This is a genomic window from Pseudanabaena mucicola FACHB-723 (assembly GCF_014696385.1).
GTDB lineage: Bacteria > Cyanobacteriota > Cyanobacteriia > Pseudanabaenales > Pseudanabaenaceae > Pseudanabaena.
On record NZ_JACJQB010000028.1, the window covers coordinates 1 to 45,540 of the forward strand.

At 44.3% G+C, this 45,540-nt stretch carries 30 protein-coding genes, 1 tRNA gene and 1 pseudogene; 11 read left to right on the forward strand and 21 right to left on the reverse strand.

The features are described 5' to 3' along the window. A partial coding sequence (locus H6F41_RS13000) for an IS630 family transposase (RefSeq protein WP_190401965.1) occupies positions 1-446 on the forward strand: 446 nt, incomplete at its 5' end. A 9-nt stretch (positions 447-455) separates the two neighbouring features. On the opposite strand, the gene H6F41_RS13005 is transcribed toward H6F41_RS13000, so the two are convergent. The 12 genes from H6F41_RS13005 to pnp all read right to left on the reverse strand — a co-directional run bounded on the left by H6F41_RS13005 (position 456) and on the right by pnp (position 24,420). Further along, positions 456-1,412 (reverse strand): AEC family transporter, encoded by a 957-nt coding sequence (locus tag H6F41_RS13005; protein WP_190403904.1) that lies wholly within the window; start codon positions 1,410-1,412, stop codon positions 456-458. Next, entirely contained in the window at positions 1,399-3,174 is a 1,776-nt protein-coding gene (locus tag H6F41_RS13010; protein WP_242023039.1) for an N-acetylmuramoyl-L-alanine amidase, read from the reverse strand. Before H6F41_RS13010 ends, H6F41_RS13005 begins: the two co-directional genes overlap by 14 nt. Before the next feature lie 502 nt (positions 3,175-3,676). Continuing rightward, positions 3,677-4,894, reverse strand: coding sequence for a glycosyltransferase family protein (locus H6F41_RS13015; protein WP_190403906.1), 1,218 nt, complete (start codon positions 4,892-4,894; stop codon positions 3,677-3,679). Between the two features lie 301 nt (positions 4,895-5,195). After that, the gene (locus tag H6F41_RS13020) at positions 5,196-5,339 is read right to left on the reverse strand and encodes a DUF751 domain-containing protein (protein ID WP_190403907.1); all 144 of its coding nucleotides are present in this window, start codon (positions 5,337-5,339) and stop codon (positions 5,196-5,198) included. A 114-nt stretch (positions 5,340-5,453) separates the two neighbouring features. After that, positions 5,454-8,252 (reverse strand): DUF11 domain-containing protein, encoded by a 2,799-nt coding sequence (locus H6F41_RS13025; RefSeq protein WP_190403908.1) that lies wholly within the window; start codon positions 8,250-8,252, stop codon positions 5,454-5,456. Between the two features lie 39 nt (positions 8,253-8,291). After that, positions 8,292-10,334, reverse strand: coding sequence for a right-handed parallel beta-helix repeat-containing protein (locus H6F41_RS13030; RefSeq protein WP_190403909.1), 2,043 nt, complete (start codon positions 10,332-10,334; stop codon positions 8,292-8,294). Positions 10,335-10,339: 5 nt separating this feature from the next. After that, positions 10,340-15,394 (reverse strand): OmpA family protein, encoded by a 5,055-nt coding sequence (locus H6F41_RS13035; protein ID WP_190403910.1) that lies wholly within the window; start codon positions 15,392-15,394, stop codon positions 10,340-10,342. Further along, positions 15,391-16,956, reverse strand: a complete 1,566-nt coding sequence (locus tag H6F41_RS13040) for an isopeptide-forming domain-containing fimbrial protein (protein ID WP_190403911.1) — start codon at positions 16,954-16,956, stop codon at positions 15,391-15,393. Before H6F41_RS13040 ends, H6F41_RS13035 begins: the two co-directional genes overlap by 4 nt. Before the next feature lie 224 nt (positions 16,957-17,180). Continuing rightward, positions 17,181-17,750, reverse strand: a complete 570-nt coding sequence (locus H6F41_RS13045; RefSeq protein ID WP_190403912.1) for a DUF11 domain-containing protein — start codon at positions 17,748-17,750, stop codon at positions 17,181-17,183. A 125-nt stretch (positions 17,751-17,875) separates the two neighbouring features. Continuing rightward, entirely contained in the window at positions 17,876-20,452 is a 2,577-nt protein-coding gene (locus H6F41_RS13050; protein WP_190403913.1) for a beta strand repeat-containing protein, read from the reverse strand. 664 nt (positions 20,453-21,116) lie between these two features. After that, positions 21,117-22,139 carry a nuclease-related domain-containing protein gene (locus H6F41_RS13055; protein WP_190403914.1) on the reverse strand — a complete coding sequence of 341 codons (1,023 nt, stop codon included), beginning with the start codon at positions 22,137-22,139 and terminating at the stop codon, positions 21,117-21,119. Positions 22,140-22,272: 133 nt separating this feature from the next. Then, on the reverse strand, positions 22,273-24,420 hold the full coding sequence (pnp, locus tag H6F41_RS13060) for a polyribonucleotide nucleotidyltransferase (protein WP_190403915.1): 2,148 nt from the start codon (positions 24,418-24,420) through the stop codon (positions 22,273-22,275). A 282-nt stretch (positions 24,421-24,702) separates the two neighbouring features. Here pnp and H6F41_RS13065 point away from each other — a divergent pair, with 282 nt between their 5' ends. Continuing rightward, positions 24,703-25,080, forward strand: coding sequence for a universal stress protein (locus tag H6F41_RS13065; protein ID WP_190403916.1), 378 nt, complete (start codon positions 24,703-24,705; stop codon positions 25,078-25,080). A 27-nt stretch (positions 25,081-25,107) separates the two neighbouring features. Here H6F41_RS13065 and H6F41_RS13070 read toward each other — a convergent pair whose 3' ends face one another. From H6F41_RS13070 to H6F41_RS13085, 4 genes are all read right to left on the reverse strand, one after another. Then, positions 25,108-26,250, reverse strand: a complete 1,143-nt coding sequence (locus H6F41_RS13070; protein ID WP_190403917.1) for a cysteine desulfurase family protein — start codon at positions 26,248-26,250, stop codon at positions 25,108-25,110. A 183-nt stretch (positions 26,251-26,433) separates the two neighbouring features. Beyond that, positions 26,434-27,225, reverse strand: coding sequence for a TatD family hydrolase (locus H6F41_RS13075; RefSeq protein ID WP_190403918.1), 792 nt, complete (start codon positions 27,223-27,225; stop codon positions 26,434-26,436). A gap of 224 nt (positions 27,226-27,449) precedes the next feature. After that, complete coding sequence (locus H6F41_RS13080; RefSeq protein WP_190403919.1) at positions 27,450-27,839, reverse strand: AbrB family transcriptional regulator; 390 nt, start codon at positions 27,837-27,839, stop codon at positions 27,450-27,452. Positions 27,840-28,696: 857 nt separating this feature from the next. Then, complete coding sequence (locus H6F41_RS13085) at positions 28,697-30,160, reverse strand: cryptochrome/photolyase family protein (protein WP_190403920.1); 1,464 nt, start codon at positions 30,158-30,160, stop codon at positions 28,697-28,699. Positions 30,161-30,279: 119 nt separating this feature from the next. On the opposite strand from H6F41_RS13085, the gene cobN reads away from it, so the two are divergent. The 3 genes from cobN (at position 30,280) to mazF (ending at position 34,730) form a co-directional block, all read left to right on the forward strand. Next, positions 30,280-34,092 carry a cobaltochelatase subunit CobN gene (cobN, locus tag H6F41_RS13090; protein ID WP_190403921.1) on the forward strand — a complete coding sequence of 1,271 codons (3,813 nt, stop codon included), beginning with the start codon at positions 30,280-30,282 and terminating at the stop codon, positions 34,090-34,092. A gap of 66 nt (positions 34,093-34,158) precedes the next feature. Continuing rightward, complete coding sequence (locus tag H6F41_RS13095) at positions 34,159-34,401, forward strand: AbrB/MazE/SpoVT family DNA-binding domain-containing protein (RefSeq protein WP_190403922.1); 243 nt, start codon at positions 34,159-34,161, stop codon at positions 34,399-34,401. Continuing rightward, positions 34,395-34,730, forward strand: a complete 336-nt coding sequence (gene mazF, locus H6F41_RS13100) for an endoribonuclease MazF (protein WP_190403923.1) — start codon at positions 34,395-34,397, stop codon at positions 34,728-34,730. Before H6F41_RS13095 ends, mazF begins: the two co-directional genes overlap by 7 nt. A 58-nt stretch (positions 34,731-34,788) precedes the next feature. On the opposite strand, the gene H6F41_RS13105 is transcribed toward mazF, so the two are convergent. Both H6F41_RS13105 and ureE read right to left on the reverse strand, forming a co-directional pair. Continuing rightward, the gene (locus H6F41_RS13105) at positions 34,789-35,562 is read right to left on the reverse strand and encodes an urease accessory protein UreF (protein ID WP_242023040.1); all 774 of its coding nucleotides are present in this window, start codon (positions 35,560-35,562) and stop codon (positions 34,789-34,791) included. Next, on the reverse strand, positions 35,504-35,959 hold the full coding sequence (gene ureE, locus H6F41_RS13110) for an urease accessory protein UreE (RefSeq protein ID WP_190403924.1): 456 nt from the start codon (positions 35,957-35,959) through the stop codon (positions 35,504-35,506). The genes H6F41_RS13105 and ureE overlap by 59 nt, the downstream gene beginning before the upstream one ends. Before the next feature lie 79 nt (positions 35,960-36,038). On the opposite strand from ureE, the gene ureG reads away from it, so the two are divergent. Beyond that, positions 36,039-36,632, forward strand: coding sequence for an urease accessory protein UreG (gene ureG, locus H6F41_RS13115; protein ID WP_190403925.1), 594 nt, complete (start codon positions 36,039-36,041; stop codon positions 36,630-36,632). Positions 36,633-36,830: 198 nt separating this feature from the next. Further along, complete coding sequence (locus H6F41_RS13120) at positions 36,831-38,186, forward strand: TldD/PmbA family protein (protein WP_190403926.1); 1,356 nt, start codon at positions 36,831-36,833, stop codon at positions 38,184-38,186. A gap of 130 nt (positions 38,187-38,316) precedes the next feature. Here the strand turns inward: H6F41_RS13120 and H6F41_RS13125 are convergent. Next, a tRNA-Ser gene (locus tag H6F41_RS13125) sits at positions 38,317-38,403 on the reverse strand. A 219-nt stretch (positions 38,404-38,622) separates the two neighbouring features. Here H6F41_RS13125 and purB point away from each other — a divergent pair. From purB to H6F41_RS13140, 3 genes are all read left to right on the forward strand, one after another. Next, positions 38,623-39,918 carry an adenylosuccinate lyase gene (purB, locus tag H6F41_RS13130; RefSeq protein WP_190403927.1) on the forward strand — a complete coding sequence of 432 codons (1,296 nt, stop codon included), beginning with the start codon at positions 38,623-38,625 and terminating at the stop codon, positions 39,916-39,918. A gap of 103 nt (positions 39,919-40,021) precedes the next feature. Beyond that, complete coding sequence (locus tag H6F41_RS13135; RefSeq protein WP_190403928.1) at positions 40,022-40,687, forward strand: DUF2834 domain-containing protein; 666 nt, start codon at positions 40,022-40,024, stop codon at positions 40,685-40,687. A gap of 280 nt (positions 40,688-40,967) precedes the next feature. Continuing rightward, positions 40,968-42,980, forward strand: a complete 2,013-nt coding sequence (locus H6F41_RS13140; RefSeq protein WP_190403929.1) for an NAD(P)H-quinone oxidoreductase subunit 5 — start codon at positions 40,968-40,970, stop codon at positions 42,978-42,980. A gap of 80 nt (positions 42,981-43,060) precedes the next feature. Here the strand turns inward: H6F41_RS13140 and aroA are convergent, their stop codons facing one another. Further along, entirely contained in the window at positions 43,061-44,401 is a 1,341-nt protein-coding gene (gene aroA, locus H6F41_RS13145; protein WP_190403930.1) for a 3-phosphoshikimate 1-carboxyvinyltransferase, read from the reverse strand. An 82-nt stretch (positions 44,402-44,483) separates the two neighbouring features. Here aroA and H6F41_RS13150 point away from each other — a divergent pair, with 82 nt between their 5' ends. Then, a complete protein-coding gene (locus H6F41_RS13150; protein WP_190403931.1) occupies positions 44,484-45,086 on the forward strand; it encodes a YIP1 family protein in 603 nt (200 codons plus the stop codon). An 81-nt stretch (positions 45,087-45,167) separates the two neighbouring features. On the opposite strand, the pseudogene H6F41_RS13155 reads toward H6F41_RS13150, so the two are convergent. Further along, a pseudogene (locus H6F41_RS13155) lies at positions 45,168-45,440 on the reverse strand (HigA family addiction module antitoxin); the annotation flags it as partial. Between the last annotated feature and the right edge of the window lie 100 nt (positions 45,441-45,540).

Sequence of the window (45,540 nt, forward strand, 5' to 3'; positions counted from 1 at the left end):
TTCCCTATGCTTGGCAAGAGAAAGGGACGGGTTTAAGCTTACCCAGTCAACGCAGTAAGAGGTTAAATGTCGTGGGTTTGATGAATCGAAACAATGACTTATCTGCTTATGTTTTTGAACGCAGTATCACCAGTGCAGTCATTCTCGCTTGTATCGATGACTTTGCTCGTCAATCTACCAAGCCAACAGTGATTGTTATGGATAAAGCCTCTATTCATACCAGTCAACTGATTCAAGAGAAATTAGAGCAGTGGAAGAACCAGCAAGTTGAGATTTTCCAGTTACCCCCTTATAGTCCCCAGTTGAACTTGATTGAAATTTTGTGGCGTTTCATGAAGTATGAGTGGATTGAACTCAATGCATATGAATCTTGGGAAAGTTTAGTCTCTTATGTTGAAAAAGTTCTTCGAGACTTTGGTTCAACTTATGTAATTAATTTTGCTTAGCTACTTACTTTAGCCAAAGCAGAAAATCCAGACGGGGAGCATAAAAATTAGTCCGACAAAGGAAAATGCGATCGTGCTGATCAGTAAATCACGATCGAGATTGTAAACCTCTGCCAAAATTAGCACCGATAAACCTGTGGGCGTACCCGACATCAAGGTCAAAATTAAACGAGGATCATGTCTGAGTCCAAACATAGTTGCCCCCAATCCAATCGCTAAAGGGACAATGCCAACCCGTAAAAATGCGGCGACTGCTGCTGTTTTAATACTTTCCCATTTCTCAATTTTGCCTAAACGTAACCCTACTAGCGATAGAGCAAAGGCAATCGTCACCCAAATTCCCGCATCTAAACCTGACTCAATCACCGCGGGTAAACCAATCGGGCGAGTATACCAACCAATCGCAAAAGCCCATAAACTCGGCACAGTCGCGACATCTAGTAATAGTTTCCACCAAGGCGGCTTCACATCACTCTTACCAAAATAGCTAGCGATAAATACAGCAATTCCATAATTACCAGCGACATTACTGGCAATGCTATATAACACAGCCCAGTCAGTGAATCTCGCACTGGTAAGGGAATTGGTCAGCGTTAATCCGACAAATCCTGTATTGCCCAACATCGTCGCCAAAATGAAGCTTCCCAAACTAGAGCGATCACTATCTTCGCGTTTTACGAATTGCCAAGCAACGAGGGCAAGTAGCCAACTAACGATCAAACTGGCAATGGCAACATAGGGAATATAGGGTGTATCCGAGAACTGGGTATGTCTTGCCAGTACAAATAACTGGAGAGGTACACCCACCCAGTAAAGAGAAATTCCTAAGAATTTGGAAGTATTGGCGGGTACGAATTTGGAAGCGATCAGACCAACACCAGTCCATAACATTAGAGGAATATAAGCATGGATGAGATCGCCTAAATGGAACAGAGACCAAAAATTGTCGAAATCAGTTAGCAGCATTCAAAACCCATTCGGTAATACCATCGGCAAGCGTGGCGGCAAGTAATTTTTGCTGCTGTGGATTAATGATCCACTCAAACTCGACTGGGTTAATCATAAATCCTAATTCCAATAGCACTGATGGCGCAGTCGTGGGACGCACAAGGGCAAGATTATTCCAGTAAACGCCGTAGTCTTGGCGATTTAGTTTTTGAGCAATATAGGTATTGATAAACTTAGCAAAATCATGGGCTTGAGAGTTATACCAAAAAGCTCCAACTCCCGCCGTATTAATTGCATCACCATGATCGGGTAAGGCGTTGTAATGGATACTAATTGCTAGAGTCGGTTCTTCGCGATCGATTTGTTCAACCCTTGGCGCTAAAAGAATATCGGAGTCATCGGTGCGAGTCATCACCACCTTAGCCCCCCGACTTTGCAACTCAGCTTCGAGAAGTTTGGTCGTAATCAAATTGACATCTTTTTCGGGATAGCCTGTTGGACCCCGCGCACCTAAATCTTCATTGCTACCATGTCCTGCATCTAACAAAATTTTAATATCTTTGAGGGGCTGAGCCAAATTAGCTGCCATGATTGTGGGTGGATGCTTGAGGGAAATAATCAAGTTTGAACCCTGGTAACGTACTTTATAACCCCATTGTTGCTTGGGTTTAAGCGCAATGGTATAGGTAACTTGATGGGGTGTAGTTTGCACCCAGTCTAATTTATCGATGATCGAATTAGGATCAACGAAAATTGTGTCTGTTTGAGCGGTGACATTGTGCAGCGTGACTGTAAATTTGCGATCGCGTTGATTAATTTCGATTGGCACAGGCACTTCTAGGGGGATTGTCACCTCTGTCCAAATGTTGTTTTTAACTTTAGAGCCAATCCGTTTAGTGTTAACGCTCCGCACGATTGAATGGGTTACCCCTGAAGATTCTTCAATTTTGACGAGACTCTTGCGTACCCAGCCACCATAGTCTAACCGCACCCAGTCGCCATCTGAACCTGTAATCATCGCTTTAGTTCCTTTGGGCAAAGGTGTCATTCTCGAAAAATCAGTGCTTGCCCCAGTTCTCGCATCAGCAACATTGGCGGTTACCTCAGCAACTTGCATCTTGCGCGGTGACAAAATCTCAATCTTGCCTTTTGCCCTTTGCCTCACCATGCGATCGTCTAACCTTAATTCATATTCAGGCTGTCCCAGTTGTTGGGCTGACTCAAATACTGTGCAACCACTAAAGTAACCATCCAGTTCCTCTTGGCTAGCAGCATTATCTCCTGTTAGCACTGAAGAATTTGGGGGTAATTGGGCAGTGCGGCGAGGGGATAGCGCAATTTGTTGGTCGCCAATTTTGACAACAACGGTTGCTCGTGGAGTTGCGATCGCAGCAAAGCAAATTTTTTCATTAGGCTGTCGGACAATATCGACGTTGGGGAATAGGGAATCATCGACAAACCCAAAATCCTTTGGCGGTAGCGTAGTCCTTGACTCGCGGACAACCTTGACGTTAATGCGCCGCTCGCCATTGCCTGCCAAATTAATATATTTCAGCTCAAAATTATTTTCCCCTAACTGAAGTGGCAAAGTTGGCGCAAAATGCCCTGCGCTAGTGCGATCGATGGGTTTGCCATTGATGCTGACCTTGCCATCTAGCGGGGCAGTACCAATAAAAAATATGCGATCGCTAGTAGTGGTGTGTTGTAACGGCGGATAGGTGAGATGTAGTTGGGTTGGGGGGATAAAGTTTTGGGCGTTGATGGCTGTAGCCAGCAACAAGCTGATCAATATCCCAGCCCAAAAAAGACCTATCTGTCGCCGCATAATTTTTTAGTATCTAGCTGAAATAGCGCTGTAATAAACACTATTTAACACTATCGTTGCGATCGCACTTTCCAAATAAAAATTGTCAATTCAAGAATGATAATGCAACACCTAGAGATCTTTGCTTAAAGGGAATCATAAGGATAATCTGATGATCATCACAACAATCAGTATATCTTCATTACATTTACACATCTTGTCACCACGGAAAGAAGCGAATTTTACAAACTGAGAGTAATTGACCAATTATCCATGTTAGAGATCGATCGTCGCCTGAAGCGAAACAAAAGTATAATCTCCAGAGAGCTATCGCGGAACACAGAGGGACGACAGGTCGGTTATTTGCCAGACTTCTCAAACACGCTCTCAAGCTCAAGCCAAATCGGTTATCGATTTTTTCGTCAAGCTTTAATTGATCCTTCTTCCATTTCTCTCATCCCCATTCTTACCTGAATACTTACCCCAAATCATCAAACAGACTTAATAAATTAGTGTTGAACTTCTCTCTAGAAGTAAGCAACCTAAAATCTTCAAACTTAGGCTGACCAACCTTTGAGAGGAATTTTTCTTTGTTTAGGATTGTTTCTAAACATTCGATTTGCTGTTCTATATTTTGGTTGCTTGCACTTAATCCTAAATTAAATTCTTTGACTAGAGTTTCCATCAAATAACCATGAGCGACCAATACTGGCTTGTTAAAGAAAGCCGCTTTAGTCATGATATTGCTACTGCTTGCAAAGCACTCATAAACCAAATACAAAATATCACATTGGCTAACTAAAGAGTTAAAGTTAGCTTCAATAGGAATTCTTTCAAAGAAGAAAAATAAATTTTCAGGATCAGAATCGCAAAACTCTGTGATCATACCTAGTTCATCTGGGGAAAATGAATTTCTATCAAGAATTCCTGCTAACAAGAAAAAATATGGATAGTTTGACAGCTTTTTAACAATTTCAATAAAAGGTAACACTCCCTTTCGCTTGTGTAAAGCACCTAATAAACCAATAATCGGTCTACCATTTGCCTTTTCTTTAATTTGTTGTGCCACTGGATAGATACTACTGGGGAGAGATACATCAGCGGTATCAGGGAGGATCACAATTCTTTTATTTAAAAACCTCAGCTTCTCGGCACTTTTTTCGTTCAGGACAGAAAAGGACTGGCATTTTTTTGAATCAAGTATTTTGTACATATTTGGATTGACAAGCTTATCCTCAGATCCTGTATGAAAGACTATGCCAAGCCACTTATATGGAAATACAAAATTGATAGCATCGTAAAGAAGCCTGCACTTAAATGATGCACTACTAGTAGGGTAAGCGAAATATATGTAATCATCAAAGTAGTTGAAAAAGACAAAATCGGGATCAAAGTTGTACTTTTTACTAGCTTTTTTGATTCTTTTTAAAGCTTCATACCATCTGTAAAGAACGAGTAAAAGAGTACTCTTTTTAATTTTTTTTATAGGAGACAGTTGCACATCAATCAATGTTTCAACTATGAGATTGCCAGCTTTTTCGGGAATACTTAATCGGATGCTTTCATACATCTCATTTGGATTGGGGCATAGCACTACTACTTGATAGTTTGATTGTAGAAAAGCTTGCGTTACAAAGTTGGCATAGGTCGGATGATGTCCTGTCCATCTAATATCTATAACTACTACTGTTTGCATATTCCACAAAGGTAGATTTGATACGAAGCATCTAAATCGTAACATACAGCAAATTCCGATCGGAATTTGCTGTATAAGGAGTGGGAAGATTTGCTTGGTGGCGATTTTGGTAAAGAGATTGGCATTATTTAGCAATGCAAACTATCTAAAATTAAAAAAGTGGGGCGCATTGCGCCCCGCTTTTTTGTTTAATTTACTCTGACCCTAAATCTGATAAATCCGTAAGAGCTAGACGGCAAACCTGCACCTGTAGCACCAAGCACAGATGGAAATGTCGGCGTGCCTGTGGTACGAGTGACATTCACAGTGACAATGCCATTGCGATCGCAGTAACGGGTCTTTTGAGCAGAGGAATGATCGGCGCAATTACGACCGACAACACTCCGCCTGTAATTAATGCCAAAAATTTGGGATAGCGCAGTAAATTTTGGATAAAGTTTTTCATAATTCAAATAATTAAATAAACAAAATGAGAGCTAATGGTTTCGTCCATGTCTTCCTACACAACTTTAGCATTGTGAGATTAGCCTAGATTTCTCAAAAGTGATTAATACCCAAGTTATTTTACCTGCACTTGAAAGCGCACAAACCCATAGGAATTTGTGGGTGTTCCTGCACCTGTGGCATGGGGCAAGGTTGTTAGGGTAGGTGAACTAGACACAACATTAACCACGACTAAGCCGTTAGTATTATCAGCAGCAGTCAAGTCATCACTAGGCACAGAGGGGTTTGCCGCATTTAGTTTACGGCAAGTAGCAGGTGGCAAACTACCTGCGGGATAGAACTGACCGAGATCGCTATCAAATGCACTAGTGAAATAGGTAATGGGAAGAGTGGGTGAAGCCTCATTATTAAACGCAATCCCCAAATTACTGCTATTACCCACAGAGTCATAAGCTCCATTCACAAAGGTCGTGTTAGCAGGAACTAAATCGCAAATAGTGACATTGGTGATTGCTCTATTACCACTTGCCAAAAAATAAATCGTGTACTCAATGCGATCGCCGGGTTTTGCCGTGACATTACTGATAGCTCCTCGCAAATAGTCAGTATTTGCTCCTATGTACGTTGCCCAATCAGGATCAGGATCGGCTGTGTAATCTGCGATCGGGAGATCATTAACGGCAGTTATTCGCTTGGCTAGTATTAGTTTAAAAATTGGCAATAGCAAAGATCGACCAACTTGGGCTGTAGTCGGATCAATTGTTCCTGTTTGGACTTGACTAATGTTCCCAGTTGCGGAAGGTGCAGGAATGCCTAATGGCAGAGAGGTATTAGTTGTATCAATGTTATCGGTCTTCACGTCACCGACTGGTAAATTAGTACCTGTTGCTGCAGCTTGATTGGACAAAAGTTGATTAGCTGTTGCTGAACCACCAACAATAGTTTTGATTTCAACAGTGATTGCACCACCTACTTTTAACACAAACCCAGGAGCAAAGAGGTTATCATTACCATTACCTGTGTAGCCAGAATTTATGGTTGGTAAAGTATTCTGTGTACCGATACCAGAGACAGTAATAGGATTAGATGGTGCTAAAACTAGATCCCCATCAGCAAAATCTGGGAATTGATCGATGATTTGGAAGTTTGTGATATCAACATTGCCTGTATTAGCGTAAGTGATTCGCCATGTCAATGTGTCGCCAGTAGATATCACACTGCTATTATCTGGATCGGCAGTGAGGTTTACTGATTTATAACCGAATACTATGGCTTGATTGATTCCAAAATCTTTACCCGTGATATTTGTACCTGTATTGAAAGGTGCTGTCACTAGAGGGCTAGTAGCAACAAAACCAGGTGGTAATGAAGCCGCAGGAGCCGCAGCTCCTATAGTCCCAGTACTGGTACTCAAACGAATAGTCACATTATTTTGATTAAAGGGAACATCGTTAAATATATATGTCCCATCTGCATTGACTGGTGTAGTCGCTAAAACATTACCAGTACTGCTTACCAAAATTGCATTTAAAAGTCCCCCTGCATTTGTGCCAACTTCAGAGCCAGTTTGAATATTAGTAAAAGTGCCATTGGCGGAATTATCAACATCATCAAAAACATTGCCACTTAAAAATTCATCATCAAAAACTGTATAGCTTGAATTTCCTATTGGTGGTGAACCACAAGTGGTTGTGGAAGAAATAAAGTAATTACCTGAAGAACCAATCTCGAAAATGATACTTTCATCTCCTTCAGTTGTCCCATCTTGGATAATCGTAAAAGGGATGAAGAAAGTACTAGTCGCATTCGAGCCATCGTAGTTACCAGCAGGGATCGTCATCGTAAAGTTGTTGGTTCCTGTCGGTGTATTAAAGTCAGTTCCCAGTACCGCCGTGCTTGCTGCACCAATAGAAATAGGAACGACAATCCCGCCAGCAGGGACTACGCCCACCACACGAATTTTGGGAGGATTGGAGGTTGGGTTAGTTTCGGCTTCGGCGGCTCCGCCTGAAGACACAGAAAATTCGATTACAGGCAACCCCGCAAATTGGGCATTATCAATAAAGTTTCCTATTGTGTTATTACCAGAACCAGTGGCAATAGATTCAAAGCCAATAGGAAAATTTCCTGAGGTACTTGTATACCGAAAGCTACCACTATACCTGACCCATCCATTTCCCTGAGGTTGAGGCGGATCTAAGCTAACAATGTTACCGTTTCCAGGTGGTGGTGATGATGCGCTAATGGATGGAGTGCCAAGAGATGCGTTATTGGAAGTTGAAAACGCTGCATAGCGATTAGCGATCGCGCTAGCGCTGGTACCAACAGTCAGATTATTCACTTTAAAGACAGCAGTATCGATACCAGTACTATTCCGAGCGCGATGGTCTATCGAGAATTTAACGGTCTCGTTATTGAACAAGCAAAGATTTTGATAGAGTTGGGAACTCTGCTCAGCGTTAAGCTCCGCAAAAACTTGATTAGCCTGTCCAGAAATTACAGGGGGAGGGGCAGGAACGCTGTTAAAGTTGTTGTTCCACAATTCAATCAAGGGAGTTAACCCAGGTGAGATAAAATCCGCGCAGTTCCCACCCCCTGAACGAACATTAGTATGGGTTGTTTCCCAACTAGGAACAGACTGAGGGTGTACTTGGATAAAACACCCTACAGCACCATTATTGCGAAGCCTGTTAATAATGCTGGTGAATCCTGGGGATAAAGAGTTAAGGGGACTAGGGGGATTATAAAATGTGTTACCAGGAGGATTTTGTACTAAGTCTTGTTCAAAACTGGGATTGAGGAACGATCGCTGAATAAATTGGGCTTGTGCGGTTTGAGGGCAAAGGGAGGCTATTACAGACAAGCCTAGAATTACTCCTCCTATTTTGCTAACAACTTTTTTCGAATTTTTCATTTCTCAATCCATTTTTAGTGCGTAAAATTGCTTTTAGTATTAGTTCTCAAGCTGCAAATCAGTTTTTTGATTTTCAAACTTAATCTCAACATCACGAACATCAGTAAATTCAATCTCGACGCGCCGATCGCTAGCATAGTCAATAATCCGATCGCCTTGAGCAGACCGTTGAGTTTCCCCAAGCGATAGCACCGTCATGCGTTCTGAAGGAACTCCCTGTCGCATCAGATAATTCCGCACAGAAAGCGATCGCCTAAAGCCGAGTTCGCGGTTATATTCATCACTGGCTCTAGGATCGGTATGTCCAACGAGGTTAATCATAATGGTGGAATATTGCTTTAATACATCCGCAACCCGATCCAAAACTTTAGCGCTGTTGACACTAATATCATCGCGATCGAGGGCAAAGTGAACCTGACGCGGCACAGATAAAATAATCGGCACAGGCGGATCTGGTGGAACTTGGACAACTTGGGGCGGCGTAGTACAGGCTGGTGCTGGAATTGGTGAGTTTACATTTGTCGGTACGGACAAATCAGCATTAACGATCCTTGCATTTAGGGCAGGCTCAGAAGTCCCGTATTGCGGATCAGTAGCGATCGCGCTGATAGTGTCGCCAACTTGGAGATTAGTTAGAGTCGCGCCAAATTTGCCATTAGCATTGGTTTTTACGGTGGTCAGATATTCACTCAGAGAGCCATAGGGCAGATTATCATCAACCTTACCCTTGACTCGATAGAGATCGATTTCCGTGTCAGGATCGGCGATGCCATCGATATTTACTTGGTTGGGGGTAAACATTGGGAAATCGCTAGCCAGAAAGGTCGGTGCATCGATTGCGCCATTGGCAGTATCCACCCGTCTGAAATAAGAATCGCGTTTGGTATTGATGCCATCACCCGTAACAAAATCGCGATCGGCAACATGGTTTTGACTAATCAAATCAATGCTCAAACCACTGAGCGCTGTAAAAGTGTTTTTGCGAATCAAGTTGCGATCGCTTTTAGGAAAAGCGGCGATCGCCACACCCGCACCGCGTTGATGGGTGATTTGATTATTAGTCACTTGATGATCATTGCCCATCAAATAGATGGCGGCATAATTGGTACTGCGAGAGTTGCCAATTATGCGATTGTCTTCAATGCGTATTGCTCCATTCGGTTTAAACAGATAAATACCACTGCCATCATTGGCACAAATTGTATTGCCCTGAATTTTTAAATTAGCAATCTCTCCCTCCAGATAAATACCATGGGGCATACCATTAAACCCGTTGCTAGTAATCGCATTGCCGATAATTTGTGTGCCTGTTGCCCTAACAGATGTAATGATGCCACTACCTCCATGATTGGCAATCCGATTGCTGCGGATCAGAGCATCGGTACTATTGAATAAATAAACACCAAAACCAGAATTTTGTTGGGGTATTGCCCCTGTGGGTGTGATACCGAGCCAATTGGTTTCGAGGACTACCCCTTGGGGGGGACGACCAGAGACTGGTTGGGAAATAAAGATATCTGCGGATGGTGGGGAAGGAGGGAGATTGCCATTGTTATTAAAACCATAAAGACTCAGCCCCTTGATCGTCACGCCATCAGCAACAATCGTGAAGCCGTGCCAAATTTCTACTCCATCGGCAGGGGCGATCGCCACAATTGGCTGGGGAATCGCTAATTCTTGGGCAAAGGATGCTTGGGAGTCATATCCCGTTTGGGTTGTGCCATCAATGCTCAGATTAGGAATATTGAGATCAGGTAAGGCTTGTTTTAATTTGATTGTGGTGCGATCGCTTGGCAAATTAAACCGAATTTGCGAACCTTGACTATTATTGGTATCTATCTGCACTTGAGAGCGTTCTAGATCGCTAAGTTGACTAAGAGGAATTGTGCCATTGACAATGGCGATCGCCTCCCGCAATGTCAATTCGCGATCGGACTGAATGTCATCACCATCGCTGTTGACAGTAATTTGATAATTTTTCTCTTGGGCAACTGCTGGATTTGACCAAGCCTCAATCGTCAGACTACTCAAGCCAATCATGCTGATCATCAGAATTAATTTATAGCTAGTTACTTTTCTCATATTCGTTAATTCTTGAGATTAGGAAGTTGATCGGCAGGGATGGCGAAACCAGTTTTGGCGACATCGTTCATCTCTAGGGCGCGGATGAAGGCGGTGACCACATCGCCATTACCCGTGAGTAAGAAGTTAAATGCTGTTGCTAGACGACGGTCAGCCGTAGTTGCTGTAGCCGTTGTCACAGGTACGTCATCCTGAGTGGCAATGATGTTGTCAGGATTGATGATCGCCGCTAAGAATAACTCGGTTGGTATTTGGGTAAGCAGTTGATTTAAACCAAGCTCAGAGAAACTTAGAGTCTCACTAAACTGCAAGGTTAATTGGTCGTTCGATGGCAAATTAGGTAAGGTACTTTCGAGCCAGTTGCCTAGTCCATTCAACCTGCTAGAGAGACGACGACCGCCGTTAAGATCGTCTTGCATCAAGAGTGCCAAGGGTGTATTGACGGTATTGGCGTTTGCCATTGGCACGGGTGTAGTTCTGGCATCAGCTTGGGTGGCTGGGACTGTTGGTGTGGTGGCGATGGTGTTGGTGCTGTCGTCATCGCTAAGGGATATATAAACTGGAGAGTTGTTTACGTCTGTTGGGTTGATATTGGTATTGGTATTGGTGCTTAACAAAATGCGATCGGAGTTAATGCCTTTATCTAATAGATAGGTTCTGACTGCTAGCAGTTTAAACATTTCTAAGTTGTTTGCGTTACTAGATACTGAGCTGGTTTGCAGTTCAATAGTGGCATTAGGGTTAGTCTTGAGACGCTCAATGAGACGATCAATGCTGGCATAGCTCAAGTCAGCAATTTGTCCATTTTTATCGACATTGATGCCCAGAGAAATGTTAGTAGATTTATTGATCGCAGGGTTGATCGGTGCATTTGTGGCATTGGCTTGAAGATTGGATGTGCTGTCAGGCAAGATGCTTTGCAAGAACTCAGCCGCAGGTGAGTTAATAGTGCTTGCTTGCAAACGATTTGCGATCGCATTAAAGACATCGGCTTTACCATTGAGGGCAAAGCTAACCAGTGACAGATTAGCAGGCTCGGCACTAGCAGCGACACCACCTAAAGATCGCAAGGTCATTTGACTACCCGTCACCCCACGATCGAGCAGGTACTTTCTCGCAGCGATCATCCGATTGGCGGCTAGGTTATCCCCTGAGTTCATATCGGCAAGGGAACCCATGTAGCCTTGGATATCAATGGAGATATTTTTATATTCCTTCAGTACCGAGGCTAAATTTTCGAGAACAGCGATGTCGGCAACGCTCAGATCGGTACTATTGGGATTACTTTGGCTGTTTTTAAAGGTAAGCGATCGCGATACATTGAGGCTAATGCTCTGCGGCAAATTAGGAATCGCTGCCGTCGCCACTTTTTGAGCTGGTGGTGCAACTTGGGCAACAGGGGTTTGTGGATCGATTGGTTCTTGTTGCTGACGTGGAGGCATTTTTTGCAAGCCAAAACCATCAAATAATTCGTTCAGCTTGACGGTCAAACCTGCATATAAACCACCCGCAGAACGAGTACCGCTAAAATCACGATCGGCATTGATCGAGCCAGAGCTATAACCAACAGCTAAACGTAAATTAGGGGTGAGATAATAGCCAACTTCGCCGACTAAACCCAATTCGCTATAGCCCGCAGTCGGTTGCGCCAAAAATCGACCTTCTCCCACCAGTTCGAGGTTGTAGTTGAGGCGATAGCTTACGCGAAACTGAGTCAGATTAGTGATGGAGTTGGCAATAAAGTCTTGCGCGACTTGGGTGGTGCTATTGCGGAGAGCCAACTTGCCATAAAATTCCCATTGCCAATCGGGGGCATAGATGGCTTCGATCGCAAAAGTATGGTCATTGTAGCCATTGCCTGCGCCACTAATTAATGACTCAGGGACAATACTAGGATTTTGGCGATATTCATAGCGCATCAGCACATTTAATCGGTCATCGTTAGGATCGCGATAGGCGAGTCCCACCTTGAGGCTAGAGATTGTACCTAAGCCTGCGAGGGCTTGGTTGGCGGCGCTTGATTGCTGATAGTTAAACAGCATCGTCAAAGCTGGCGAAAGCTTGCCCAAGGCGGAAGCGTTGAAAACACTATTGCTGCTGGTGTTATCGCTGCGATGCTCAAACCTAGCGCTGGCTTTGAAATCAGGGTTGTCAGTATATTCCAGACCAATGTTGTAACTATTGCCATTTTGCAAGGTCAAGGAACTAGAGGACTGCCCCACAGCAACGGGCTGAAGGAACTGTGTACCTGTGGGTGTAGTAGTCGCAAAACTACCAAAGATATGCTCATAGCCAAAGGCTAAGCGCAAACCCGAAACGATTTGCCAACGTTGATTAAACCCTAAAGCTCCCTGTGTAGAGTTAGTGTTATCGCCAGTTAAGAAGGAATAACGACCTGTAAAGCTGGTATCCGTGCCGAGCTTATATTCGCCGATCAAATCAGCACTGGTAATCGCCTTACCTGCTAAGGGGCCAGACTGGAACCATTGCTGTCCCAATCGAGCCGTAACCCCTTGTACAATTGTCCAATCGAGCGTGACAACGGTGCGATCGGGAATAACTGCATCAGCACTCGCTGAGATACTGACTTCGTTTTGGGCATTCAGCCGCAAGCTATCAGTAATCGGTACACTCAGTCGCGATCGCAGTTGTGTGGAATTGCTGGTTAAAAAGTTAGGAGGTTGCCGATCAATGCGATCGCGATATAACAAATCGAGATTCAGGAGCGCCGCACCTAAGTTTTGCTGTAACCCGACGCTGATCGTCCGTAGGGAATTATCCACGGCTGATCCTGGTACAGCTTCTTGCCTTTGATTGAGTAAATCGGCAAGGGATGTAAGCGGACGAGGCGCAACCCCTAAATTGTCTTCTTGGTCATACTGTAACTTGACGCTGGTGGTCGAACCTAATTTGGCATTGACCTGTGCGCCATATCTCGTCTGCCCAGGCACAAAACTAGTAGTAGCGTTATTCGTAAAGCCTGTTTCGGTTTTGTTGTAATACAGACGAGTAAGAATGCCAGGGGCAACTTCGCTATTCAGGTCAAAGCGGAACGCGGAGCCACTGACATATCCTAATAGTTCCGAATCATTTTGCGATCGCGCATATTCAGCAATTAGTTGCGTTTTGTCCCCAAGGGAAATCAGCGCACTCGTACCATAAAGAACGAAGTTGCGAACGCCAAGACTCTCTTTAAAGTAATTAGCCGTGAGCCAACTAGGTTGACTTTGACTACGATTGAAGTTGTATCGCAACTGCCCACCATAGATGGAGCTATCGCCACCGACCTCTTCATTTTGATAGGTGACCACAATCTGGCGACGCAACAGATTACCTCGCTCATCTAAGTCTGTTTGTAACAGAGGTTGACGAAACAGCAGTGAACCACTGTCATAGTCAATGTCGTAATCTTTGCCCCGTGATAGTTGCTGCCGCGCTATGACTGTGCCAGCACTAAAGAAATCAATCAACTCAATAACGACATTTTCACTACCATTAATCAAAAAACGCTTGGAGAGAAAATAAGTACCACTCGTACCATTGGGGGCAATCGTATCACGCTGGAAACTCTTACCCACATTGCTATAAAAGCCTGTGATTTGGAGATCGCCAAGATTGAAGTTTCCCTTTAACCCTTGCAGTTGACGAGACAGACCACTATATTGCTGCGATCGTGAAGTGAACTCCTCAGTATTAAAGTTGCCCCACATCAAATAATCTGTCCCCGCACCCTGTACAGGCGAATTGCGCTCGACCCGTAAATAAAGGCTATCAAAAGATGGGGTGGTCAGACTCGAAGTAGAACTATCACCAGTTACAGGATATTGTGGGTCACAGTATTTTTCGCCTGTGAATAAGCTGCTATTGCCTGCACAGTCTTGGCTGAGAGTACGGCTGTTATTAAATGCACCTGTAACCAACCATTCACCCACGCGCCCTGTGCCAAATACAGCACCATAGAGATCGACCTGAGTACGATTGTCTCTATCAACGGGTAAAAACTCCCGCAAACTCCGATAGAAGTCTGTACCTCTCGCACCAACCCGTAGATCGATTACGCCTGTAACAAGAGAAGGGCGCAAATCCGTTTCAAATTGTACCTGTGTAAAGGCTTCCATTTGCGATGTGACAGCGCGAATAGTCACTGAGCCTGTACTGAGTCCAGACTTGAGCTGTGCTGTGAACTTGCCCTGCTTGGCTTGGACTTGAAAGCCTGGTTGTTCAGGCGAGAAATCCGTACCAATAAATTCTCCATTGTTAGTTTCTAAGGTAACGACCGCATCCCAATTAGAGCGATTGTTATTTTCATCAACTAGCTGACCATCAACGGTGGCAAAAGAGCGTCCGTCGGCAGGAATTCGCGATTCCAAGGTTTTGATCACCAATTTCACAGGTGTACCTCTGACCTTAAGATTGACAGAGGCATCGAGAATACTACTATCCCCACCAATCGCCTTGGCAGAAACGGTATTATTACCCGCCTGTAAAGGCACACCGTACCAAGTCTGGGTGACAGTTTGATTAGCCTCATCTACTTCCAAGCGCCCAATCGAGCTAGCATCAACGGCTTTTCCATTGACCAACAATTCCACCTTAGTCTTGAGCGGCATCTGAATCACCACGGTTGCCGCAGGCACATCAAGAACGGTGTCGATCGTGGGTGAGAGAATGACTATACTCTGTTTGGTTGTCGCCTGTGCAGTCGGGGAGGTGATTGTATTTTTATCTAGATTTGGATTGGTTTCGGGAACTGGGCTTGGGTTAATCGCAGGTGAGATCGCAGGTTTAGCGATTTCTTTGTCTGTTGTTTTATCTATAGATGAAACAACAGTATTTTCAGGGAATTGAGGATTATTGACGATTGGCGGAGTATCGTTTGACTGTGATGCATTTCTGTCCTGATTAATCAGACTTTCAGGGGAATTAAGCTCTACATAGCCTTGCTGATCCTTGCTCAGTCCAGTGGTATTGGCATGGGCAGCTGTAGTCATCAGCATCAGCAAAATTTGGGGGATTACCAAACTCGCTATTCTAGGAAACGACTTTAATTTACGTTTCATGGCTTGATTCCTCCCGCCTGACTATCGCGTACCGCAGGAGTCACGGCAAAATTCACCCGCCCTAATGAACCTGGGGCTAGGCGGACTAATCGTGATTGACTATTGCGCTCAATGAAATATAGATTGGGAGCCAGCGTATAACCTGGAATAGAAGTCAAGTCGATCGCCAAGGTGCGACTACCTGACAAAACATTATTAAGGGAATAAAGCCCATTGGCATCGGTGACGATGCGCGTACCATCATCCATAAACAGAACCGCATTGGGCATTCCAGCCTCTCCTGGTTGCTGCTCACCATCAAAATTTTTATCAACAAAGACTCGACCAATTAGAGTTCCACAATCTGAAAGAATCCCTGGTTGCAGCCTGATTCTGCTAAATACAGGGCCATCATTGACAATCTGTTGGTTGTCAGCACGAATCCCCGAAAGAGTAGCGCGATTGATCCCATCACCACGTAAAGCATCATTGGTGATTTGGGCGGCATAGACGATGTTGAGGACTGTATTAAGATTGGCGGCATTGGTAGGGGGGAGAGTGGTGTTGGGAAAAGCAAAAGTTAAGGTGCGACCATTCTGGGATACGGTCACAGGTGTGGCAACTCCTCCTATTTCGGCACGTACAGAATTCTCTAGATATTGAAACCCGACTGGTAAATCATCGCGAACTTCGGGCTGATTAATCGCAGTATTGGCAAGATTTCTGACGGCTAGGCGATACAGCACGGTATCTCCAGACTGGGCCGCAGCGCGATCGCTAGTTTTGACAATCTGAATTGCTTGGTCATCACAGGTACTCAATTGCAGATTAAAGATTACTAGAGACAGTCCCACTGTCTCGGCATTGCCAATAGTGATGATGCCATTAATAGAAGTTGCGCCGTTAGTGGAAGATATAGGCTCACCATCTAGGGATGTAGCAGTGTAGCTGACAACATTACCATTTACAGAATCGATAGTAATTCTGAGTCTGCGTCCACTCAAATCTGAGTTGGCTGGAGGCTTGACCGTTAGAATATATTGACGACCGACATCAATCTGTCCCCGACTTGGATCAAAGAGAAAGCTATATCTCCCTTGATCACTATTGGTCAAAAAGAAGGGATTCGCGTTGAAAAAGTTGGGAGCAACGCCAACACGCGTGTTAGGGGAAGCTAGGTTAGGCGGAACAGTGGCAGTTAAAGAAACAGGTGCACCAATATCGCCTAGGTTATTGAGTGGCTCAAACAAGCCAACACTAAAGCCCGTATAGTCGGGCAATTGACCGCCATCACAGCCTGTCAACCTTCCAAAGGGGTCAATTAGGGGGCTGGTTTGGACTTGCAGTTGAGAAGACTCGCCTTGAAATGTATTACCTGATATTGGCTCAGTATAGCTGTAGGTGGCTGTATTGAGAATGGGGGGATTGGTTGTTGGGACTGGTTGCGCCAAGACAGACTCACCTAGTTGCGATGCAGTGAAGAGCAAGATCGCAGTTAGGCTTAAACTCTGTTTCCAAACACAAATTTGCTTAATTGGCTTAATTTGATTAAATTGTCTTGCTATCCAGTTGCGCTTTTTCATCTCAAGTTAACTTGTTCTCTTATTGAAGCCAAAACCCAATTTTTTATCGGTAATTTGTGGATAGGCAATTAAAGTAGCTAAACATAACTAAAACCCAGAAGCGCGATTAGCCCGCAAAGCGGGCTAATCGCGCTTCTGGGTTTTAAAATTATTTATACTGAACTATTTAAAATCTAGATTTAAAATCAAATCAAACCTGCAATGTAAGTTTGATTTGATTTGATCTAGCGGATGCGAACTTGATAGGTAGCATTGACGGCAGTTTTGGCAGGGAAGTTATCGCCAAAGTTCCAACGGACATGGGTGTACATATTGTCGGGAGCAGGAACGGTGACGATTTCACCTTTTTCATTCTTGACACGAATGGTGGGAGTTGCAGTATAGGTTTTACCGCCATCAATGCTGTAGTCAACCTTGACCCCTTGTATATTTGGTAAGGTGGCTGAACCTAGTACATAAATGGAGCTTTTGGGAATCGGTTGGGTGACGACTAATTTTTTGATATTGCGATCGCTAGTATTGCTAGCAGTCACAACATAACGAACGGTTTCCCCTGGGCGCAGAGAAGCATTATTAGGTAATGCTTTCCACTCTACTGTTCCTGAAGCAACAGCCAAAAGGGATTTCTTTTCGGCTGTCAGTTGTAATTGAATGGGTGCTTCTTGTTTTGCGGTTGTTTGGGCGATCGCAGGTTCAGAACGCTGCAAGCTAGCAAACATCGGAGTGACATTGGCAAAAGAGATAGAGGAGATCAGGGCGATCGCGCCTAAGCCGATGAGATGTATAGATTTCATGGGAAGTATGGTGATGTGAGTGGCGAAAAGAAAATCACAAAAGGAAATTACAGGTTAAAAGATTTATTGCAACTTAGTGACAGCTTATAAACTGTCACTAAGTTGCATGACTAAGTTGAAGAAACTTAGTTCAACTTACGCTGAAATTCAAATGTGCGAAGCTCTTGTGGAGCAACTGGAACTGACAAGGTATTGATGTATTTGGTGATATCAGTTGCTGGAGTTGTACCAGTCTGTTCAGTAACAGAGCTTAAGCCTGAAGTGCCTGCAAAGAATGTGATGACTGAACCTGTCCCCGAATCAATTGCAGAACCCGTCACATGGCTGGTATCAATCACACCATTAGAAGCATAGTCTTGTCCCCAGTTGTTACCATTGGGAGCAGCAGGAAATATAGATGAATTCAACACACCACTTTCCGTAATCACTACTTTGGTGGCATCTAGAATCAAGTTGCCAGAACCAGTTGGTGGGGTGGAAATATTTTGGTATTCGATCACGTAGCGGACAATGTTACCAGGAGCTGGCGTTTTATCCAAAGTGTCTAACGTACCATTACCACCCGATACGGCTGGTCCAGTGCCTAGCAACACCTGTGATTTTTTGGTCAATCTCAAGAAGCCAGTGTAAACCCGATTAATCGTTTCATTGAAAGATTCTCCAGTGTCGAGAGTCCCGTTACCAGCATTAGCCCCAGCACCCGTATCAGAGAAGGCAAGAATCGGTACTGGATAACCTCTATTTACTGCTGTATCAGTGGATAGACGAGTATTAGCAGGAAGATCGACCTCGACAGTATAATCTACCGATGAATTGGATGGAATTGTGGGAATTTGGATAGAAACACCACTAGTGAAAACAAATAATCCGTTAGTTAGATCATAGGTATATACCGCAACCTGAGAACCGTAGGTTAAAGTTACTTCTGTACCATCTGGTAAATCCGTTATTGTGTCTGGGGCGATAGGACGCACCAAAATATTGGTTAATGTGGTTGTTGGCGCATTCAGAGTATTCGTAAAGGTAATAGAATCAGGATCAAATGTCGATGGTATGGTGGCATCAGGCACAAGACCAGGAGGTACAGTTGTTGACTTGTTAGTGAAGTCATCATTGTTATCTGTTGGACCAACAGCGGCAGGACTATTTTGAGGTCCATTAAGGATTGCTCCTTCTGGAGCCAACGTTACAACGTTATTTTCACCACTAACACCTGTACCAGTGTTGTTGTTGTCGTTGTCTACGCCATCAGTGGCAGGATTAGCAACACCTATATTAGTAGCAGGATTAAAAACAGGCCCGACAGTACCGTCATTATTGAAGTTACTAGGGGTTTGGTCTCCAGATTCGTCATAGACTACGGTAGTGCCACCGACAGTCTGACCAAATAATTGAGCAATGTTATAGACATTGCCGCCAGTAGTTGCATTTAGACCAGTAGTTTCAACAGTGAAGGTAAAGCCTGTGGTGGTTGTACCTTTAGCGATTGGATCAGTAGCGTTTGGAGAATTAGGACCAGATGTAGCAAGATTCTTGATAAAACCAACTCGCGTAACAGTGGTCAAATCACCTGGAGCAGTGATTGTCCAAGCAGTCGCATCAGCAAGGGGATTAGTAGGGGTAATAGTGCTATAAACAACTGTCCAGCCTGTTGGAGCAGATGGCGCGGCATTCAGAACTGTATCGGTAGGAATAACATCAGACACCAATATTGTCTTGATTGTATTACCACCATTGATACCAGCAACTTTGATATTAGTACCTTCTAATTCTGCTGCGACGAGTGAAGGATCTGCGCCCACAGGAGCAGCATTGTCTACTCTCAGGGTCAAATTATATGGAACAAGGTAAGATGTGAAGTCAAGAGGTGTTGCACTGGTAGCAGTTCCTGCGGTCTTGAGAATAGCGGCAAAAGCTTGAGGTGTTGCACCAACCAATTGAGTTTGAACAGCACTCGCCTCACGCTCACCATTGACAGGAGCGCCAGTGGTTTCACCCGTAGTACCATCAGCAGCATCAACAGTAGCGAGATTACCTGTGCCAGAAACTGCTTGGTTTTGAGTGTCAGCACTATTGTCATTAGGAGGGGTATCACCTAGCTGCACCTTGATGGGCGCACCTGATGTCGCACTTAAGGCAACCGTGACAGGTACATGAACCTTGATAGTTCCACCAGGAAGGAGAACAGCGGCTTCTGCTTGAGCAAGAGTCCCGCCAACGATATCGCCAGAATCAGTTAATACCCCATTACCATTGAGGTCAATATCGTAAGTAACTGTGCCAAGCGTTGCTGGCCCTGTGACAAGTGGCGTAGGAATAGTGACCGTAGTTGTATCGTTACCAACGTTGGTAATTAAGAAGTCATAGGTCAGAACGTCAGTGGGTAAAACAGGTGTCGTGGGGGTTGAGTCAGTTATACCATCAGGAACGTTGGTAATACCTGCAACTTCGGCAACGGTAGCTGTGACAGTATTTGAAGTGGCGTTGATTTGTGCGCCTGGTTGACTAGGGTCTTCGTAAGTTGCAGTAGCCGTGTTTCTGATTGTCTCACCAGCCGCAGTTAGTGGAGCTGTTTGAGCTGATGCAATGAAAGGCACAAGTTGCCATGTCCCCCCAGCAACAAGTGCGGCTGTAAAAATATGGCGCAACGAGAGGGAAGTCTTTACCTTCCTGGAGTTGGTCTTTGTATTTGAATACTGCATTGTGTTCCTGACTTGATAGAGCAATGGCTATTTAGACTGTTTCTAAGTAATATGAGAAGCTTTTTAGCAGTCGTCAATGTGGATTCAAGAATATTTCCTGAAACCTTGTTTTTTATTTATTTCTGTATATTCGGTTAATAATTTACCCAAATAATCGCCAAAAGTTACAACCAATGATCGATATTTTAACTATTCATAGTTGTTGCTGATTTATGAGTGATAAACAAATATTTTTATATAAATTTTACTCGTAAAATTTATATTCTTACTTATTACTGAAATTATCGGTATTTTCAAAAGATAGCTTAAGTAGTTAAAAAGCATATTGAAAAAGATTTTTTCGGTTTTTGTTTATTGGAAAATAATATAGCTTTAAACCATCAATAAATATCAAGATAATTTTTGTGAGGACTTATTGTAAACTGAAAAAATTAAGGTGAAACAGAAAAAATATAAAGTTAAAGTGATTATTTTGCTGGCAAATTATTTATGTTGAGACAGCATCTAAAATCTTATTGTTTTATGATTTTTTGCAAAAAAAGCAATCTCAAGTAATCGACTAAAAGAGAATAGTCGTAAATCATTTTCACTAATGATTTACAAATTTGTGGATATGTGTTTATGAGAATCTATGAAAAAATGCGTATTATCGGAATGCGAGATATTAGTCTATAGAATTAATGTGGAACAATCTTGAAGTTTTGCATTTCTCACATTCACTAAAAAATTGCAAGCCACTTTTGCGGATTCTTTCACGATCGCAACAGGTTGGGCAAGTATTTTTGATGGGTGTGTTCTTGCCACAGGCATTGCATTTAAAGAAGTAACTATGCACGTATGCGATCGCAATATTAGGGCTTTGACAGTGAGTGCAAGTATTTTTTGTGGTTATTGCGACGGGCTTAGCAACTGGCTTAGGTGGGGGGTCTGGCTTAGGTAGGCGACGCGAAGAGGTGGGGATAATCTTTTTTGGTGGTGGTGATTGTGGCGTTGCGATCGCAATATTTTGCATTGGGCTATCAACCAAAGGTTTGTTTTTGACAGGTTGATGATGCGCCAACAAGAATTTACTGATTTTTGAGATTTCTTCTTTATTAAGTTCATAGGCAGTCTCTAAACTGAGATTAAAAAGACTACTTTTTTTGCGATATTCCGATGCGATCGCCTTGATCTTTTCTGGAACTTGGTCAGCTTTACAAACAATATCCAGCTTGTCATTTGCGGGACGATTGATAATTCCAGAATCAGAAATTGCCACTAACACATCAATCGGCATCTTTGTAAAATGGGATTGCATCCCAAACAACATCTTATTGAGTAAGCTCTCAACATGATCTTCTAAATAATCTTTGAGAAACTTTCCCTGTCGCTGAGCTTGAAAAATTGGCGAAGGCATTCCTTGCCAATCATTATTAAACCAGCGCTTCCATTCCCCAAGTTCATTCACCTCAACGCGAGTGGTGACACTTTTACTTTCAATGATCACTATTCCATATTGATATAAAATCAAGTGATCAATCTGACAAACATCCTCATCTTTTTTGAAACGGAGATTGTTAAAAATTAGAAATTGTGGATCATCCTTAAATTCTCTTTTGAGATAGAAAGCGAGCTGAGACTCAGCGCAATATCCTGCTTGTTCAAGCTTGTTAGTTGACTCAATGCTATCTAGTTCTTTAATAACCATAGTCTTGGGGTAGCGCTAGACCGTGCTTCTAGGGCTTTGCACTCAAATTCAAATTTTTAAACCTTACGTAACAGAAGAAAATGTAGTGACAATTCATGAATTGTCACTACATTTTCTTCTGTATTCAGCGCTATTATTCGTTAGTAGCGGCGGCAGCAGCCCTTGCGGCGGCGGCTTCATCGGGATGGATACCCAAGCGAGTTAGGTTAAACCGTCCACGATTATCCACTTCCCGAATCTTGATCAGGACTTCATCACCAACGGCAACTTCATCTTCAACCTTGCCGACACGCCCCTCGGCAAGTTGGGAAATATGTACCATTCCTTCTTTACCAGGAAGGAACTCGACAAATGCACCAATGGGGATGATACGGGTAACTTTCCCGAGGTAGACATCACCAGAACCAACACGACGAGTCATATTTTCAATGATCCGTTTTGCCCTAATTGCACCATCTCCATTCATCGAGGAGATCATCACTGTGCCATCGTCTTCGATGTCAATCTTCGCGCCAGTTTCCTCAGTGATACCCTTGATGTTTTTACCACCAGGTCCAATGATCATGCCGATTTGTTCTGGATCAATGCGAATGGTGAGTAGACGTGGTGCATAGGGAGATAGGGTTGGTCTTGGCTCGGAGAGCAATTCCAACATCTTGCCCATGATGTGTGCGCGACCAGTTTTAGCTTGGGTAATAGCAGCTCGCACGGTGTCCATGGAAATACTGGTGATTTTCATATCCATTTGCAGGGCCGTGATACCAGTATCTGTACCCGCAACCTTGAAGTCCATATCACCAAGGAAGTCTTCAATACCTTGAATATCGGTAAGGATACGCACTTCATCGCCTTCCTTAATTAGCCCCATGGCAACTCCACTTACGGGCTTGGAAATAGGAACACCTGCATCCATTAGGGCTAGGGTAGAACCACAGACAGAACCCATAGAGGTAGAACCATTGGAAGATAGAACTTCAGATACAACGCGAAGGATGTAAGGGAATTGATCTTTGGGTGGTAGCACTGGTAAGAGTGCGCGTTCAGCTAAAGCGCCGTGACCAATCTCACGACGACCAGGGGAGCGCATGGGGCGGGCTTCGCCAACGGAATAGGGTGGGAAGTTGTAGTGGTGCATGTACCGCTTTTTAGCATCGGGATGCAAATCGTCAAGTTCTTGGGCATCGCCAGGTGTACCAAGGGTGGCGATGGAGAGAACTTGAGTCAAGCCACGATTAAAAAGACCGCTACCATGGACGCGAGGAATAACGCTGACTTCTGTGGAAATAGGGCGAACTTCATCGAGTTTGCGTCCATCGATCCGCACGTTCTGCTCAATGACTTGCGATCGCATTAATTTTTTGGTGAGATCTTTGTAAGTGGCACTGACCACTTTCTTATCGGCAGCTAGTTTGACAGGATCTTCATCGGGCAACGCGGCAATCGCCTCTACCAGCTCAGCCTTGATGGCATCAAGGGCAGCATCACGAATATTGCGATCTTTTTCACAGCTAGCGACCACCTGCGCGACTTTATCTTTAACCAAATTGGCAATAAAGTTTTCTAGGGTTGGATCGGTTTCAGGAGGAGTGAGATCGGCGGGGGCAATGCCTAGCTCTTCAATTAACTGGAGTTGGAACTTAATCAATTCTTGAACTGCTTCATAACCAAAGTCGATCGCTTCGATCATGTCAGCTTCAGGCAACTGATTCGCTCCTGCTTCCACCATGATGATGCCTTCCGCAGTACCAGCTACTACGAGGTCAAGATCACCTGCTTCGACTTCGGCATAGGTGGGATTAATGATAAATTCATCACCGACCAAACCAACTCGTACACCTGCCATTGGCCCCATAAATGGTAAACCAGCGATCAAAGCAGCAATGGATGCACCTGTGACGGCTAAAACATCGGGCGGTACTTTTTCGTCAATCGCCATGGTGGTGGCGACAATTTGCACGTCATCACGCAACCAATTAGGAAAAAGTGGACGCATGGGGCGATCGATTAATCGGCAAGTTAGGGTTGCCTTTTCGGGAGGTCTACCTTCACGACGCAGGAATCCTCCGGGGATGCGACCTGCTGCATATAGGCGCTCTTCATAATCAACAAGCAGTGGCACAAAATCAACGCCTTCGCGAGCAGGACCTCTGGTCGCTGTCACTAATATTGCTGTTTCCCCACACTGGACTAATACTGAGCCGCCAGCTTGAGGGGCAAACGTGCCAATTCTTAATTTAATTTCCCTGCCATAAAAAGGGATAATTTTTGTTACGGCATCCATCTATAATCTACTTCCGTTTTGACTTTTTTCTCGTTATATATCTCGAATGGTAGCACTGATGTAGTAAGGTCTGTTGATTATCGGGCTTGATTGCCGCAAAAAACGAAGATAGAGGCGTTACAAGTACCTATAGAAAAGCTTAGTAGCGATCGCATGTTAAAAATTAAGAAATTTAAATCTTGTCAGGCTCTTTTGATTATTAAAATGGAGTCAAGAAAGTAAAAATTTCTTAAATTCAACTTCAATGTTTACAAATTTGAATCGCAAGGCTAGGTAGGAATTATGTTTAAGACTGTTTTATTTCCTCTAAACAGAAGTCAAGAAACCCGCCAAGCTGTAGACATAGCGATCGAGCTTATCCAAAAGTATCAGGCAGATCTATATGTGTTGTCAGTTGCTGAGGCTGATAGTGATCGCCAACCATCGCAGGATCTGATCCAAGAGGTGCAATCTTATTTTTCGGAGGCGGGGATTGCGGTGAAGACAAAGGTTGCTGAAGGCAAGGCAGCTTTTGTGATCTGCGATTTTGCCGATGAAATTAATGCGGATCTGATTATTATGGGTTCGCGTGGAGTGAGCCTTTCTGAAGAGCATCCTGATGATAGTGTGAGCCAGAAAGTGATTAATCTCTCGCCTTGTCCTGTATTGGTTGTGCCATAAAAAAGGCGGCGCAATGCGCCGCCTTTTTTATGGCAGTCTTTGGCAAATCTGGTGCATTACTTGGGCTGTCCACTCAATGTCGGCGATTTCGTTGGCTTTGCCAAGGGTAATCCGAATGCTATTCTTTGCCTCGGTAGGGGAATAGCCCATGGCTAATAGGATCAAGCTAGGTTCGATCGCACCGCTACTACATGCCGACCCTGAACTAACCGCTATGCCTGCATAATTCATTTCGCGGACAAGGCGACGACCATCGATATATTTGTGATAAAAGCTGAGGTGATGCGGTAGTCGGTTAGCATTGCTTGCGCCTGTCGGAATCAGGTCTGGGATATCCGCGACTAATGTGTATAGGTGATCGCGTAATTGAGTTAATCTTGCGGATTCAGTGATTAGTTCCCGTTCGGCAAGTTCGGCGGCCAAACCTAAGCCTGCGATCGCAGCGACAGCCTGTGTACCCGATCGCAAATTACGTTCCTGTCCACCGCCTTGGATCAGGGAAAATTGAGATCGCAATTTAGCGGTGATCGGATTAATATAGAGCGCTCCGATTCCCTGTGTGCCGTAGAACTTATGGGCGGATATGGAGAGTAAATCAATGGGTAAAGCTTGGACATCTATCGCCATCTTGCCAATCGCCTGTACGGCATCAGTGTGGAATAATACCCCCGCATGACGACAAATTTGCCCTAGCTTCTCAATGGGCTGAATTGTCCCCACTTCATTTTGGGCGGCGATCACCGATACCAGCACAGTATTCGGCTGGATTGCTTGTTCAAGATCTTGAGGATTGACGCGACCACGACGATCAACAGGTAGGCGGGTAATTTGCCAACCCTGCTGCTCTAGATATTGGGCAGGGACGCGGATGGCTGAATGTTCAACGGCAGAGATGATCATGTGCTGAGGCGTGAGATATTGTCGCGCCATGCCCATCACCACCATATTGTCCGATTCAGTCCCGCCCGATGTAAAAATAATTCCTTCAGGATCAGCATTGATCAGACTGGCTACTTGTAAACGCGCTCGCTCAATCACCATGGTGGCGCGTTCACCCCACCAATGCAGGCTTGAGGGATTTCCCCATTGCGATCGCAACACCTCTGTCATCAGGTCAATGACTTCTGGTCGCGTGGGGGTTGTAGCACCATGATCTAGGTATATTTGCATGAAATAATTTTATCCTAAAGTCAAAAAAGAGGATCTGCTGAGCAGATCCTCTTTTTTGACTTTAGGCGATATTTTCTAGTTGGCTCTAAGTAACTGGGCTCAATTAAATATAAAACCCTAAAACCTGTGGTGCACGCGCAGCGTGCGCCACAGGTTTTAGCTCTAATTTTTAATTATGCCTAGCTACAGCGAAAATAACTGATAGGCATTGCTAGTAGTTTCAGAGGCTAATGTCGTCAGTTCAACTCCCCTTAATTGAGCAACAGTCTCAGCAACATGCAGCACATAGGCAGGCTCATTACGCTTACCCCGTTTGGGGACAGGGGCAAGAAATGGGCAATCAGTCTCTACCAAAATGCGATCGCTAGGCACGATCTTGGCAGATTCATGTAGATCATGGGCATTTTTAAAGGTAACGACACCGCTAAAGCTAATGTACATTCCTAAATCGACAAACCACTGAGTTTCTTCAGGATTTCCTGCCCAGCAATGCATGACACCACGGATCGGCTTTTGGGGATCTTCGGCATTAATTTCTTGCAAAACTTGGCGGGTTGTCACCGCAGCTTCGCGAGAATGGATAATCACAGGGAGATTTAGCGATCGTGCTGTCCTTAGTTGTGATTTAAAGGCTTCAATCTGAGCATTTTTAGAGTCAGACTTGAAAAAATCTAAACCAGTTTCACCAATCGCCACCACCCGTTGATCGCTACTTGCCAAAGCCTGAATGCGATCGCCAATTTCAGGATTCCAACCTGAGGTGTTCAAAGTTTTGTCGAGTGGATGCAAACCCACAGCAAAACTTACTTCAGGAAATTGATTTGCGATCGCCTGAATTTGATCAAACTCATCAGGGCTCACACAGGAATGGACTAACCGCGTCACCCCATTACGAAGCCAGCGATCGCGCACCTCATTTAAGTCAGTGTGAAAATCCTTAAAGTTGATATGCACATGGGTATCTACTAGCTGCATAAATTAAGAAAACCTACAAATCAAGATCAAAAAACCAAACGTATAAGTCAACGAGAAAATTAACCACTCCCCCAGTTAAGTTAATTTTCTCGCTCAAAACCATTGTTTAAACAATCTGTTATCAACTACACATAATTCCTTCTAGGAAAGTGATTTTTACAGAATTTACAACAATGGTCTTCATCTTTAGGCAACTAAATAATGTCCTGAATACTAACTCCTAGTTATTCCTCGTCCGATGATTGATCATTATTTAACTGGATCAGGTGAATATGCTTGTATCCGAGCTTAATCTCAAATTCATCACCCTCATGTAGACCCATCGATTTTGTGTAGGTAGAGCCAATCACGATTTGTCCATTTTTGTGAACGCTAACACGGAACGTAGGTTCACGCCCACGCCCATCTTTGTTCTGTTCAGGATTAATTGCAAAGCCTCTAGCAGCAAGCACTGCCTCATAGAAATCAGTTAAGTTGACTCTCTCCACTCCGTCTTTTCCACGAGTGAAGTAGCCACACTTTTTAGCTTGCTCACGTTTGGGCAAGTTGTTTAACTCTTTTGCTTTTTGAAGAAGCGCTTTTCCTGTCAAAGGAGAAGTAATAGTATCTGCCATAAAATTAGTAGGAATTTCAAGATTGGGATTTAAAATATCTCTATATGATAAGAGAAATTTTATACACCTATGTATTTGAACTTACATAGACTAGCATCTCTATTGTCGTACATTTTTTCAAATATTACTAAAACATTGAAAAAATTTGTTTTTTTGATGTTGCTGCACAAAGTCCATCCTACTAAAGTATTTGAATAGAACCTTTTTTGTGCAAAACATAGAAATATGAAATAGTTTTTTCACCCGAACAGGTGATGTATTAGGTTTCATTTAGTCGAACACCTACGAAATTCACACAAAATCTTCTGAGAAAATATAATCATACGAAGATGATTATGAAGATGATTATATTTTCATATCTCTAGATGATTACTGCAAATCGATTATGAAATAGTGCGGGTATCAATACAGAAACACCAATGCCGATACAAATTAGAGCTTACAGAAAACTGCGTGGCTGTGTATTGAATAGGGCATTAACCGATGTAACTTGACTGAAGAAAATCTGTAAAACAGACACGCAACCAATACCGATCGCAGGAATATAGGTAATAGATTGAGTCAGTTTTGTGAAATAGTCAAACAGAGATGATACAAATTAGCTAATACTAATTAGATAAAAGCTTTCAAATGCAACTAGTGTGTGCACTGCTATGGTTCTTGCTAAGACAATATTGTTAGTGGTTCTTAACGTTAGTGCAAAGATACCAAATACGGCGGTGAGATTAAATCAAGAAATCACGAAAATGCTTCATAGCATCCGAGAAAAGGTTAGCGTAACATCGTCATGCCAACCTTTATGTCTCAGCGCTAGAAGCAAATACCGTCCACCATGCGGATGGCATCGGGTGTGAAATTTAAGAACTAAGCTTACAGTCTTGATAGAGTTTCTTAAATCTTTGCTGCTGTATATTGTGGTCAACGATTGGTAAAGGATAACCGCGTCTTTGGCATTGATGCGGCGGAATGTTACTGCTTAACAGTTCGGCAGTAGTTAATCCCTGTAACTCAGGCAACCAGCGCAAAATATATTCCCCTTCAGGATCATATTTACGCGCTTGGGAAGCGGGATTAAAAATCCGCAAAGGCTTAGGATCCATACCACTAGAGGCGCTCCATTGCCAACCGCCATTATTTGCGGCTAAGTCTCCATCTAACAGCTTTTGCATAAAATAACGCTCACCCGATTGCCAATTGATGATCAAATCCTTAGTTAAGAAGCTGGCGACGATCATCCGACAACGATTATGCATCCAGCCCGTTTGATTGAGTTGACGCATTGCGGCATCAACAATGGGATAGCCTGTCCGACCTTCACACCATGCCTCAAACTTCTCCGCGTCATCATCCCAAGGGAATTGTCGCATTTGGGGACGATAGGCTCCTGTTTCTAGTTCAGGAAAATAAAAGAGAACATGTTGATAAAACTCCCGCCACGCTAATTCCTGTTGCCATGTGGTGACACTAATTGCTTCTTCTTCGCTGCGTACCCGTTGCTGGGCGGCGATAGCCGCCGTCCACACCCGTCTGATGCCGACTGTGCCGAACCGTAAATGGGGACTCAGGGTTGATGTACCCGCATGGGCGGGAAAATCACGTTCGGGTTGATAGCGCAAAATGCCATTGCGATCGCAAAATTGATTTAAAAGATCTAATGCCGCCGCTTCGCCTGTTTTTGGTAACTGAATATCATTAATAAATTTGAGGTCACGCAAACTTGGTAAGGCGATGGTGGGCAAATTTGCGTAAGTATCTAAACCTGTTATTTTTTGCGGTGCATCAAAGGGCTGGGGCTTTGGTTTACTTTGCCAATTGCGCCAAAAGGGAGTGTAAACCTTATAAGGTTCTCCCGCCTGAGTTGCGATCGCATCTGGAGCAATCAAGCCAATATCAACAAAGCTCTGTACTTTAATTCCCAAGGATTGCAATGAATCTGTGGCACTGCGATCGCGCTTAATCGCAAAGGGTTCAACATCTTGATTAAAAAATACATGGGTTGCCTGCATCGCTTGGGCTAAGGCACAAATTGACGGCACAGGTTGACCAAGCATAAATAACAAATCACTACCTAGTCGTCGATAGTTGGCTTGCAACTCGCGCAAACAACCGAGCATAAAGTCAACCTTGCTACCCTCAGTCACCCCATCATCGAGAATGTCAGGATCGAAAATAAATAGACCCACGACCTTACCGCGATCGCCCACCTGTGCAATAGCTGCGCTCAAAGCGGGATGATCATCAATGCGTAAGTCGCGACGATGCCAAACTATAGCGATCGGATTTTGGGCAGTTCCCACCAAGTTATGAACGAGTTCGGGCATACAGATCAATTGTGCTTACAATATAAATCTACCGCTTATGCAGCATTTAAGTCACGCCCAGCGCTTGGCACTGCATAACATTAAATAGATTTTCCATGAGATTGTAAAGAGCTTAAAAAATGCACCGCATCGCGACTATATCAGGCGGCTGGAACCAGTCCACCGACAGCGTAATTTTCGTTGATCAGCAACCTGCACCAATTGTAATTATCACTGCTGCTGATACTGATATCCAAACCCTCGCGGCGGCTACTGCCCAATTACCTGAAGATTTCCCGCAAATTCGGGTGGTGAATGTATTGCAGCTACAGCAGCAAATTGCGATCGATACCTACGCCGAAGAGGTTTTAACAAGCGCCAAAGTAATTATTGTGCGATTAATTGGGGGGCAATCTTACTGGAGCTATGGATTGGAAGTTGTTAAGGAAACTGTGTTAAATACAGGTGCAGTTTTGATTGTATTACCGGGAGATGAGCGTCCCGATCCTAGTTTGACTAGCCATTCTACGACTTCTCTAACTTTGGTGAATCAGGCTTGGCAATATTTCATCGAAGCAGGAGTTGAGAACTATCAGAATTTATTGAAGTTTTTGGCGAAAGAATTTTTAGATATTGCATCAGAATATGAGCTTCCGCAACCAGTGCCTCGGATTGGGATTTATGAAGCCCTCAAACCTCAGCCCCCTGTCCCATCGGTAGAGAATGAGAGAGTGGCGATTCTTTTTTATCGCGCTCATTATTTGTCGGGAAATACGGGGGCGATCACAGCTTTGTGTGAAGCATTGCAAGAACGGAATTTAGAACCTTTACCCATCTATGTTTCGTCTTTAAAAGAGCCAGATGTGCAAGCAGAGTTAATTCGCTATTGCTTGCCTGAATCGGATCGAAAAGTTGATCTAATTTTGAATACAACCAGCTTTTCTTTAGCGAGCCTCAAAACCGATACACCCCAAGTTGATCTTTGGGAAGCTTTGAATGTACCTGTATTTCAAGTGATTTTTAGTGGTGGGTTAAAGAAAACTTGGGCAAATGGAACGCAAGGACTAACTCCCCGTGATATGGCGATGAATGTGGTGTTGCCTGAAGTTGATGGCAGGATTATTACTAGAGCAGTTTCCTTTAAAGCGATGCAGGGACAGAATCTCGCTTTGCAAACAGAAGTATTAACCTATGAACCTGTGCGATCGCGGATTAATTTTGTGGCAGATCTGGCGGCGAAATGGATACAGCTCAAGCATACAGATATTTGCGATCGCAAAATCGCTTTAATCCTTGCCAACTATCCCAACCGTGATGGTAGATTAGCCAATGGAGTCGGGTTAGATACACCAGCCAGTTGTTTAGAGATTCTCAAAGCTTTACGAAATTCAGGCTATAGCGTTGGTGAGATTCCTGAGACTAGCGATGAGTTGATGAAGTTGTTAACTACAGGTGTGACTAACGATCGCGAATCCTTTGGAGTACGTCAGATTAATCAATCTTTAGCGCTAGAAGATTATCAAAACTATTTTCAGAATTTACCTGAGCCTGTCCAAAATGGAATTCAGGCAAGATGGAATCAGCCGAAATATGAGAAAGAATTTGCGATCGCAGGTATGCAGTTCGGAAATATTTTTGTCGGAATTCAACCATCACGCGGCTACGATCTCGATCCTACGCTCAATTACCATGCCCCTGATTTAGAACCGACCCATGACTATATGGCTTTCTACCATTGGGTGCGCGACAAGTTTAACGCCCATGCGATCGCCCATATTGGCAAGCATGGCAATCTCGAATGGCTCCCCGGAAAAAGTGTGGCGCTATCAGAAAACTGCTATCCCGAAGCCGCCTTTGGGGCGATGCCGCATTTCTATCCCTTTATCGTCAATGACCCCGGCGAAGGTTCTCAAGCAAAAAGGCGATCGCAAGCAGTGATTCTCGATCACCTCACGCCACCAATGACTCGCGCTGAGCTATACGGTGGTTTGCAACAATTGGAAGGCTTGATCGATGAATATTACGAAGCGGAAACTCTCGATCCTGACCGATTGCCAATGGTGAGAGAGAGATTAACCGAATTAATCAAACAGGAAAATCTGCATCAAGATTTAGGGATTTCTTTAGACCGTTTAGAGGATTCGCTGAATACAATTCTGACAACAGCCGATGGTTATCTTTGTGAGATTAAGGAGGCACAAATTCGGGATGGTTTGCATATTTTTGGGCAATGTCCAGAGGGGAGACTGTTAAGAGATTTGGTAGTAGCGATCGCCCGTAATCCTACGGCTAATCGAATGGGGCTAACTAGGGCGATCGCGCAGGATTGGGGTTTAGATTTCGATCCATTGACTGCGAATTTAGGCGAGTTACTTCCAGCGAGTTCTCATTCACGCTTAGTGAATTGTCGAATTATTGGGGATGCCGTGGAAGTTATAGAGGAATATGCGGCGGAGTTGGTGGATGCCCTCACCCCTCTCCCCTCTCCTCCCTTGGGAGAGGGGAACAAGAAAATTAATCTTGCCCCCCTTCTCTCTTCATGGGAGAAGGGGATGGGGGATGAGGGTCTTGCAATTCAAACAGAACTAACATGGATTTGCGATCGCCTTTTGCCATCTCTCTACAAAACCAAGCAAGAAATCACCAATCTTCTACGCGGACTCAATGGTGAATATATTCCTAGCGGCGCATCAGGTGCGCCGACGAGGGGCAGACCTGAAGTATTACCCACAGGACGGAATTTCTATTCGGTGGATATTAGGGCAGTACCAACAGAAACAGCTTGGGATATTGGGCGGAAAGCTGCGGATGTGTTGATCGAAACCTATACGCAAGAGCATGGCGAATATCCGCAAACCTTGGGGCTATCGATTTGGGGAACTTCCACAATGCGAACGGGTGGCGATGACCTTGCCGAAGCACTGGCTTTATTAGGCGTGCAACCTGTTTGGGATGGCGTATCGCGGCGCGTCGTGGATTTTGAGATTTTGCCTTTGTCAATCCTTGGTCGTCCCCGTGTAGATGTGACCCTGCGGATTTCAGGATTCTTTCGTGATGCGTTCCCAAATCTCATCGATTTATTTGATAGTGCGGTGAATGCTGTGGCAAATCTCGATGAACCTGCCGATCAGAATCCCTTAGCGGCAAAAGTTCAAGCCGAATCTGCACAGTGGCAAAGAGAAGGATTAACTTTAGAACAAGCCCAAGAGCGATCGCGTTATCGGGTATTCGGCTCCAAGCCGAGTGCCTATGGTGCAGGTTTACAAGGCTTAATCGAGTCGCAAAACTGGGAAAGTGAGCAGGATTTAGCGCGAGCCTATATCAATTGGAGTGCCTACGCCTACACCAGCAAATCCGAAGGAAAATCCGCCCCTGAAGCTTTTAACCAACGTCTTGGCAATATGCAAATAGTGCTGCAAAATCAGGACAATCGTGAGCATGACATTCTAGATTCCGATGATTATTATCAGTTTCAGGGCGGAATGACATCGGCGATCAAGTCTATTTCAGGGAATGCTCCAGAGGTGTACTTTGGCGATAACTCACGCATGGCTCAGCCCAAGGTTCGCAAGTTAAGTGAAGAGATTGCAAGGGTTTATCGATCGCGTGTGGTTAACCCCAAATGGATCGCAGGAGCGATGCGTCACGGTTATAAAGGTGCTTTCGAGATGTCGGCAACGCTTGACTATCTATTTGCCTATGATGCTACGACTAACTGCGTTTCCGACTTCATGTATGAGGGTGTTGCGGAGGCATATATTTTTAACCCTGAAGTCCAGAATTTTATTAAATCTAGCAATCCTTGGGCGTTGCGAGATATGTCGGAACGATTGTTAGAGGCGAATCAGCGCGGGATGTGGCAAGACGTGACGGCAGATATGTTGGATCGATTAAAGGCGATCGCAAATGATGCTGAGGGTGCAATTGAGTCGCAAAATTTTGATAAATACTGACAGTGAAATGTTGGCAAAGCAAGGCAATGTAGATACAATAGATATACGTTGTTTGGAGCATTGATTATGACAACTGCTATCTCTAAATGGGGTAATAGTTTAGCTATACGTATTCCGCAAGCTATAGCTGAACAGGCACAAATTCAAGCAGGCAGCGAAATCAACATAGATATTATCGATGGAAAGATTGTTTTAACACCCTATCGACGTAAGAAATATATGCTGGATGAACTGCTAGATGGCATGACCTCAGAAAATCTCCATGCAGAAATCTCCACAGGTATTCCTGTTGGTAATGAAGTATGGTAAAGCTATACATCCCCGATCGTGGTGATATTGTCTGGCTAGATTTTAATCCACAGCTCGGACGCGAACAATATGGTCATCGTCCCGCTTTTGTAATTTCGCCTATAGCCTATAATCAACGTTCAAACTTGGCTCTGCTTTGTCCAATTACTTCTAAAATTAAGGAATGGAAGTTTGAGGTTCTGCTCACAGATACAAAAACTAAGGGAGTGATTCTCGCTGACCAGATTAAGAGTTTAGACTGGCAAGCAAGAAAGATAAGTTTTATTGAAAGAGCGTCAAATAACACTATTGAGGAAGTCATTGCAAAAATTGAGACACTTTTAAACTAAGTAGTTATTTATGCTTAACCACTTAGTTTCTGGATCGGTGGCAATCAAAAACTTCTGATCAACTTCTAAACAATCGCGAATATTGTGTCTCATGATTTGCCGAAGCGATACTTGCTCCCCAACCACACCATTCCAAATCATGATCAGCTTTTTGTAGAGCCGATGCCGCACTAGTTAAAACATTGGGACTGAGTTGAAAAATAACTTGCTGTCCAACTGTTTGCCCAAAGGGAACTGACCGCACCGCCGCACTCACCAAATTAGATAGCCAACTGGAAATATAACCAATTGTGGTTTGACTAGCATCAATCCCTAAACTAGCCGCAACGATGCCAAATGCGATCGCAAAATTACATCCCTGACCATTTTGATTGTTTTTCGCCATGGGTAACAGTGAACTAATCGATTGCTGCTGATCGCGATAAAGCCCTTCCGCAAGTTGTTCCCATAACTTCATTAATGACTGTCCCATTTGCCAACTCGCCAGACGAATCTCTTCCGCTTCTCTAGTTGCCGAGAGCCAATTATTCCAATAACTTAGATCCACCAGATTATTTGTGATTACAGCTTGGTGGGCGCGAAGTGCGATTGCCGCTTCGTTGGTAATAAATCCAAAGGCTAACTCTCGGCTTAACCAAGCGCAAAGATCCGCCTCAGTTTGAATAATACCTTGCTGACAAAGGTACTCTATACCTTCCGAATAGCTATACGCACCAACAGGCAAAGCTGGGCTAGTAATTTGCAATAAACGCAAAAGTTGCAGCGAATCAGGATTAATGTTCATGGTGGTGATGGTATGCGCCAGATTCAGGTTGAAAAGGCTGGGTTTCATGGGTAACTGTCAAGCCCATTTGCAAAACCATATCTTCTAAAACTGAGTCAGGAGATAGCCGCAAATAGTTCTCGGTAATTTCCAAACCAATATGCCGATTGCCCAAATGGTAAGCGGCTCTTAAAAACTCAAGGGGATATTTCGCTGTAACGGTAATAACTGGTTCTGGCTTGGCGACCACCTTTGCAATTGGCTGATTTTGGGCATCTGCGAGAATGTCACCTTCTCTTAACACAGTTCCCCTTTGCAATTGCAAATTAATCTCTTCTCCTTCAACGGTCATAAAGCGATGACGACTGCGAGTTCTATCCTCAGCAATTAAAGCAAGAGTGAGCAGAGAATCGAGATCAATCAATTTCTTTGCTTCTGTCGATAAACGTTGTGTAACAATGTGCATTAGCTAAAATTACAGTTAAAGTAAAGCGGCTCAGTGCCAACATTACTCTACCGTATATACCGTATCTGGAAATATAACCATGTCACCATTTCGTGTCGGAGTCGCTGGCCCAGTTGGTTCTGGAAAAACTGCCCTCGTTGATGCCCTCTGTAAGTCACTGCGATCGCACTTTCAAATAGCTGTCGTCACCAATGATATTTATACCCAAGAGGACGCTCAGTTTTTAGTCCGCAGTGAAGCTCTCGATCGAGATCGCATTGTTGGTGTAGAGACAGGTGGATGTCCACATACAGCAATTCGTGAAGACGCATCCATGAATTTAGCCGCCATTGAGCAATTGGAATTACGCTTTACCGATTTAGACTTAATCTTTGTGGAAAGTGGTGGGGATAATCTTGCCTCCACCTTTAGCCCTGAACTTGTGGATTTAACCCTATATGTAATTGACGTTGCCGCAGGTGACAAAATCCCCCGCAAAGGTGGACCCGGAATTACCAAATCCGATTTATTGGTAATTAATAAAATTGATCTTGCCCCTTATGTTGGCGCAGATTTGGGTGTAATGGAACGGGATGCACTCAAAATGCGTGGTCAAAAACCCTTTGTATTTAGCAATCTCAAAGACCAAACAGGGCTAGATATTGTAACTAAGTTTATTATTAGTAAGATTTGACTTCAAGAATCGCTTGGTGAAGCGAAGCACCGCCACTTGTCTGCAAATGGTTTTACCTTTGCTATAAGTAACTGGGCGCAATTAAATATAAAACCCTAAAACCTGTGGCGCACGCTGCGCGTGCGCCACAGGTTTTAGCTCTGGATTTTAATTAAGCCTAGCTACTTACCAAAAATTAATTAGGAATTGAGCTTTTAAATGATCAGAAATCTCGAAGAAAAAAATCTAGAACATGCGTTTTATCAATTAGCTGATTACTTGATTGATTGTCTTCAGGTGCGTGAACATTTGACCATCAATCTTGATAGTGAGCGCAGTCAGTTTACAAGGTTTAATAATGCCAAGGTGAGACAGTCAGGTGTAGTTGCCGATGGCAATATGACGATTTCCCTAGTTGCCGATCAGTGTGAAGCCCATGCCGAGTTTCCCTTTACAGGAGACTTTGATATCGATCAAGCCCGCGCGATCGCAAATCTTAAACATTTACGCACGGAAGTATCTCAAATTCCTGAAAACCCCTATGTCGTCATTCCCGAAAATCAAGGTTCGAGTCGCGATGTCTATCAGGGTAAATTGCTCGATCCTGAAATTGCGATCGCAACGATTTTGAAATCTGTCACCGATGTTGACTTCACAGGTTTCTACGCATCAGGATCGATCATTCGCGCCAATGCCAACTCCGCAGGTCAAAGGCATTGGTTTGCCACCGACTCTTTTTTTGTGGATTACTCCATGTTTGTGCAAACAGCTTCAGGCGAAAAAGCCGTCAAGGGCATCTATGCAGGAAAAGAATGGAATTCGTCATCCTATAACACCCAGATTCAACGCTCTAAGCAACAACTAGCCGCTCTCCAAAAAACAAGCAAAACCATCGAACGTGGACAATATCGCACCTATTTTGCCCCTGCGGCTGCGGCTGCCCTACTCGAATTTGTCGCAGGAAGTGCTGGTGAAGCCAGCTTGCAACAAGGTAGTAGCGCACTTTTAAAACTCAAAAATCAAGAAAAAGCTCTTTCGCCCTTGCTATCCCTCAGCGAAAACTTTAGCCATGGACAAGTTCCCCGCTTCAATGGATTAGGAGAAATTGCCCCTGAATATTTAGCCGTAATTGAGCAAGGCAAACTCGTTAATACCCTAGTTAGCTCGCGCAGCGCTAAGGAATATGGCAAAGAGGCAAATGGGGCAAGTGCGGGTGAGTACATGCGATCGCCTGAAGTTAAGGCAGGGTCATTGGCGGAAGCGGATATTCTCCAGCAATTAGATACGGGACTATATCTATCAAATTTGCACTATCTCAACTGGAGTGACCATACAGGCGGACGGATCACAGGTATGACTCGCTATGCCTGTTTCTGGGTCGAACAGGGTGAACTGGTTGCACCCATCGAAAATCTCCGCTTTGACGATAGCATCTATGATTTTCTCGGCGACAATCTGTTAGCTCTGACCGATTTTCTTGAGTTTATCCCCGATACAGGCACTTACGAAAAACGATCTTTAGGCGGCATTCTTTCTCCAGGCATATTGGTTAAGGATTTTACGTTTACCCTGTAAACCTAATCCCTTCCCAGAGGTAGCGGCGCTACCTCTGCTAATAGGTGCGGCGGCTTCACAATGGTTTTGGCTGGGATAAGCAACAAAAAAAGCCTTGCAATGCAAGGCTTTTTTTGTTGCTTGTTATTTACGGAGAGGGGGAGATTCGAACTCCCGTTAGGTGTGACCCTAAATCTGATTTCGAGTCAGACGCATTCAACCACTCTGCCACCTCTCCAAATATTCTTAATTGGCTCTACAAAAACTTTTAGAGCGGTTATAACAATAGCATAATCAGCAAAGTTTTAAAAATGAATTTTACATGACTCATGACAGTAGCAGAAAGCAATTTTGGAATTTTCAGCACCTTTGGTGCTGAAAATTCCAAAATTGCTTTCCTAAATAATTGTAAAATTTGCTATAGTTAAAAATTGTGATTATTCCAAGAGCGTAAGTCTTGATAGAACGCTATACATTACCCGAAATGGGTCGGCTATGGACAGATCGGCACAAGTACCAAACTTGGTTGCAAGTTGAGGTTGCCGTTTGCGAGGCACAGGCAGAATTAGGATATATTCCTGCTGATGCTGTCGAAGAAATTAAGGCAAAAGCAAACTTTGACGCTGATCGCGTCAACGAAATTGAATTAACCGTCAAGCACGACATGATCGCGTTTTTGACCAACGTTAATGAATATGTTGGTGATGCGGGTCGCTATATTCACCTTGGGCTAACCAGTTCCGACGTGCTCGATACAGCTCTAGCAGTACAGTTAGTAGATAGCTTAGAAATCATCCAAGCGCAGCTAGAAGAAGCAATCCAAGCAATTCGCTATCAAGCCCAGCAACATCGCTACACAATCATGTCGGGGCGCACCCATGGTATTCACGCTGAACCGATTACCTTTGGCTTTAAGCTAGCAGGTTGGTTAGCCGAAATGTTGCGCCACCGCGATCGCCTCTTAGCACTCAGCAAAAATATTGCCGTTGGTAAAATTTCAGGTGCGGTGGGGACTTATGCCAACGTCGATCCCCGTATCGAAGCAATCGCCTGTCAAAAGTTAGGGCTTCAGCCTGATTGTGCATCAACTCAGGTCATTTCCCGCGATCGCCATGCCGAATTTTCGCAAGTGCTTGCCCTAATTGGCGCATCAATCGAACGTTTCGCTGTCGAAATTCGCAATCTCCAGCGTACCGATGTCCTCGAAGTAGAAGAACACTTTACTAAAGGACAAAAAGGCTCATCGGCAATGCCCCACAAACGCAATCCGATCCGCTCGGAGCGTCTCACGGGTATGGCGCGTCTATTACGAGGCTATGCAACTACGGCTCTAGAAAATGTGGCGCTATGGCATGAGCGCGACATTTCCCACAGTGCGGCGGAGCGGGTATTGCTTCCCGATAGCTGTATCCTCACCCACTTCATGCTCAGAGAAATCACCGACTTGGTGAAGAATTTGTTAGTTCATACCCACAATATGGAACGCAATCTCTATTGTTATGGTGGGGTCGTCTTTAGTCAGCAGGTACTCTTAGGACTAGTAACTAAGGGCCTGAGTCGTGAAGATAGTTACGCGATCGTTCAGAAAGCCGCTCACCTTGCGTGGAATAAGCCCGATGGCGATTTCCGCAAGCTGATTAGCGAAGATGAAACCGTGCAGAAGACTTTCTCTGACGATGAATTGGCGGCTTGTTTTGATCCGAATAAGCATCTTAAAAATCTCGATCAGATTTATCAAAGATTGGGCATCTAACTTGAAGATTAACAATGCGACGCAAAGCGTCGCATTGTTGGTATTTTGACCAAAGAAAATTTTTGTATACTGCAAGGATCAACAGGCTGTAACTATTGGATTTATGTCTAACAAACTGGGATTTTGGCTAATTTGGATTTTATTTTCAGTCTATGCGTTCGTCTTTGCACCGCCAGATCGACCTGACACTTTTGAATTAATCCAAAAACTGATTGCGGGTGAATGGCAAAGCACAAATGCTTATATCGTGGCGCTATTTAACTTGATGGGGGTTTTTCCTTGCATTTATGCCTGCATTTTGGTTAGTGATGGACAAGGGCAAAAAATACCAGCTTGGCCATTTGCTGCTCTTTCCTTTTTGTTAGGGGCATTTGCGCTATTACCTTACTTTGCTTTGCGTGAAGACAATCCCACCTTTGTCGGCAAAAAAAGCTGGAATGTCAAGATTTTAGATTCACGGATTACAGGTATAGCGCTAACTGCGATCGCAATTTACTTTCTACTCTATGGCTTTGCATCAGGAAATTTGGCGGACTTTTTACAGCAATGGCAAACCAGTCGATTTATCCATGTAATGACCCTCGATTTCTGTTTGCTCTCGCTGATGTTTCCTTGGTTGCTCAGTGATGACATGGAAAGGCGCGGCATGACCGATGATCGCTTTTTTACAACTATTGCGATCGTGCCTCTGATCGGTGCATTGATTTACTTATGTTTGCGATCGCCATTGATCGAAAGTGAAGCCACTCCACCAAAAGCAACAACATAAATTCATATAGCTACCGCCACTTGTATTAGAGCAAATCAAAACCCAAGAAGCGAGTTGCGGCGATTCGCGCCACAACTCTTCTTCTAGTTCAGCGTTTTGTTTCCTCACCTTCGGCGGGGCAACAAAACGCTATATTGGCGGTGTTAAGGTTTAAATTTTCTTAAATTTTTGAATTAATAAGTAACAATGCTCAGGGTTAACACATCGCAGCCGATCGCCCTGTAGTAAACTGACTTATTAAAAGGATCTCTACAACAAACTTTGCGTTCAAACGCGACCTATGGACTTTGCATATCAATACGCATGGCTGATTCCCTTGCTGCCACTCGCCGCAGCATTGATTATCGGCACAGGACTGATTACCTTTAACAAATCCACCAACAAATTGCGATCGCTATGGTCAATCCTCAGCGTTTCCGCCACAGGTGGGGCAATGGTGATGGCAATTAACCTACTCTGGAGTCAGATCCAAGGGCATGAACCCTACCTCTACACCTTTGAGTGGGCGCAAGCAGGTACATTCCATCTGAACATGGGTTTTGTGATCGATCACCTCACGGCATTGATGCTCGTGATCGTCACCACCGTCGCCTTTTTGGTACAAATTTACACCGATGGCTACATGGCACATGATCCCAGCTATGTCAGATTCTATGCTTACCTGAGCTTATTTACCTCCTCCATGTTGGGATTAGTCGTTAGCCCCAACTTGGTACAGATTTATATTTTCTGGGAACTAGTGGGGATGTGTTCCTACTTGCTGATTGGCTTTTGGTTCGATCGCAAAGGAGCTGCCGATGCTTGCCAAAAAGCCTTTGTCACTAACCGCGTTGGTGACTTCGGTTTACTACTGGGTTTGCTGGGTCTGTATTGGGCAACAGGTACGTTTGAATTCACAGAAATGGGAGAACGCCTGAGTGAACTAGTAGAATCTGGCGCTTTGAGTGTTGCCCTTGCCACCCTATTTGCGATCCTCGTATTCATGGGGCCCGCCGCGAAGTCGGCACAATTCCCACTGCATGTGTGGCTACCCGATGCGATGGAAGGCCCTACACCAATTTCCGCGTTAATTCACGCAGCAACCATGGTTGCCGCAGGTGTATTCCTGATTGCAAGAATGTTCCCTGTCTTTGAAGAAATCCCTGCGGTGATGAACACGATCGCATGGACAGGGGCATTTACTGCTTTTCTCGGTGCTAGCATCGCAATTACCCAAAACGACATTAAAAAAGGTTTAGCCTATTCCACCGTTTCCCAATTGGGTTACATGGTCATGGGGATGGGTGTAGGCGCATATGGTGCAGGGCTATTTCACCTGATGACTCACGCTTACTTCAAGGCGATGATGTTCCTTGGCTCTGGTTCTGTTATTCATGGTATGGAAGAAGTCGTAGGACATGATCCTGACCTCGCACAAGATATGCGGGTGATGGGTGGTCTACGCAAGTACATGCCGATTACAGCAATTACATTCTTCATCGGCACTCTGGCGATTAGTGGGATTCCTCCCTTCGCTGGTTTCTGGTCAAAGGATGAAATTCTTGCTTCTACCTTCAAAGCTAATCCTGCGCTTTGGGCGATTGGCTTTGCCACGGCGGGAATCACGGCTTTCTATATGTTTCGTATGTACTTCACCACCTTTGAAGGCGATTTTCGCGGTACTGACAAACAACTTTTAGCCGCAGTCAAAGCTGAAAACTCCGTTGGCAAGGAAGCTCAAGCGGACGATGGTCATGGACATCACCATGCCAGCAAGCCCCATGAGTCACCAATCACGATGACTTTCCCTCTGATGGTCTTGGCAATTCCTTCGATGCTGATCGGTTTAGTCGGTACACCGTTGGGCAATTACTTCGAGTATTTCATCCATGCCCCATCGGAAAAAATCACCGAAGTTCCCATTGAAGGTTTTACACCCGAATTTCTATTGATGGGTGGTAGCTCGATCGGGATTGGCTTGATTGGTATTTCTCTTGCTATCTTGATGTATATGCAGAAGAAAATCGATCCTAGTTCGATCGCAAAATCGATTGAGCCACTTTACAAGCTCTCGAAGAACAAGTGGTACATTGACGAAATTTACAATGCTGTCTTTGTGATTGGTTCTCGCCGCCTTGCGCGTCAAGTGCTAGAAGTCGATGCCAAAATTGTTGATGGTGTGGTTAACCTTGCAGGTTTCGTAACTGTGGTTACGGGCGAAGGTTTGAAATACTTTGAAAATGGTAAAGCGCAGTTTTATGCCCTCGTCATTTTCATTGGTGTGCTTGGTTTTGTCATCGCCACTTCGATTTAACAACAAACTAAAAATGGCTACGCCATTTTTAGTTTAAAAAACCAAGTAAATAAAAAAGGCGGCGCTAAGCGCCGCCTTTTTTATTTACTGATATATAAGCTTTGTAAGGTGGGGATAAAAGAGGGATAGGAAATTGCGGCGGATTCAGCCCGATTGATGGAGGTTTTACCCTTAGCAACCAAAGCTGCGATCGCCAGACTCATAGCAACACGGTGATCATCATAGCTTTCTACTTCTGCACCAGTTAGGGCTTTACCGCCCACGATTGCCATGCCATCAGGTCGCTCCGTGACATTTGCCCCCATTTTCGTCATTTCCTTAACCATCGCCACGATGCGATCGCTTTCCTTGACTCGCAACTCCGCAGCATCTTCGATAATTGTAGTGCCTTCTGCACAGCTAGCTGCGATCGCTAAAATAGGAATCTCATCAATAAGACGCGGAATCACCGCACCACCGATGCGGCAGCCTTTGAGATTTGCCGATCGCACTCGCAAATCGGCAACGGGTTCGCCCGTAACTTCGCGTTGATTTTCATAGGTGATATCCGCTCCCATTTCGCTAAGAACTTCTAAAATTCCTGTACGGGTGGGGTTAATCCCCACATTCTCAATTAAAAGATCGGAGTTGGGAACGATGGAAGCTGCTACTAACCAAAATGCGGCGGAACTAATATCCCCTGGTACGGTTACTTCTTGCCCAACTAGTTTTGCGCCACCTTTGACGATCACAGTATTAGTATCCACATCAACGGTGACATTTGCCCCAAAAGCCGAGAGCATCCTTTCACTGTGATCCCGCGATCGCTCTGGCTCCGTGATGATTGTTTCGCCATCGGTCATCAAACCTGCCAGCATAATGCAGGACTTGACCTGTGCTGAAGCCACAGGGGATTGATAGTGAATTGCCTTGAGATTTTGTCCTGAAATTGCCAGAGGCGCACGCGCTCCATTTTCTCTGCCCCAAATATTTGCGCCCATTTGTCGTAAGGGCGCAACAACACGGGACATCGGACGCGATCGCAAAGAGTTATCCCCTGTAACCGCAAAAAAGCGATCGGGATGACTTGCCAAAATTCCCAACATCAGGCGCAAGGTTGTCCCCGAATTACCTGCATTTAAAACATCAACAGGCTCTTTGAGGTTGCCTAGCCCAATCCCCTTGACGGTGACTAACTCTGAATTTAGTTCTGATATTTCTGCCCCCATTGCCGAAAAACAAGCCGCCGTACTGCGCGGATCTTCACCTAGCAATAAACCTCGAATCGTTGTCTCTCCATCTGCTAACGAGCCAAGCATCAAGGCGCGATGGGAAATTGACTTGTCTCCGGGAATTGTAATTTTGCCCCGTAAGCCCTGTGGCAACTGGTCTGCGTCAATATTGAGGAGGTGATGGGTTTGCGTAGTATCGAGGTCAATCATGTTAAAGTCAGTAGCAATTAGTATTAGATTAAGACAAAACCAAGGCAAAGTTTGACTTAATCCATCTCATCCCTAGCTTTTTATGAATCCCACTGAGCCAAATTCCGTTGATTTAACTGCGATCGCAATAGATGGTGAGCCGTCATCCCAACCACCGCAAAATCTGGGTACATTTCTGGATCGGCTGTATGGGACATTATTTCTGCCACAAGCCACCTTTGAGCAACTCAAGGCACAACCTTCATTTATGCAGGCTGCGATCGTGATTGGCTCAGTAAATATCTTAGAGATCCTGAGACTCGATCAGGTGGGGATATTCTCAATTATCTGGTCAGTGATTAGCGGTGTAATTGGTTGGGTATTTTTTACATTTTTGCTAAAACTTTTGGCTAGTGTTTTTCAGAAGCAAGTATCTATGCTGGAATTGTTGACCCTGACGGGTTTTGCCAGTTTACCTTGGTTATTAATGGCTCCTGCCCTCAGCTTACCGTCCCAGTTCCGCATTGTCGCTGCGATCGCCGTAATTATCTGGTTCATCATTTGGCAAGTCCGTAGCGCTTCAATTGCTTTGGAAATCAATAGTTGGCGCACCTTGGCAATCATCCCTTTAGCGATACTTGGTGGACTAGTCGCCCTCGTTTGGCTTAGCAATACCCTGAAGCTGATCTTGAGTATTACTTTTTAGCAAGTTATAGCTATAGCCTAAAAGAGAGTTGCGGCGCGAAGCGCCGCAACTCTCTTTTGTTTTTATCAATTTGCGATCGCTTTAGCTAAAAACTGCTACTTCCATTTTCAGCTTCTCACCAATTTCATCTTCAGCTATATCTAAATCGTAATCCATTTGTAATCCAAGCCAAAATCTGGGAGACATATTGAAATAGAATGCTAAGCGAATTGCCGTATCTGTGGTAATTCGTCGCTTACCGTGAATGATTTCGTTAATACGTCTAGCAGGAACTCGAAGAGATAATGCTAGTTGATTTTGGCTCAAGTTCATCGGTTTAAGAAATTCTTCTAAAAGAACTTCTCCAGGATGAAGGCAGTGGTCATTAAATTAGTGGTATGAGAAAATAGAGACAGAGCCAAGGAGAAAGCCATGGAATGCCCCCACTGCCAAAGCAAAAAGATTATCAAAAACG

What these genes read in the sequence shown, in the direction of transcription:
- H6F41_RS13005 (WP_190403904.1), bottom strand. Translation starts at nt 1,412, where the DNA reads ATGCTGCTAACTGATTTCGACAATTTTTGGTCTCTGTTCCATTTAGGC.
- H6F41_RS13015 (WP_190403906.1), bottom strand. Translation starts at nt 4,894, where the DNA reads ATGCAAACAGTAGTAGTTATAGATATTAGATGGACAGGACATCATCCG.
- H6F41_RS13020 (WP_190403907.1), bottom strand. Translation starts at nt 5,339, where the DNA reads ATGAAAAACTTTATCCAAAATTTACTGCGCTATCCCAAATTTTTGGCA.
- H6F41_RS13025 (WP_190403908.1), bottom strand. Translation starts at nt 8,252, where the DNA reads ATGAAAAATTCGAAAAAAGTTGTTAGCAAAATAGGAGGAGTAATTCTA.
- H6F41_RS13030 (WP_190403909.1), bottom strand. Translation starts at nt 10,334, where the DNA reads ATGAGAAAAGTAACTAGCTATAAATTAATTCTGATGATCAGCATGATT.
- H6F41_RS13035 (WP_190403910.1), bottom strand. Translation starts at nt 15,394, where the DNA reads ATGAAACGTAAATTAAAGTCGTTTCCTAGAATAGCGAGTTTGGTAATC.
- H6F41_RS13040 (WP_190403911.1), bottom strand. Translation starts at nt 16,956, where the DNA reads ATGAAAAAGCGCAACTGGATAGCAAGACAATTTAATCAAATTAAGCCA.
- H6F41_RS13045 (WP_190403912.1), bottom strand. Translation starts at nt 17,750, where the DNA reads ATGAAATCTATACATCTCATCGGCTTAGGCGCGATCGCCCTGATCTCC.
- H6F41_RS13050 (WP_190403913.1), bottom strand. Translation starts at nt 20,452, where the DNA reads ATGCAGTATTCAAATACAAAGACCAACTCCAGGAAGGTAAAGACTTCC.
- H6F41_RS13055 (WP_190403914.1), bottom strand. Translation starts at nt 22,139, where the DNA reads ATGGTTATTAAAGAACTAGATAGCATTGAGTCAACTAACAAGCTTGAA.
- pnp (WP_190403915.1), bottom strand. Translation starts at nt 24,420, where the DNA reads ATGGATGCCGTAACAAAAATTATCCCTTTTTATGGCAGGGAAATTAAA.
- H6F41_RS13065 (WP_190403916.1), top strand. Translation starts at nt 24,703, where the DNA reads ATGTTTAAGACTGTTTTATTTCCTCTAAACAGAAGTCAAGAAACCCGC.
- H6F41_RS13070 (WP_190403917.1), bottom strand. Translation starts at nt 26,250, where the DNA reads ATGCAAATATACCTAGATCATGGTGCTACAACCCCCACGCGACCAGAA.
- H6F41_RS13075 (WP_190403918.1), bottom strand. Translation starts at nt 27,225, where the DNA reads ATGCAGCTAGTAGATACCCATGTGCATATCAACTTTAAGGATTTTCAC.
- H6F41_RS13080 (WP_190403919.1), bottom strand. Translation starts at nt 27,839, where the DNA reads ATGGCAGATACTATTACTTCTCCTTTGACAGGAAAAGCGCTTCTTCAA.
- H6F41_RS13085 (WP_190403920.1), bottom strand. Translation starts at nt 30,160, where the DNA reads ATGCCCGAACTCGTTCATAACTTGGTGGGAACTGCCCAAAATCCGATC.
- cobN (WP_190403921.1), top strand. Translation starts at nt 30,280, where the DNA reads ATGCACCGCATCGCGACTATATCAGGCGGCTGGAACCAGTCCACCGAC.
- H6F41_RS13095 (WP_190403922.1), top strand. Translation starts at nt 34,159, where the DNA reads ATGACAACTGCTATCTCTAAATGGGGTAATAGTTTAGCTATACGTATT.
- mazF (WP_190403923.1), top strand. Translation starts at nt 34,395, where the DNA reads ATGGTAAAGCTATACATCCCCGATCGTGGTGATATTGTCTGGCTAGAT.
- H6F41_RS13105 (WP_242023040.1), bottom strand. Translation starts at nt 35,562, where the DNA reads ATGAAACCCAGCCTTTTCAACCTGAATCTGGCGCATACCATCACCACC.
- ureE (WP_190403924.1), bottom strand. Translation starts at nt 35,959, where the DNA reads ATGCACATTGTTACACAACGTTTATCGACAGAAGCAAAGAAATTGATT.
- ureG (WP_190403925.1), top strand. Translation starts at nt 36,039, where the DNA reads ATGTCACCATTTCGTGTCGGAGTCGCTGGCCCAGTTGGTTCTGGAAAA.
- H6F41_RS13120 (WP_190403926.1), top strand. Translation starts at nt 36,831, where the DNA reads ATGATCAGAAATCTCGAAGAAAAAAATCTAGAACATGCGTTTTATCAA.
- H6F41_RS13135 (WP_190403928.1), top strand. Translation starts at nt 40,022, where the DNA reads ATGTCTAACAAACTGGGATTTTGGCTAATTTGGATTTTATTTTCAGTC.
- H6F41_RS13140 (WP_190403929.1), top strand. Translation starts at nt 40,968, where the DNA reads ATGGACTTTGCATATCAATACGCATGGCTGATTCCCTTGCTGCCACTC.
- aroA (WP_190403930.1), bottom strand. Translation starts at nt 44,401, where the DNA reads ATGATTGACCTCGATACTACGCAAACCCATCACCTCCTCAATATTGAC.
- H6F41_RS13150 (WP_190403931.1), top strand. Translation starts at nt 44,484, where the DNA reads ATGAATCCCACTGAGCCAAATTCCGTTGATTTAACTGCGATCGCAATA.